This window comes from Paraburkholderia bannensis NBRC 103871, assembly GCF_000685015.1.
Classification (GTDB): Bacteria; Pseudomonadota; Gammaproteobacteria; order Burkholderiales; family Burkholderiaceae; genus Paraburkholderia; species Paraburkholderia bannensis.
The window spans coordinates 286,123-342,721 of record NZ_BAYA01000001.1 but is presented as its reverse complement, the minus strand read 5'-3'; the positions used below and the strand labels follow the sequence as shown (position 1 = coordinate 342,721).

Below are 56,599 nucleotides of genomic sequence, written 5' to 3'. Positions count from 1 at the left end.
GATGCGCAGGGCAATCTGATTGAGGAAAGCGACGAGCCGATGGTCTATCTGCACGGCGGCTATGATGGCACGTTCCCCAAGATCGAGGAAGTGCTGGACGGCAAGGAGCCGGGCTTCGAGACCCAGATCCAGCTTGAGCCGCAGGACGCTTTCGGCGAGTACGATCCCGAACTCGTGAAGATCGAACCGCGCGGCCGCTTTCCGGAGCCGCTCGAAGTCGGCATGCAGTTCGAGGGCACGCCGGAAGAGGGTGACGAGGATCTCGACTCGCTCATCTACACCGTCACCGATGTCGCAGAAGACAAGGTCGTGCTCGATGGCAACCACCCGCTCGCGGGCATGGCGCTGCGTTTCTCGCTGAGCGTCAAGGAAGTGCGTCAGGCGACCGAAGACGAAATCGAGCATGAGCACGCGCACGGCGCGGACGGTCTCGAAGTCGTCGATGAGGACGAAGACGAGGACGGCGACGAAGCCGACTCCAAGCCGACCCTGCACTAAACATGCACAATGCGCCGGCCCGGGTTTCCCGGTGCCGGCGCATTTTCATTTCTGCGGCCTTTTCTCCGCGGTCTTTGCATTAGTTCTCTAGCTCCGGTCTTGGTCGCGGGTCAATTCGAAGGCGCGGCGGGCGTCTGCTGCTGGATCCACGGCGGCGGCATCAGGGGCCGTGGCGGCGCAACCGTTTGCGATGCGCCTGACGCTGGCGGCACGGCCAGACCTCCCATTGCTTCGCCACTTCCGCTTGCCGCGCTCGCGGCGTTCAGGTCGGGCGCTTGCTGCATGCCCGGAATCTCCGTCACGTCGGGCATCGACGAAATCTCCGGCATTTCAGGCGTCACCGGCTGCTGCGACGGCGGCAGCAGGGGCAGGTGCTTCGGCACATCGTGGACGCTCACGCGCAGTGGCGTATTGCGCGCCATGTCGGCGTCGATCTGTAGCCATTGCGTCAGCGGATCGCGCAGCGAGAACACCACGCGCGTTACGTTAGCAATCCTGATTCCTTTTTCATTGCGCAGAGGCTGGTCGATCGTAAAGCCGCGCGGGAGCCTGGCTTCGTCGGGATGCACGATGATGATCGGCCCGCGGAAACTGTCCGCGAGCTTCACCAGGCTGCGCCGCAACTCCGCATAACCGTCACGCGGCGCGCGATGAAAACGCAGCCACGAAAAGCGCTCGGAGCGATCGTCGCGCTCGGCCAGCGCATCGGCTTGCATGAAGATGACGATGGCGCGCGCGTTGCGCCGGCGCGCGTATTCCGCTGCGTGTTCGAGCCAGAAGCCGTTGGCAATCACGCGGTCTTCGAACTCGCCATTGCGCCCGCCTGCGTTCAGAAAATGATTGTTGCCGTTGGGGGCGTTGAGCGTAACGAACACCGTGTCGCCGACCTGCCAGCGCACGTTCTCGCGATAGGGGCGAAAGCGCGAGACCTCGCTTTCGCGTGTCAGCGAAAGCGGTGTTTCGCCGAGCGCGCTGGCATCGCCATAAAAATTCTGTCGCAGAAAGTCGAGCCGTTCGACCGGATCGTAACCGCCCGCGCCGCTTGTGCCGCAGGTCACCCAGTCGCGCTGCCCAGGTACGAACACGACAGGCGCGCGTGAGGCTTCCAGCAGATCGCGGCGGCGTTCATAGAGACGATCGACGCACGACTCGCGCGGGCCTTTGAGGTTGCCGTCGTAGACGAGGAAAGAGATTTGCGGATCGCGCCCGATGGCATCGATCAGGCGCTGCAAGGTCGTTTCGTCGCCGGGTTCGGTGACGACGTTGGCGACCACGGCGAACGCGTAGCGCCAGGTGTTGGGGGCTTGTGACTGCTTTGCTGTGGCCGCGTGTGAAAGGCCCGGCGCGCCAGCTGCGCAGAACGCAACCAGCCAGAGGAGCGCACGATACAACCGACGCAAAGCAAAGCCGCCGCGGCCATATCGAAATGGCCACGGCGGCGTCGCAAAGCGACGCTTAGCGTTTGGCGTCCGGCGCGCTCGCCAGTTCATGCAGTTCGTACAGGAGGTCGAGCGCTTCGCGCGGGCGCAGTTCGTTCGGATCGACTGCGCGCAGGCGCTCGGCGACCAGCGCGGCCGCTGTGTCCTCGGGCGTCGACGGTGCGTCTTCAGCGTAAAGCTGCGCGTGCCGATCGTTGACTTCGTCGATTTCGTCGAGCGACGATGCAACGGGCGCCGCGAACAGGTCGAGTTGCGGCGTCGGTTGACCGGCCGAAAGCTGCTCCAGATGCACGAGGTGTTTGCGCGCTGCGCGGATCACGGCATTCGGCACACCCGCGAGCTGGGCGACCTGCAAGCCGTAGCTCTGGTTCGCAGGCCCTTCGCTGACCGAGTGCAGGAAGACGATGCCGTGCCCATGCTCGACCGCCGACAGATGCACGTTGGCCGCCTGCGCGAATTCCGCGGGCAGTTGCGTGAGCTCGAAATAGTGCGTCGCGAACAGCGTGTGGCAGCCGTTGCTCGACAGCAGATGGCGCGCAATCGCCCACGCGAGTGCGAGGCCGTCGAACGTCGACGTACCGCGCCCGATCTCGTCCATCAGCACGAGGCTTTGCGGCGTGGCGTCGTTGAGAATCGCGGCGGCTTCCGTCATCTCGACCATGAAGGTCGAGCGGCCGCCCGCGAGATCGTCCGCCGCGCCAATACGCGTGAAGATGCGGTCGATCGGGCCGAAGCGCGCGCGCCGCGCGGGCACGTAGCTGCCCACGTAAGCCAGCAGGGCGATCAGCGCGGTCTGGCGCATGAACGTCGACTTACCGCCCATGTTCGGGCCGGTGATGAGCAGCAGCTTGCGATCGGCGTGCAGCGCGCAGTCGTTGGCGATGAACTGCTCGACCTGCGCCTCCACGACGGGATGGCGACCCTGTTCGATCTCGATGCCCGGCGCGTCGGAAAACTCCGGCGCGTTCCAGTCGAGCGCGCGCGCGCGTTCGGCAAAAGCCGCGAGCAGATCGAGTTCCGCGAGCGCTGCCGCCACGCGCTGGCAATCGGCGATGAAGGGCAGCAGCGACTGCAGCAGTGCGTCGTAGAGGCCCTTTTCGCGTGCAAGCGCGCGTTCCTGTGCGGAGAGCGCCTTGTCCTCGAAGGTCTTCAGCTCGGGCGTGATGTAGCGTTCCGCGTTCTTGAGCGTCTGACGGCGGCGATAGTCGTCGGGCACCTTGTCGGTCTGTCCGCGCGTGACTTCGATATAGAAGCCGTGTACCTTGTTGTACTCGACGCGCAGGTTGCCGATGCCGGTACGTGTACGCTCGCGCGCTTCCAGATCGATCAGGAACTGGCCGCAGTTCTCGGACATGTCCCGCAGCTCGTCGAGTTCCGCGTCGTAGCCGCGCGCGATCACGCCGCCGTCGCGGATCATCGCAGCGGGTTCGGGCGCGACTGCGCGTTGCAGCAGGTCGGCGCAATCGGCGGGCGGCTCCAGCGCATCGACGATGCGCGCGAGCGACGACGATGCGCCGCCGGCTGCCGCCACCTGCTCGCGCAGCGCGGGCAGCGCGGCGAAGGTGTCGCGCAGGCTCGACAGATCGCGCGGGCGTGCCGAGAGCAGCGCAAGGCGGCCCGTGATGCGCTCAACGTCGGCGATCTGGCGCAGTGCGCCGCGCAGCGCGTCGACGCTGGCGTGCGGCGGCGCATCGAGCAGCGCGCCGATGGCTTGCTGGCGCGTCTGTGCGATGCCGGCGTCGCGCGGCGGATGATGGAGCCAGTGACGCAGCAAACGGCTGCCCATCGTCGTGCTGCACGTATCGAGCAGCGAGCAGAGCGTGGGCGATTCGGTGCCGCGTAATGTTTCCGTGAGTTCGAGATTGCGGCGCGTGGCCGGATCGAGGCCGATGTACTCGGTTTCCGCCTCGACCTTCAGGCTGCGCACGTGGCGCAGTTGCTGGCCCTGCGTAGCCGCCGCGTAGAGCAGCAGCGCGCCGGCCGCGCCACAGGCGCTCGTGAGCGTCTGCGCGCCGAAGCCGTCCAGGCTCGCCACGTCCATCTGGTCGCACAGGCGCTGCTTGCCCGAGGCGAGATCGAAGTGCCACGCGGGCACGCGCGTGAGCGCGCCGACGCCCGCCGGGGGCGCCCAGCCCGACGATTCCGAGGGCATGTCCGCGACCAGTACTTCGGCGGGACGGATGCGCTCGAACGCCGTGGCGACCTGTTCCGGTGCGACTTCGGCGAGACGCAGCGCGCCACTTGCCAGGTTGAGCCACGCGAGGCCGACGTTGACGGTCACGCCGCGCCGGTTGTGGCCGGGGCAGACCGCCATCAGGTAGACGTCGTTTTTATCCGAGAGCAGGGCGGCGTCGGTGAGCGTGCCCGGCGTGACCACGCGCACGACCTTGCGCTCGACCGGGCCTTTGGACGTGGCCGGGTCGCCGATCTGTTCGCAGATCGCCACGGATTCGCCGAGCTTCACGAGCTTGGCGAGATAGCCCTCGCACGCGTGATGCGGAATACCCGCCATCTTGATCGGCGTGCCGGCCGATGCGCCGCGCTGCGTGAGTGTCAGATCGAGCAGGCGCGCGGCTTTCTCGGCGTCGCCGAAGAACAGCTCATAGAAGTCGCCCATCCGGTAGAACACGAGCGTGTCCGGATGGTCGGCTTTGATGCGCAAATATTGCTGCATCATGGGGGTGTGTTGCGCGATGTCGCCGGCGCTGGCGGTGTGTGTAGCCATCCTCGGAGTCTTGCTAAGGTTCAGGGCGTGAGTGTAACCCGCGCGCGGGGTGCGTGAACCTGGCCGAATGGCCAGGCAGCGGGTAAATCGTTGCGCGATAGCGTAGGAATGCGCGTCAGATTGACGGAGATTGCGTGTCGGACGGCGTGCGTGCGCGTGCGTGCGCCTAGGCGGCGCGGGCGCCTTACTCGTCCACCAGCGCCTGCATGTCGATCGTGCGTGCGTTTGCCGCACTGCGCCGCATGGCGAGCCAGATCATTCCCGACACGAAAATGCCGAACACGACGATGATCCATTGCACTGGCATTTTCGCGGTCAGCAGCAGTGCATACGCACCCAGCATCAGCAGCACGGCCAGGTTCTGGTTGAAGTTCTGCACGGCGATCGAATGCCCGGCCGAAAGCAGGGTCGCGCCACGATGCTGGAGCAGGGCGTTCATCGGCACGATGAAAAAGCCCGCGAGCGTGCCGAGCAGGATCATCAGCGGATACGCGAACAGCAGATAGAAGGGCAGGATGAAAGTGCCGAAGCGCACGCCTTCGCCAGCTGGAAAGAGGTTCTTGCTATAGAACGCCATCGCCACGGACACCACGCCGCACAGCACGCCCACGGGCAGCACGCGTAGCGACGCGCGCAATGACACCCATGCGGCCGCTGCGGTGGCGCCCAGTGCGATCCCCAGCCCCGTCACGCCCTGCATCACGGCGGCCTTGGAGAGCGACAGGCCGAGATTCGCGTCCGCCCATTTAAGCACCAGCAATTGCAGCGTGACGGCCGCGCCCCACATCAGCGTCGTGACCCACAGCGCGATCTGTGCGAGCTTGTCGGCCCATAGCACGTTGAAGCAGTGCGTGAAATCGGCGACCAGACGGCCCGGCTGCTTGAGGCGATTTTCGTAACGCGCGCCGGTGTCCGGAATGCCGAAGTTGATGAGCGTGGCGATCGCGTAGGTGACCATGGTCGCGAGCATCGCCAGGTCGGCCGCCGAGTGAATCAGCGGCATCGGATGATGCGCGACGAAACGATCGGCGTAAGTGGAGACGAGCGCGCCACCCATCATCGTGCCGACGATCGTCGAGAGCACCGTCGCCGACTCGAGCCACGCGTTGGCGGCGACGAGTTTTTCGGCAGGCAGCAATTCGGTGAGGATTCCGTACTTTGCGGGCGAGTAGGCCGCCGCGCCGAAACCGACGACGCCATAGGCGAGCATCGGATGCACGCCCGCAATCATCATCAGGCAGCCGATGGCCTTGAGCGCGTTCGAGACGAACATCACGTGGCGCTTTTGCATCGCGTCCGCGAAGGCGCCGACGAAGGGCGCGAGCAGCACGTAGGAAACCGTAAAGAAGATCTGCAGCAGCGGCGTGACCCAGGCCGGCGACGAAATCACCGTGAGCAGCGCGATTGCCGCAATCAGAAGCGCGTTGTCGGCGAGCGACGAAACGAACTGCGCGGCGATGATCGTGTAGAAACCTTTTTTCATCGCGGGTGAACCGAGGGTGAACCGGCAGGCTTTCCAGGGGCGAAAGCCACCGCGCCAGGCGCTGGCGCACGAAACAAAAAAGCGGCCGAAGCCGCTTGACGCATCGGGGCGGGCTGCGACTTCCGCCACGCTCCCGGCGATTGTGACATGGGCGGCCGCGCGATGCAGCGGGCCGGCCACGTCAGGCCCTGATTCAGGCCTTGAATCAAGCCCGAATCAAGCCTCGATTCAAGCCTCGATTCAAGCCTCGACTCAGGCTTCCTTCGTTTCCTTCTTCACGCGCGTGTACTTCGAGAGGATCGGCACCATTTGCGCGTAGATCTTCGGGTTGCCCGCGACCACTTCGCCCAGGTGCAGGAAGTCCGAATCGCCCGTGTAGTTGCCGACGAGGCCACCGGCTTCCGTGATCAGCAGCGCGCCTGCGGCGACGTCCCACGGGTTGAGGCCCTGTTCGAAGAAACCGTCCATGCGGCCTGCGGCGACGTTAGCCAGGTCGAGCGCGGCCGCGCCCGGGCGGCGCAGGCCGGCGCAGGCGTTGGTCATGTCGGCGAACAGTTCGCAGTAGCTGTCGAGGCCGTCCTTTTCGCGGAACGGGAAGCCCGTGCCGATCAGGCCGTCGGCCAGGCGGTCGCGGCGGCCCACGCGGATACGGCGGTCGTTCAGGAACGCGCCACGGCCACGCGAGGCGGTGAACAGGTCGTTGCGGGTCGGGTCATAGACGACGGCCTGCGTGATGACGCCCTTGTGCACGAGCGCGATCGACACGCAGTAGTACTGGAAGCCGTGGATGAAGTTGGTGGTGCCGTCGAGCGGATCGATGATCCACTGGTATTCCGACTCGTTGTCCGACTCGCCCGATTCTTCCGCGAGGATCGCGTGATCGGGGTAGGCGGTCTTGAGCGTCTCGATGATGGCGGCTTCGGCGGCCTTGTCGACCTCCGTGACGAAATCGTTGTGCTGCTTCTTCGCGACCTGCACGAGGTCGAGATCGAGCGACGCGCGGTTGATGATCTGTCCGGCGCGGCGCGCGGCCTTGACAGCGATGTTGAGCATGGGATGCATGAGCCTGGATCCTTGTTGTCCGGCGCGCGCGGGCGACGCGGCGCACGGGGGTGCCGAAGATAAAAGCGTCTAACGATTGGACAGGGCGCAGACCGCGCGTTAGGGCTGCGCGGCCTGGCGGAACCTGTCCCGCCAACGGAGACGAATTGGATAAGAGCGGGGCGCGGCGGCCTGAAATGCGTTTCACCAGGCCGTTAAATCGCGCGCGAACCTCGCATTTTACCCGAGTCTTGGGCTTCTGGGCTGACGGTGCGCGGGAAAGCGTGTGCGCCGCTCGCGCCGGGCTTGCCGTCGGACTCCCGCCAGACCCGCCCGAACCGGTAGGCCGTGGGGGCAAGGCGCGATAACATACGCCTTTCCCCACGCCGTTCTTCGAGATTCATCTTGGTGCAGCTCCCCGATTCAAACTCCGCTCACGCCACGCCGGCCGCCGATTCCCACGAGCCGCTGCGCGGCGGCTTCACCTCCACACGCTTTGTGCTGGTCGAGCCGAGCCATCCCGGCAACGTCGGTGCGGCGGCGCGCGCAATCAAGACCATGGGCTTCTCGCGGCTCGTGCTGGTCTCTCCGCGCATGCCGCAGGTTCAGCTCGACCCCGAAGCGATTGCCATGGCCAGCGGCGCGGACGACGTGCTCGCCGCCGCCCACATCGTCCCGACGCTCGCCGACGCGCTGGCGGGTACGCAATGGTCGCTCGCGCTGACAGCGCGCACGCGCGAATACGGGCCGCCGCCCGCCGCGCCGCGTCATGCGGTGCAGGACGCCTGCCGCCAGGTCGCGGCGCACGGCGATATCGCACTGGTGTTCGGCAACGAGCGTACGGGCCTTTCGAACGAGGACGTCGAGCGTTGCAGCGCGCTCGCGCATATTCCGGCCAATCCGGCTTATAGCTCGCTGAACCTCGCCCAGGCAGTGCAGGTGCTCGCTTACGAGTTGCGCATGGCGTATCTCGACGAAAGCGGCGCCGGTACGGCCTTGCCCGCTGCCGGTGCGGCCGCTTCGGGCACGTCAGGCACGTCAGGGACATCCGGCGCGGCCACGCCGCTCGCCACCAGCGACGATATCGAGCGGATGTACGTCCACCTCGAAAACGCGCTGATCGCGCTCGATTTTCTCGATCCGGCCAATCCGAAGAAGCTGATGTCGCGCCTGCGGCGGCTTTTCGCGCGCTCGGGGCTCGAACGCGAAGAGGTCAATATCGTGCGCGGCATCGCCAAGCACATCCTCATGCTCAAGGGCGCGGACAAGCAGTAACCGGGGCGCGATCAAGTCGTCGCGCGCTCCGACCTTGCTGCCCGCGGGGGCTTACCGGCCGCCGTGCGCCTTTCGCCTACAATCGACTGCACATATAAGCAAATCGGCGCGGCTGCTAAGGCCGTGCGCGAGCTGCGCGCCGGGCCGGTATAGGGGTTCGTGACGCGGGTTCGCGACGCGCAGCCGTGCCATCCCCCATCTTCCTCACGTCCAGCGTGTGACTGCCATGTTCAAGAGACTTCGCGAAGACATCGCCACGATCCGCGAGCGCGATCCCGCCGCCCGCAGCGCCTGGGAAGTCCTGACCTGTTATCCGGGCCTGCACGCGCTCGTGCTGCATCGCTTCGCGCACGCCTGCTGGCGGGCAAAGCGCCGCTGGCTCGCGCGCTACGTCTCGCAGCTCGCGCGCTTTCTGACCGGCATCGAGATCCACCCCGGCGCGACCATCGGCCGGCGCGTGTTTATCGACCACGGCATGGGTGTCGTGATCGGCGAAACAGCGGAAGTCGGCGACGATTGCACCATCTATCAGGGCGTGACGCTCGGCGGCACGTCGCTCACGCGCGGCGCGAAGCGGCACCCGACACTCGGGCCCGGCGTGATCGTCGGCGCGGGCGCGAAGGTGCTGGGCGGCTTCACGATCGGCGCGCAGGCGAAGATCGGCTCGAACGCCGTGGTCGTCAAGCCGGTTCCGGCAGGCGGCACCGCAGTCGGCAATCCGGCGCGGATCATCGCGCCCGCGAAGGGCGCAACGGAGCAGGCGAAGCCCACCTCGGCGCGCGAAGGCTTCTGCGCCTACGGCATCACGCCGAACGCGGACGATCCCGTGTCGCTCGCGATTCACGGCCTGATCGATCACGCTGCCACGCAGACGCAGCGCGTGGATGCGATCGTTGCTGCGCTGGAGCGGCTGGGCGCGCGTCTCGAAGCGCTGCATGGCGCGGACGCCGCGCTTGTCGAGTTGCGCCGCTTGTCGGCGGGGCTCGAAGGTGGCGTCATTGCCCAGCAATCCGCTAAAGCCGAAGAAGACACCTCAGCCCACGTTTGATCCATCGCGCGGTCGACAAAAAAGCAGCCGCTCGAAGCGGCTGTTTTCATTTCAACGCGTGATCAACGTGCGAGGGCGCCGCTCAATCGAGCGGCAGCGTCCTGAACCCTTCGGCGTCCACGCGCAGATAGCCGCCGCGCGGCGTGCCGTGATCGAGTTCCCAGTCGGGCAGCACCCAGCGCGTGCCGCCGGGTTCGGCATGGCGCGCGGGCCGATGCGTGTGGCCGTGAATGATCGTGTTGGCGCGGGCGCGCTTGAACAGCGCCGCCACGCCTTTTTCCGTGACGTCGTACTTCGCGTTGTTGGGCGAGGCGGGGCGCTCGCGCCCGGCTTCGCTCTTGCGGCGCATACGCTCGGCCAGCGCCCGGCGCCAGCGAAACGGCCACGCGAGAAACAGCAACTGCGCGGCGCGGTTGCGCGCCAGCTTGCGAAACAGCTGATAGCCGCGATCGTCGGTGCACAGTGCGTCGCCGTGCGCGAGCGCGATGCGCGTGCCGAATGCGGTGATGGCGATGGGGTCGGGCAGCCAGATCGCGCCCGCTGCTTTCATGAAGCGCTTGCCCATCAGGAAGTCGCGGTTGCCGTGCATGATGTAGAGCGCGATGCCGCGCTCGGAGAGCGTATGCATCAGCGCGGCCATGCGCGCGACAAACGGCTCGACGAGCATGTCGTCGCCGATCCAGTATTCGAAGAGGTCGCCGAGTATGAACACGGAGTCGGCCTGATCGGCCGACACACGGATGAAGTGTTCGAACGCGGCGACCGTGCGCGGGATCGCTTCGCTCAAATGCAGGTCGGAAATGAACAGGAAGGGACGTGCCGCGTGCGGACGCTTGCCCTCGCCGGGCACGCCCGCGGCGGCCATCCCCAATCCCCGTGTCTTTTCCTGAAGCATCGATGAAGCGTGCGCTGTTGCGTTAATTCAAGCTGTCAATTCAAGCGTGCGTCGAACTTATTCGACGACGACAGCCTTTTCGATCACGACGTCGTCGACCGGCACGTCCTGGTGGAAGCCCTTCGAGCCCGTCTTGACCGACTTGATCTTCTCGACCACGTCGAGGCCGTCGACGACCTTGCCGAACACCGCGTAGCCCCAGCCTTGCGGCGTCGGCGACGAGTGGTTCAGGAAGTCGTTATCGGCGACGTTGATGAAGAACTGAGCCGATGCCGAGTGCGGATCGTTCGTGCGTGCCATGGCGATCGAGCCGCGCACGTTCTTCAGGCCGTTGTTGGCTTCGTTTTCGATCGGAGCCTGCGTGGGCTTTTGCTTCATGCCGGCTTCGAAGCCGCCGCCCTGGATCATGAAACCGTCGATGACGCGGTGAAACACCGTGCCGTCGTAGTGGCCGCTCTTGACGTACTCGAGGAAGTTGGCGACCGTCTTCGGTGCCTTTTCGGCGTCGAGTTCGAGCTTGATGACGCCGTGGTTCGTATGCAGTTCGACCATGATGGAATCCTTTGCCTGTGGCTGGGGGGATTGAGGCGGCGCAGTGCCGGTACGAGGCGGGACGTGTGCCTTCGCGTGTACCGGTGCCGCGCCGCGCGGAGAATGAGGTGAGTGCTCGAAGCGGGTGGCTTCGAGCCGGTGATTACTTGCCGACCACCGTGGCCGACTGGATCACGATTTCCTTTTGCGGCACATCGGACATCGGGCCGCGCGAAGTGGTGGGCGCCGCTTCGATCTTCTTCACGACGTCCATGCCCTGGGTGACCTTGCCGAACACCGCGTAACCGTTGCCGTCCGGATTCGGATAGTCGAGGTTGGCGTTATCCACCGTGTTGATGAAGAACTGAGCCGTCGCCGAATTCGGGTCGCTCGTGCGCGCCATCGCAAGCGCGCCGGTCGTGTTCTTCAGGCCGTTCTTGCTTTCGAGCGGGATCGGCGCGCGCGTGGGCTTCTCGACGAAGCTCGGCGTGTAGCCGCCGCCCTGGATCATGAAGCCTCGAATCACGCGATGGAAGATCGTGCCGTTGTACTGGCCGGACTTCACGTACTGGAGGAAATTGTCGACGGTCTTCGGCGCTTTCTCGGGGTAGAGCTCGACGCGAATGTCGCCTTCACTGGTCTTGAGCAGCACCTGGGGATGCGCGGTCTGGGCCTGCGGGGCCGACTGCGCGAAAGCGGGTGCGTTCGCGATCAGGGCGGCGCTGCCGAGCGCCAACATCAACCATTTCATTTGTATCCTCGGAAGTGCGGGAAAAACGTGTCGAAGCGCGCCGGTTGTTTTTATGACGACGGCGCGGCGGCCGGCTTCGACGACTTGAATCGACGACTTAATTCGACGGCGCCATGAAGGGCGGCATCGCGAGCGACCCGGTCGGGCCGCCGAACTGATACACCGGATTGTCGAGCATCGGGCCCACGCGCGTCGCGCTGGCGGCCGTCGCGGCGGCGGCGCGTGCGGTCTTCGCCGCGGCCGGCGGATTGACGATCTTGTCGATGTCGGCGAGGCGCTGCTGGGTCGCGCCGCTCGTGTGGCCGAGCGTGCTCGCGCGGCGGTACGAAGCCGAGGCCAGACGCAGATACAGGTCGCCGAGGTTTTCCCACGCGAGCGTGTACGACGGATTGGCCTTGGTCGCCGTCTCCAGCGCGATGCGTGCGTCGTCGTAACGACCGTGCTTCGCGTAGAGCGCCGCGAGGTTGTTGTACGGCTCTGGCAACTCGGGGTAGGTCTGCGTGAGTTCGGTGAACGCTTCGATCGCGTCGTCGTCGCGACCGAGGCGCGCGAGGATGGTCGCGCGCTTGAATTTCGCCTGCACGTCGCGCGGGTTCGTCTTGATACGCGCGTCGAGTTCCGTGAGCGCCGCGGCCCAGTTGTGCTGGGCAATTGCGGAGTCGGCGCCGGGCGTGCCGTCGGCCGTCGCAGGAGGCGCCGCATGCGCTGCGCGAGCGCCGCAGAGAACGATCGCAACGCTCGCGAGAGCCGCCATGGCAAAGGTCGCAGCGCGAGGCGCGCGGCCGCTGGAAGATTTCATAGGGTGAGGTCGCGGTGTTATACTCCGAGCCATTCTAACAAAAGGTCTGTGCGTTTCGTCGCGCGCTTTGGCTGCGCGCAGGTTGAGCGCCTGTTCCGGTTCGTTGCAGTACCGATTCCGGACGGTCGGCTCCCGCGAAATGCCCGGCTTTCTTTCGCCACTCGTGGTCGTCTCCGCCCTGATGACTGAATGAGCGCGACTGTCGCAGCCTCGAGCAATGCGGTGCCTTGCACCCACGGGCTGCTGTCGGCGCTGCTGCGGATTTCTTTCGACCCACGTATCCACCGTCTTTATGGAATCACTGCGCATCTACAACACGCTCGCGCGTGACAAGCAAAATTTCGTGCCCCTCGAGCCCGGCGTCGTACGCATGTACGTCTGCGGCATGACGGTGTACGACTATTGTCACGTTGGCCATGCGCGTGTGATGGTGGTGTTCGATGTCGTGCAGCGGTGGCTGCGCACGCTCGGTTACAAGGTGACCTATGTGCGCAACATCACCGACATCGACGACAAGATCATTCGTCGTGCGGTGGAGAACGGCGAAACCATCAAGGCGCTCACCGACCGCTACATCGCGGCGCTTCATGAAGATGCAGATGCGCTCGGCGTCGAGCGTCCCGATCATGAGCCGCGCGCGACCCAGTACATTCCGCAGATGCTCGACATGATCGGCATGCTGGAAAAGAACGGCTACGCGTACCAGGGCACGGACGGTGACGTGAATTACGCGGTGCGCAAGTTCGCGCATTACGGCGCGCTCTCGGGCAAGTCGCTCGAAGATCTGCGTTCGGGCGAACGTGTGGCCGCCAACGATGCCAAGCAGGATCCGCTTGACTTCGTGCTGTGGAAACAGGCAAAACCGGAAGAGCCGGCCGATACCAGCTGGGACTCGAAGTACGGTCGCGGTCGTCCGGGCTGGCATATCGAATGTTCGGCGATGGGCTGCACGCTGCTTGGCGATCATTTCGATATTCATGGCGGCGGCCAGGATCTGCAGTTCCCGCACCATGAGAACGAAATCGCGCAGAGCGAAGGCGCGACCGGCGAGAAGTTCGTCAATTACTGGATGCACAACGGGTTCGTCAATATCGACAACGAGAAGATGTCGAAGTCGCTCGGCAACTTCTTTACGATCCGCGAAGTGCTGGCGAAGTACGACGCCGAAGTCGTGCGGTTTTTCATGGCGCGCGCGCATTACCGCTCGCCGCTGAATTACAGCGACGTGCATCTCGACGACGCGCGCAGCGCGCTCACGCGGCTTTACACGGCGCTCAAGGATGTGACGCCGGACGCGGGCGAACTCGACTGGAACGAAGCGCACGCACAGCGTTTCAGCGCGGCGATGAACGACGACTTCAACACGCCTGTCGCCATCTCGGTGCTGTTCGAGCTGGCAAGTGAAGTGAACCGCACGGGCGACGCCGTGCTGGCGCGCCAGTTGCAGCGCCTCGCGCGCGTGCTCGGCGTGCTGGTGCGCGAGCCGCGCGAGTTCCTGCAACAAGGTGCAGGCGCGCTCGATGCGGCAGGTGCGCTCGACGTCGCCGCGATCGAAGCGAAGATCGCTGCACGCACGGCCGCGAAGCAGGCGAAGCAGTATGCGGACGCGGACCGGATCCGCGCCGAACTGCTCGATGCCGGTGTCGCGCTCGAAGACAAACCGGGCGGGTTGACCGAGTGGCGCCGCGTCTAAGCGGGCTGTCCAGTTTCCACTGATCGATTCGCGAGGCAGGAGGCAGGATGGCAACGGCCACGAAGACGCAGGCCAGGCGGTCTGTGTCGCTAACGGGCGCGGCGGGCGACGAAACGAGCCCGTCCGCACGACGTGCTGCGCGCGGTGGCGCGCTCACGGCGCAACAAGAAGCCGAAGCTGCGAAAGCGGCGGGCGCAAAGAAGGGCACGGCAAAGCCGGGTTCCGCACGCGGCGCGAAAGCGCAGCCGTCGGCGGACGCCGACGCGCACGCGCTCAATGGCGCGGCGAAGCCGTCGCGCACCAAGGTCAATGGCGCCGCCATCGACGGCATCATGCCCGCTGCACAACCTGAAAGCGCAGCTTCGGGCGATGCTGCGCAGGCGGCTGCTGTGCCGTTGAGCGACGCGGGACATGAAGTCGTGCGCCCCGATTACTGGGACAAGGCTTGCGCGGATCTCGTCAAGCGCGACCGCATCCTCAAGAAGCTGATTCCGAAGTTCGGCCCCGTGCATCTCATGAGCAGCGACGATCCGTTCGTCACGCTCGCGCGTTCCGTCGTCGGCCAGCAGATTTCGACGGCGGCGGCGCAGGCGCTGTGGAAGCGCGTCGAAGCCGCGTGTCCGAAGCTCGTGCCGCAGCAGTTCCTCAAGCTCGGGCACGAGAAGCTCGCCGCATGCGGGCTGTCCAGGCGCAAGACGGAATACATCCTCGATCTCGCGCAGCACTTCGTGTCGGGCGCGCTTCACGTGGGCAAGTGGACCACGATGGACGACGAGGACGTGATCGCCGAACTCACGGCGATCCGCGGCATCGGCCGCTGGACTGCCGAGATGTTCCTGATCTTCAATCTCGCGCGCCCGAACGTGCTGCCGCTCGACGACCTGGGTCTCATTCAGGCAATCAGCGTCAACTACTTCAGCGGCGAGCCCGTCACGCGCAGCGAAGCGCGCGAAGTGGCGGCCAACTGGGAGCCGTGGCGAACCGTCGCAACGTGGTATATGTGGCGCAGCCTCGAACACGCGTAAGAGCGGGGTAGCGATCCGCGGTCGCGCCATGGCGCAGGCGCGACCGATCCGGCCCCTCTTAAACGGCTTTCCGTTTCATCAGAATTCACCAGAATTTTCCTATCGTTATCTGAAAGCGATAGATCCGCTCCGATTTCGACGTCGGCTGGCGCGGTTAGAATACGCGCTGCCGCAAAGTGCAAGGATTCCAACACATGAAAACCACGTTTCTGGATTTCGAACAGCCGATCGCTGAACTCGAAGCGAAGATCGAAGAACTGCGCTTCGTTCAGGACGACTCGGCCGTCGATATTTCGGAAGAGATCGATCGCCTGTCGAAGAAGAGCCAGCAGCTCACGAAGGACCTCTACGCGAACCTGAGCCCGTGGCAGGTTTCGCAGATCGCACGCCATCCGCAACGCCCGTACACGCTCGACTACGTGCACGAGCTGTTCACCGATTTCCACGAACTGCACGGCGACCGCTCGTTCGCGGACGACCTGTCCGTCGTGGGCGGTCTCGCGCGTTTCAACGGCCAGGCCTGCATGATCATCGGCCACCAGAAGGGCCGCGACACGAAGGAGCGCGCTGCGCGCAACTTCGGCATGCCGCGTCCGGAAGGCTATCGCAAGGCCGAGCGCCTGATGCGTCTGGCCGAGAAGTTCGGTCTGCCGATCTTCACCTTCGTCGACACGCCGGGCGCGTACCCGGGCATCGGCGCGGAAGAGCGCGGCCAGTCGGAAGCGATCGGCCACAATCTCTACGTAATGGCCGAGCTCAAGACGCCGATCATCACGACGATCATCGGCGAAGGCGGCTCGGGCGGCGCGCTCGCGATCGCCGTAGCCGACACGGTCATGATGCTGCAGTTCTCGACGTACTCGGTGATCTCGCCGGAAGGCTGCGCGTCGATCCTGTGGAAGAGTGCCGCGAAGGCGCCGGACGCCGCCGAAGCGCTGGGCCTCACGGCACACCGCCTCAAGGCGCTGAACCTGATCGACAAGATCGTCAACGAGCCGCTGGGCGGCGCGCACCGCGATCCGAAGGGCATGGCCGCGCTGCTGCGCCGTGCGCTGTCCGACTCGCTGCGCCAGTTCCAGGGCATGAGCATCGCCGAGCTCAAGGAGCGCCGTTTCGAGCGCCTGATGGCCTACGGCAAGTTCAAGGAAACGACGCCGGGCGCGTAAGCGCCTTCGTGCCGTGACTGACCATTCCGGTTCCGGATCCGACGCCGGGCGCATCCTTCGCGATGCGCTCGGCGTTGTGCTTTCTGCGCTGCCTGACGACACGCCCATTGCGATCGCATATAGCGGCGGCCTCGATTCGTCGGTGCTGCTCGATGCGGCCGTGCGGGCGGCGGGCGCGCGGCGGCTCTTCGCGTTCCATGTCCATCACGGCCTGAGCCCGAATGCCGATACGTGGCTCGCGCACTGCGAAGCGACCGCGCGCGCCTACGGAGTGCGTTTCGAGGCGCGTCGCGTGGATGTCGCGCCCGACGACGCAGCGGGCGTGGAAGCCGCGGCGCGCGACGCACGCTATCGTGCGCTCGAAGCGATGTGCGCCGCGCACGGCGTGCAGTCGCTATGGCTCGCCCAGCACGCCGACGACCAGGCCGAAACCGTCTTGCTGCAATTGCTGCGCGGTGCGGGTCTCGCAGGACTCGCGGCGATGGCGCCCGCGCGCGAGGTGGCGGGCGGCGTGACGCGCGTGCGGCCTTTGCTCGGTTTGTTGCGCGCGCAACTGGAGCGCTATGCGCACGCGTTCGACCTGCGCTGGATCGAGGACGAATCGAACGCCGATACGCGTTACGCGCGCAACGCGCTGCGCCATGATGTGATGCCTGCGCTGTCTGCGCATTTTCCGGGCTTTCGCGAGGCGCTCTCGCGCACGGCGGCGCACGCCGCATCGGCGCAAGGCTTGCTCGACGAGCTGGCGCGGGGCGATCTGCTGGCGGCGGGCGCCACGACGCCCGAGGCGCTTTCGCATGCGGCACTCCTCGCGCTCGACGATGCGCGCGCGCTCAATCTGTTGCGTTACTGGATGCGCTCGCTGGGCATGGTGGCGGCGTCGACGGCGCGGCTCGCCGATGCGCTGCGGCAGTTGCGCGAGATCGCGCGCGACGGCGAGAGTCACGCGCTGCGCGTGGATCACGCGGGACGCACGCTGCGTTGTTATCGCGGCGAAGTGTTCTGGGACGCAGCGGCTTCGGCAACGACTATGCAGATACAAGGCGACGGCCCGCGACGCGAACCCGTGCAATTGAACTGGCGCGGCGAGGAAGTCTGGCGCCTGCCGCACTGGCGCGGCACCTACGTTTTCGCGCCCGCGGACTCAAGCGATCCCGACGCCATGCCTGAAACCGTGCTGCGTCGCGCGCCGCTCGTTGCGCGCGAACGCGAAGGCGGCGAGCGTCTGCGCGACGAAGCCGCCAATCTGAGCCGCACGCTCAAGAACCTGTTTCAGTCGCGTGGCGTGCCTGCATGGGAGCGCGACGTGCCGCTGCTCTATAGCGGCGAGACGCTGCTGTTCGTGCCCCGCATCGGCGTCAACCGCTCGGCGCTGGGCGAGCAGCTTAGTGCTTTGGGTAGTGCTTCTGCCGATCCATGGCGGCGCATCGAATGGCGCGAAGATCTCCAGATCGCCTGACCCGGCAAGGCAGGTCATTTTTTCCGCACGGCTGAAAACGCGCCATCGGTGCATATCGTTTTTAGCTCGACACCGTGACGCGAAAGCCGCAAATCCTTGCCACACAAGCCTTTTTGGCTGCCCGTCGGCCATTTTGGCCTTGTAATTTCGACCTTGATCGGGTAGGGTAAGTTGTTTGTCCAGCCCGCTTTTTCGCGTTCACGGACGCCGTCAAAAGCGGCGCACTCCCTGAAGGCGCGATTTTTCCTTCGAGCGGTATCCGACGGTTGCAAGGACGTCGTAGCGGTGTGCGGGCGGAGCGCGTGAACCACCATGGCTTCGCGGTTCCGGGGCAAATTCCGCGTGTGCTGCACGCGCCAAGCCGCTGCCGCGGTGCGGTTTCCTGGTCGTCCTTGTATGCAACCCGTGTACGCAGCCGGCCTCACCGTCCTCCCAGGCAGCGCCGTCTTCGGTGCGCCAGCGCGGTAACATCTCCAGTTCAGAACGACAATGGCACTCATCGTACACAAATACGGCGGCACCTCGATGGGCTCGGTCGAGCGCATCAAGAACGTTGCCAAGCGCGTTGCCAAATGGCACAAGGCCGGCCACAAGATGGTCGTCGTGCCCTCGGCGATGTCCGGCGAAACCAATCGCCTGCTCGGTCTCGCGAAAGAGATTTCGCCGCAGCCGAACCCGCGCGAGCTCGACATGATTGCGTCGACCGGCGAACAGGTGAGCGTCGGTCTGCTCTCGATCGCGCTGCAGGATGCGGGCGTGGACGCCATCAGCTACACCGGCTGGCAAGTGCCCGTCAAAACGGATAGCGCCTTCACGAAGGCGCGCATCAACGACATCGACGGCGAACGCGTGCTGGCCGATCTCGACGCCGGCAAGGTGGTCGTGATCACGGGCTTCCAGGGCATCGACCCTGAAGGCCACATCACCACGCTCGGCCGCGGCGGCTCGGACACCTCGGCGGTTGCAGTCGCAGCCGCGCTCAAGGCCGACGAATGCCTCATCTACACCGACGTGGACGGCGTGTACACGACCGACCCGCGCGTGGTGGACGACGCACGGCGCCTCGACCGCATCACCTTCGAAGAGATGCTGGAAATGGCCAGCCTCGGCTCGAAAGTGCTGCAGATCCGCTCGGTCGAATTCGCGGGCAAGTATCAGGTGAAGACGCGCGTGCTCTCCAGCCTGACCGACCCGATGATGGACCTCGACGCGGAAATGAAGTCGGGCACCCTGATCACTTTTGAAGAAGACGAGACCATGGAAAAAGCAGTCATCTCGGGTATCGCGTTCCAGCGCGACGAGGCCCGCATCATCGTGGCCGGTGTCCCCGACAAGCCCGGCATCGCGTATCAGATCCTCGGCCCGGTGGCAGATGCGAACATCGACGTCGACATGATCATCCAGAACCAGAGCGTGGACGGCAAGACCGACTTCACGTTCACGGTGCCGCGCGGCGATTACCAGCGCGCTGTCGACGTCCTCAAGAACACCGTGCAGGGTCACGTCAGCGCGGAGCAGGTGCTCGGCGACGCGAAGGTGTCGAAGGTTTCGGTGGTCGGCGTGGGCATGCGCTCGCACGTGGGCGTCGCGAGCAAGATGTTCCGCACGCTGTCGGAAGAGGGCATCAACATCCAGATGATCTCGACGTCGGAAATCAAGATCTCGGTGCTGATCGACGAGAAGTACATGGAGCTCGCCGTGCGCGCGCTGCATAAGGCGTTCGAACTCGAACAAGCCTGATGATGTTCGAACAAGCCTGATGATGTGACGGCGGTGTGACGCCGATGGGTTGTTCTGGATGGTGCGCGTGACGTGCTGGTGACGTGCTGGTGACGTGTTAGATCGCAGGTTTGAACCGCGTTTTCACCTCCACGCAAATTTGCTGAAAAAAGTTAGCAAAAAAAGCGCCTAATGAATTGACCGATCGGATTTAACCCGCTATTATCTTGGCTTCGTTGCGCTGCCTCCCTGGCGCCAACGAGGTTTTCGGGAGACGTGGCCGAGAGGTCGAAGGCACTCCCCTGCTAAGGGAGCATCTGGGCCAAAACCTGGATCGAGGGTTCGAATCCCTCCGTCTCCGCCAGTAAAATGGCGGTGGAAACCCCGCAAGTCACGGCTTGCGGGGTTTTTCTTTTTCCGCATGATTTTTCGATCAGCGGCTCTTCACTCGGTACGCGCTGCTTTAACTGGCGTAGGTGCCGACGCATTCCGGTAGGACTGCGACATTTTTCAGTTTCCCCCGTAATTTCAAGATGTTCTGACAGGATTTGCGCGTAGGTTGCGCCGTTCTTGACGACGATCAAGATTTGTCCTGAGATGCCGTCATCAGCGTTGAGGTAGTCAACTCTTGACCGGAGAGCACGATGAACGCACGACATGGCAGTCTGACAGCGTCGCACAACGCGTTGGTGGCGGTCGCAGCGATCGCGGCGCTATGGACGTCCCAATTGGCAAGAGCGGAGGGCGGGACGATTCATATTGTTGGCGAGATCGTCGCGCCGACTTTCAGCATCACGCAGAAGCGTGCGGCGCAAGTGGAAGGGCTGGGCGTGAGCAATCAACTCGATTCCGCAACCGGCAACACGACTGTCAGCTTCACCAATGCTTCCAGTTCGATGTTGTTCGCCGATGTATCGACGCTCGACGCGAAGGGGGCGCGTGCGAATCTTCAACCGGCGCGTCTTGCCGCCACCTTCACCGATGGCGCTGGCCATCGTCTGCAACGTGGCGCAAGCGGGGCGTATTGCGTTGGCGCGTCAGGCGGTGTTCTCACACTCGCGCCGACCGCGCACGTGAACAATGCGCAACCCGTGCTCGTCACTGTTTTGACCGACTATCGCTGACTCGATAAATTAATCGGGAATGCGAATTAAATAATCGGCGTGAACTATCGACTCGAACTACCGGCGCAACTTATCGGAAGGAGCGCTGTAAGCGATACGGCAGGCATATCGAATGCTGTCGTAGGGTTGCATGTCGAGTGCCGATTCGCATTTGAAAATGCGGCCTGCGGACGCGCTCACGTTCGAGGCAAAGCGGTGATATCCTCCCGGTCGCCGTAACAAGGACAGCGTTTTTGCGCAGCGCGCAAACGTTGCCCTCGATGCGGCAAGCACGCTGGAACAATCGCTATTGACTGCCTTCCATCGGGCTCTGCGCCGCGACGGCCCACTCGATGTAACGGGACGTTACGCAGCAACGTGTGGCGTGCGTTTGTGCATCAGTTCTTACAAAGTTGAAATACGCGGGCTGGGGAGCCTGCGCTATATTGGCTTCAACAAAACATCAACCCCAAAAGGTGAGTCCATGAAGTTCGCTCGTGTTGTTGCAATGCTGCTCGGGGGCTTGGCTATCGGTGCGTCGAGCGCGGCCTTCGCTGGCGTGAGCGTCGGTGTCAACATCGGTATTCCGGCCCCGGTTTATGTCGCTCCGCAGCCGGTCTATGCTCCGCCGCCTCCGCCGCCCGTCGTCTATCAGCCCGCGCCGGTGTATGCAGCGCCTGCGATCGTGATTGGCTGGCACGGCGACCGTTACTGGGATGGCCGTCGCTACTGGGGCCGCGATGACTGGTATCGCCATCACGGCGGCGGTTATGGCTACGGCCCGGGCCGCGGTCATGGCTGGGATCACGGTGGCCCGCCGCCGGGACACTGGCACTAAGCCGATTTCATCCCGCTCCGCGCAGGCCTGTTTTCACAGGCCACGCGTAGCGCAGGAAATAAAAAAGCCGCCTTTGGGCGGCTTTTTTGTTGCTTCGTCCGTTGCGCGCGCAACGAAGCGATTGGGCGGGCAGTATTGGGCAGGCATTACTCGCCTGAATGCGCCATGCCGCCCACGACGGCATTAAAGCCCGCATCGACGTGCACGATCTCGGCGGTCACGCCGCCTGCGAGATCCGAGAGCAGAAACGCCGCCGTATTGCCGACTTGTTCGATCGTGACATTGCGCTGCAACGGCGCATTGTGTTCGACGAAATCGAGGATCTTGCCGAAACTCTTGATGCCGCTCGCCGCGAGCGTCTTGATCGGCCCCGCCGAAATGCCGTTCACGCGCACGCCCTTCGCGCCGAGCGACACCGCGAGATAGCGCACGCTTGCTTCGAGCGAGGCCTTGGCGAGCCCCATCGTGTTGTAGTTTGGCATCGCGCGCTCTGCGCCCAGGTAGGTGAGGGTGAGCAGCGCGGCGTTATCGGCGAGCATCGGCCGCGCGGCCTTGGCAAGCGCGGCAAAGCTATAAGCCGAAATGTCGTGAGCGATGCGGAAATTCTCGCGCGTCATGCCGTCGAGAAAATCTCCGGCGATAGCTTCGCGCGGCGCGAAGCCGATCGAGTGCACAAGGCCGTCGAGCGTGTCCCAGTGCTGCCTGAGATCGGCGAAGAGGGCGTCGATCTGCGCATCGTCAGCGACGTCGCAGGGAAATACCCGGTCGCTGCCGAACTCCTGGGCGAATTCGGTGATGCGCTCCTTGAAGCGCTCGCCGACATAAGTGAAGGCGAGTTCCGCGCCTTCGCGCCTGCAGGCCTGCGCGATGCCATAGGCGATCGACCGGTTCGACAGCAGGCCGGTGACGAGAATACGTTTGCCAGCGAGAAAACCCATGATTTCTCCCGAACGAACTCAGTGCCATCTGTCCGCGCCCCGACAATGCGCCGTCGCGTGGTTTGGGTAGAATTCTCTCACACCAGACCTGGCCCCCGGACACCCCCGATCTATGACGACACGAACGCGAGGCAGCACAGCATGGCAGCGCGCAGGACGCGCGCGTCGTATCGAGCGAGCCTTTGCGGCCGTCACCACCGCCTTTGCGCTGACGTGGATCACGATGCCGGCCGCGCACGCGGTCTACGCGATCGCGCAGTACGGCGAGCCGAAATACCCCGCGGATTTCAAGCACTTCGATTACGTGAACCCCGACGCGCCCCACGGCGGCACGCTGGTGCTCGGCAATCCGGATCGCTCGACGAGCTTCGACAAGTTCAATCCGTTCACGCTGCGCGGCAACGTCGCGCCGGGCATCGGCATGCTGTTCGAGAGCCTGACGACGGGCAGCATGGACGAGGTGGCGTCGGCCTACGGCCTGCTCGCCGACGATATCAACGTCGCGCCCGACCGTCTGTCCGTGACGTTTCATCTGAACCCGCACGCGCGTTTCTCCAACGGCGACCCGGTGACCGCCGACGACGTGAAGTTCTCGCTCGACACGCTCAAGAGCCGCAAGGCGGCGCCGTCGATGCAGGCTTATTACAGCGATGTCGTGCGCGCCGTGGTGGTCGATCCGGCCACCATCCGTTTCGAGTTTCGCAACAACAATCGCGAACTGCCGCTGATCGCGGGCGGCATGCCGGTGTTCTCGCACAAGTGGGGCTTGCGTGCCGATGGCACCCGCATCGCGTTCGACCAGCTTGCCTTCGAGCAGCCGATCGGCAGCGGCCCGTATGTGATCGAGCGCTACTCGAATGGCCGCACTATCACCTACAAGCGCGACGAGCACTACTGGGGCAAGGATCTGCCGGTGCGCGTGGGCCAGAACAACTTCGATCGCATCGTCTACAAGCTCTATTCGGATGACGTCGCGCGGCTCGAAGCGTTCAAGGCCGGCGAATACGATGCGCTGGTCGAGTACGTGGCGCGCAACTGGGTGCGTCGCGACATCGGCAAGAAGTTCGACAGCGGCGAACTCATCAAGCACGAATTCCCGCAGCACAACGGCACCGGCATGCAGGGCTATGTCATCAACGTGCGCAAGCCGCTGTTCCAGGACGTGCGCGTGCGGCAGGCGCTCGATCTCGCGCTCGATTTCCAGTGGCTCAACCGCATGCTGTTCTATAGCCAGTATCGGCGCATCGACAGCTGGTTCGTGAATACCGATCTGCAGGCCAAGGGGCCGCCGTCGGCTGGCGAAATGGCCTTGCTCGAACCGTTGCGCAAGCAACTTGATCCAGCGGTGTTCGGGCCGCCGCCCGCGCAGCCGGATACGGATCCGCCCGGATCGCTGCGCGCAAACCTGCTGAAGGCGCGCGCCTTGCTCGCCGACGCGGGCTGGACTTATCGCGACGGCGCGCTGCGCAATGCCAAGGGCGACCCCTTCGTGATCGAAGTGCTCGACGATACGGCGGCGTCCGCGCAATGGGCGCCGATCATGGCGCAATACACCAAGGCGCTCGCGCGTCTGGGGATCGGCGTGAACTATCGCTCGGTGGATTTCGCGCTGTACCAGAAGCGTCTGGACGACTTCGACTTCGACCTCACGACGATCAAGTTTCCCGACGTGCAGGTGCCCGGCACGGAGGAACTCGACCGTTTCGGCAGCAAGGCCGCAGGCGAGTCGGGCTCGGGCAACCTGATCGGCCTGAAGTCGCCCGCGGTGGATGCGATCATCAAGGCGCTGATGCAGGCGCAGACACGCGAGCAGCTGCTCGACGCCACGCACGCGCTCGACCGGGTGCTGATGCACGGCTACTATGTGGTGCCGCAGTGGTACAGCGCGACGCATCGCGTGGCCTATAAAAACACGCTCGCGTATCCCACGACGCTGCCGCTGTACTATGGCGCGATCGACTGGATCATCTCGACGTGGTGGCTTAAATCACAGCCGCCACAGCAACCCTCGCCAGCGCAACAGCCGCAGCACTGATCATCTTCGAAGCGAGCACAGAATCATGTGGAGCTACATCGTCAAACGCCTGCTGCTGATGATCCCGACGCTGCTCGGCGTACTTACGCTGACCTTCGCCGTGATCCAGTTCGTGCCGGGCGGCCCCGTCGAGCAGGCCGTGCGCGACCTGCGGCGCGGCGCGGAGCAGGGCATGCCGTTCGGCATGCGCGCGCATTCGGGCGTGGACGCGCAGCAGATCGCGCAACTCAAGCAGCTCTATGGCTTCGACAAGCCGCCGCTGCAACGCTATTTCCTGATGCTCAGCCGCTTCGCGCGCTTCGATCTCGGGCAGAGCTATTTCCATCACCAGAGCGTGTGGTCGCTCGTGGTGTCGAAGCTGCCGGTGTCCATCAGCATCGGACTGTGGACGTTCTTTCTGACCTACCTGATATCGGTGCCGTTGGGCATCGCCAAGGCGGTGCGCAACGGCTCGCGTTTCGATCTCGTCACGAGCCTGATCGTGCTGCTCGGCTACGCGATTCCGGGTTTCGTGCTGGGCGTGCTGCTGCTCGTGCTGTTCGGCGGCGGCACCTTCCTGCAACTGTTCCCGCTGCGCAATCTCACCTCCGACGACTGGGACACGCTTTCGCTCGGCGGCAAGATCGTCGATTACCTCTGGCACATCGCGCTGCCCGTGACGGCGTCGGTGGTCGGCAGTTTCGCCGTGACGACGATGCTCACCAAGAACGCTTTCCTCGAAGAGATCCGCCGCCAGTACGTGCTGACCGCGCGCGCGAAGGGGCTGTCCGAGCGCACCGTGCTCTGGAAGCACGTGTTCCGCAATGCGTTACTGCCGCTCGTGGTGGGTTTTCCGGCGGCGTTTATCGGCGCGTTCTTCACGGGCAGCCTGCTGATCGAGACGCTGTTTTCGCTCGACGGCCTGGGGCTGCTGTCGTACGAGTCGGTGGTGCGGCGCGACTATCCGGTCGTGCTTGGCACGCTGTATCTCTTCACCCTGATCGGCTTGTTGACGAAGCTGATTTCGGATCTTTGCTACGTGTGGGTCGATCCCCGCATCCAATTCGAACAACTGGAGCGCTGAGTTGAACCGAGTCCGCACCGGCGCCGAACCCGAACTGCGTACCGAGAGCGTGCGCGCCTTCAAGTCGCCCACGCCCGCGCGGCGCGTCTGGCTGCGTTTCAAGCAGCAGCGCCTTGGCTACTGGAGCCTGATTATCTTCATCGTCGCGTTTGCGGTGAGCCTGGCAGGCCCGCTCTGGTGCAACGACAAGCCGATCGTCGTGCGCTACGACGGCCATCTGTATTTCCCGCTTTTCAAGGACTATCCGGAGACGGCGTTCGGCGGTGACTTCCCGACGCCCGCCGATTATCTCGATCCGTATATCCGCCATCGCTTCGACGCGCCCGGCAACTTCGCGGTTTATCCGCCGAATCCGTACTACTACGACACGCTGAACTACTTCTCGAAGGTGCCCAATCCCGCACCGCCGTCGCGCCAGAACTGGCTCGGCACCGACGCGAGCGGGCGCGATCTGTTCGCGCGCCTGCTCTATGGCTTCAAGGTTTCGGTGGAGTTCGGGCTGGTGCTGACCGCCATCGGCACGATCCTGGGCGTGCTGGCGGGCGCGTTTCAGGGCTATTTTGGCGGCCGTATCGATATCGTCGGCCAGCGCCTGATCGAGATATGGAGCGCGCTGCCTGAGCTCTATCTGCTCATCATCTTCGCGTCGATCTTCGAGCCGGGTTTCATTCTGCTGATCGTGCTGCTCTCGCTGTTCGGCTGGATCGGTTTATCGGACTACGTGCGTGCCGAATTCCTGCGCAACCGCAACCAGGACTATGTGATCGCCGCGCGCGCAATGGGTCTGTCGAACTGGCAGATCATCTGGCGTCACGTGCTGCCCAATAGCCTCACGCCGGTGATCACGTTCCTGCCGTTTCGCATGAGCGGGTCGATTCTCGCGCTCACGAGCCTCGATTTTCTCGGGCTGGGCGTACCGCCGCCCACGCCTAGTCTGGGCGAACTGCTCGCACAGGGCAAAGGCAATCTGGACGCGTGGTGGATTTCGATGTCGACGTTCGGCGTGCTCGTCGTCACGCTGCTGCTGCTGACGTTCATGGGCGACGCGCTGCGCAACGCGCTCGACACACGCATCTCCGACGCGATGAAGGCCGGAGGCAATCAATGAGCGCACTGCCTGAGACCATTGCAACGCCGCTGCTGTCGATCGAGCATTTGAGCGTGCGCTTCGGCGACACGCTGGCGGTGGACGATATCGCGCTGGCCATCGGTCGCGGCGAGCGTGTGGCGCTGGTCGGCGAATCCGGTTCCGGCAAGACCGTCACGGCGCTGGCGATCCTGCGCCTGCTGCGCGATGCGCAGATCGAGGGCGCGATCCGTCTGGACGGCGACGATCTGCTCGCGAAGAACGAACGCGCGATGCGCGGCCTGCGCGGCAACGAGATCGCGATGATCTTCCAGGAGCCGATGACGGCGCTGAACCCGCTCTACACGATCGGCGAGCAGATCGCCGAAACCATCGTGCTGCACGACGGCGTGCCGAAGAAGGAGGCGTACGAGCGCGCGGTGGGGCTGCTGGAGCGCACGGGCATTCCCGAGCCGCGCCGGCGTCTGTTCAGCTATCCGCATCAGCTGTCGGGCGGGCAGCGCCAGCGCGTGATGATCGCGATGGCGCTGGCGTGCCGTCCGCGCCTGCTGCTGGCGGACGAGCCGACCACGGCGCTCGACGTGACGATTCGCGGCCAGATCGTCGACCTGCTGCTCGAACTGCAACGCGAGGAGGCGCAGCGGCGCGGCATGTCCGTGCTCCTCATCACGCACGACCTGAACCTCGTGCGCCGCTTCGCGCAGCGCGTGGCGGTGATGGAGAAGGGCAGGCTCGTGGAAACGGGCACGGTGGAGCAGATTTTCGAGTCGCCGCAGCATCCGTACACCCAGCGGTTGATCGCCAGTCGTCCGGAGCGCAACGTCCTCCCCGTGCTGCCGATCGCCCCGGTGCTGCTCGAAGCGAAAGACGTGAGCGTCGATTTTGCGACGAAGCTGCCGGGCTTCAAGGGATGGTGGCACCGTGGGCGCTTTCGTGCGGTCAACGACGCGAGCGTGTCGGTGCGTCAGGGCGAAACGCTGGGCATCGTCGGCGAATCGGGGTCGGGCAAGTCGACGCTGGCGATGGCCTTGTTGGGTCTGCAACGAACCGCGGGTGGCGGCGTCGAGTTCCAGGGGCGGCCGATCGCCAGTTATCAGGGGCGTGAGCGGCTCGGCCTGCGCGCGCATCTGCAGGTGGTCTTTCAGGATCCGTTCAGTTCGCTTTCACCGCGTCAGACCGTCGAGCGCATCGTAGGGGAGGGGCTGGCGCTGCACCGGCCCGAACTCTCCGCCGACGAGCGCCGCAAGCGCATCGTCGGCGTGCTGCGCGAAGTGGGACTCGACCGCACGGCGCTGCAACGTTATCCGCACGAGTTTTCGGGCGGCCAGCGCCAGCGCATCGCCATCGCGCGCACGCTGGTGCTGGAGCCGCGCGTGATTGTGCTCGACGAACCGACCAGTGCGCTCGACGTGTCGATCCAGCAGCAGGTGCTGCGATTGTTGACGGAGCTGCAACGCAAATACAACCTGGGCTACGTGTTCATCAGCCACGACCTGGCGGTGATCGGGGCCATGGCGCACCGTGTCGCGGTGATGCAGAACGGCGCGATCGTCGAAGCCGGAGATGTAACAAAAATCTTTGACGACCCCACCCACGCTTACACGCGAAAGTTGCTGAAAGCTGCCTTCGATCGCTGAACCTCCTGAGAACTTTAGGGAGATTTTTGGTGAAATTCACCAATGAGGTGCGCGTCGCGATTGTATTTTTCTATTTGTTTTGACACACAAATACTATCTGGCTAGTATCGTCCAAACTTTTCTTCTAACTCCCTGATTTACGGGCAATTTCTACCGACCCATGCAGCACCGATACCTGACCCAGGCTTGCACGCGAGTCGTCGCCGGCATGTTCATCGGCGTACTGATGGCCGCAGCTAACGGCGCGTTTGCCGACGAAGCTAGCAGCTTTAACCAGAATGTCTCATTCGCCCCCTCCAGCCAGGCGAATTCGCAGTCGCTTCCTTCGGCCCAGGCGGCCGTTCAGAACGCTCCTTCCACGCCCTCGAGCACGCAATCCGCACCGGCTCCGTCCGAAGGCGGCGCACGCGCATTCCTTTCCGGCATGGCCGGCAAGGCTGGCGACGTGGTCGTTGGCGCCCTGAATATGATCGGCGTGCGTTACCGCTGGGGCGGCAATACGCCGGATTCGGGCCTCGATTGCAGCGGCTTCGTGCGTTACGTGTTCCAGGACACGCTCGGCATGAACCTGCCGCGCCGTGCTGAGGAAATGAGCCGCGTCGGCGAAAAGGTGAGCATGAGCAACCTGAAGCCGGGCGACCTCGTGTTCTTCAACACGATGCGCCGCACGTTCTCGCACGTGGGCATCTATATCGGCGACAACAAGTTTGTGCACTCGCCGTCCACCGGCAGCACGATTCGCGTCGACGATCTGGACGATGGTTACTGGGAAAAGCGTTTCACGGGCGCTCGCCGTATCGAGACCTCGTTCACGCCTGACCAGCAGCAAAGCCTCAAGCAGCGCGTGAGCGCGCAGTTCGATACGACCGGCGGCAATTAAGCGCGGTTTTATCGGGTCGGGTCAAAAAAAGCCTGCTTCATCGAAGCAGGCTTTTTTGCGTCTGGCGCCCGGAAACCGTTCAGGCTTGCGCGCTGCGTGCCGCAGCCAGCTTGCGCTCGATTTCGGCGGCCGCGCGTGCGCCGGCTTCCTCACCGGCGAGAATCGCGGCGTTGCGCTGCGTGAAGTCGCTGCTCGACATTGCACTGAGGCTCGGTCGGATGACGACGTCGGCGTATTTGTCGAGCTCGTAGGTCTTGATCGACTGGCCCATGATCGTGAAGGTCTGCATCAGGACGTCGAACTGACTGAGCGTCGACGCCGATTCCGGACGCGACGAGATGTCCACGGCGATCACAAAATCGGCGCCCATTTTCTTTGCGAACGAGGCCGGCACTGGGCTCACCAGGCCGCCATCGACGTATTCGTGGCCACCGATCTTCACCGGTTCGAAGATCGACGGAATGCTGCACGATGCGCGCACCGCAATGCCGGTATTGCCGCGCTGGAACAGGATCGGCTGGCCGGTTTGCAGGTCGGTGGAGACGACGCCGAGCGGCTTGTTCATCTTCTCGATCGGGCGGTCGTGCAGGGTGGTGTTGAGGAAGTTCTGCAGCGCCACGCCTTGCAGGATGCCGCGCGTGCGGAACGGCATGGCCCAGTCGCTGATCGACGCTTCATCCATCGTCAGCGCGAGCTTGTTGAGCGCGAAACCGTTCATGCCCGAGGCGTATAGCGCCGCGACCACCGAACCCGCGCTCGTGCCCGTGACCAGGTCGACCTGGATGTTGCGGGCCTCAAGCGCCTTGATCACGCCGATGTGCGCAAAACCGCGCGCGGCGCCACCGCCAAGGGCGAGGCCCACACGGATCGGGCGCTGCGTGCGTGCGATGGGCGGCGGGGCGACTTGCGGCTTGTTCTCGGGCGATTGCGTACCGGTGGTGGTGCAGGCCGCGAGGACGCTGGATGCGGCCGCGAGCGAAAAGTGGCGGCGGCGCAGCGAAATGGCCGGCGACGCAGGGGCGGCGCAGGTCGATTCAAGGTCGGATTGCGGGTCGGTCGGCAAGACGGGCTTCGTGCTGGGCTTCAAGCAATTTCTCCAGGCGGCGTGCGAGCAGGCATGTGCGTGTATGTGCGTGTAGTGGTCGCGCCGCGTTTGTTCTGGCGGCCCGCATCGACGGGCCGCATCAGGCCGGCGAGGGCGCCAGCGCGCCGACATCATAAGGCAAAGCGCCACGTGCGCACGCGTTGTCCACGCTTTGTCTGTGTAACGCAGTGTGACGTGCAATGCGCGCTGGATAGGGTGCGCAAACAGCGCGATGCAGCCTGAATAGCCCGAACCTTTGCCCCCCATGCCCTGGGGCGGCCGAAGCGCCGCGCGACGGGTATAATCCCGTCTCTAATTTTCCCGGTTTTTCGTTCGCTTCCGGCGCCGCGCCACGCGCCTTGCGCCGCGAACCTACGCCGTCCACCGCCGCCGGATTGGCCTCCCTCGTCACGCGCGAGGTCGCACCAACCGGTCGCGAGACGACACCGTCCTCGAGTATTCGCCCATGACCACGACTCCCGTCCGTACCCGCTTTGCGCCGAGCCCGACCGGCTTCATCCACCTCGGCAATATCCGCTCCGCGCTTTATCCGTGGGCCTTCGCGCGCCGCAACAAGGGCGTCTTCGTGCTGCGCATCGAGGATACCGACGTCGAGCGTTCGAGCACGGAAGCCGTGGACGCGATCATCGAAGGCATGGCCTGGCTCGGCCTCGATTTCGACGAAGGCCCTTTCTACCAGATGCAGCGCATGGATCGTTACCGCGAAGTGCTCGCGCAGATGCAGCAGCAAGGCCTCGTCTACCCGTGCTACATGTCGACCGAAGAGCTCGACGCGCTGCGCGAGCGCCAGCGCGAAGCCGGCGAGAAGCCGCGTTACGACGGCACGTGGCGTCCGGAGCCGGGCAAGGTGCTGCCGACGCCGCCCGAAGGCGTGCAGCCGGTGCTGCGTTTCCGCAACCCGCTGACGGGCGTGGTCGCATGGGACGATGCGGTGAAGGGCCGCGTCGAAATCTCGAACGAAGAACTCGACGATCTCGTGATCGCACGCCCGGACGGTACGCCCACGTATAACTTCTGCGTGGTGGTGGACGACCTCGACATGAAGATCACCCACGTGATCCGCGGCGACGACCACGTGAACAACACGCCGCGCCAGATCAACATTCTGCGCGCGCTGGGCGGCGAGCCGCCGGTCTACGCCCATCTGCCGACCGTGCTGAACGAGCAGGGCGAGAAGATGAGCAAGCGCCATGGCGCGATGAGCGTGATGGGCTACCGCGACGCTGGCTATCTGCCGGAAGCGGTGCTGAACTACCTCGCGCGTCTGGGCTGGTCGCATGGCGACGCCGAAGTGTTCACCTGCGAGCAGTTCGTCGAGTGGTTTGACCTCGATCACCTGGGCAAGTCGCCGGCCCAGTACGACCACAACAAGCTCAACTGGCTCAACAACCACTACCTGAAGAGCGTCGACAACGCGCGTCTGGCCGAACTGGCGAAGCCGTTCCTCGCCGAACTGGGCGTGGACGACGCGGCGCTCGCTAAGGGCGCACCGCTCGAAGGCGTGGTCGCGCTGTTCAAGGATCGCGCCAACACGATCAAGGAAGTGGCCGAAAGCGCCGCCATGTTCTACCGCGAGCCGCAGCCGGAAGCCGATGCCGTCGCCCAGCACGTCACCGACGCGGTGCGCCCGGCGCTGGCCGATCTGCTGACGGCGCTCAAGGCTGCGGAGTGGGAGAAGGCGGCGATCTCGGCGGCTTTCAAGGCAACGCTTGCCACGCACAAGCTCAAGATGCCGCAGCTGGCCATGCCGGTGCGCCTCTTCGTGGCGGGCACGACGCACACGCCGGCCATCGACGCGGTGCTCGAATTGTTCGGCCGTGATGCGGTCGTGAGCCGCATCGAAAAGGGCATTTCTGCGGCTCTGTAAAAAAATTGAAGTTTTCTTGCTCTGGCACTAGCGCCGGGGCAAGAAGTCCTGTAGTATTCGGTCTCCTCTGAACGGGGAACGCAAGAAAAGCAGCAGATCTTGCGGAAAGTACCTCGAATCAAGCAACGAAGTTTCGCCAAAACTTCAAAGCGTAGTAAAAAAATGATTCGAAAGTGCTTGACAAGCGAAAAAATGCAGTTTAAAATTTCGCTTCTGTTTTGCAAGGGGGTATAGCTCAGCTGGGAGAGCGCTTGCATGGCATGCAAGAGGTCAGCGGTTCGATCCCGCTTACCTCCACCAACAAAACAGAGTATTTAGCAGTAAAGTGTAGCAAGGCATTATCTGCAAAGATCATGTCCCCTTCGTCTAGAGGCCTAGGACATCACCCTTTCACGGTGAGTACAGGGGTTCGAATCCCCTAGGGGACGCCAGACATAGGCGTCGTCAACGTGGTTGACGTTGCAGCAGGTGAGGGAAGTGACGCTCATCTGTCGTGTCGAAGTTGGAGCGGTAGTTCAGTTGGTTAGAATACCGGCCTGTCACGCCGGGGGTCGCGGGTTCGAGTCCCGTCCGCTCCGCCAGATAGAAGCCCGCTCAGAAAGCGTGAGTGGGCTTTTTAGTTGTAGCTGTATAAGTTTAAGGCGTAAGCCTGTGTTGTCCCCTTCGTCTAGAGGCCTAGGACATCACCCTTTCACGGTGAGTACAGGGGTTCGAATCCCCTAGGGGACGCCAAATTCAAGTGGCGCCAACAAGTAGTAGCGGCGACGCTGCCAGCGGGAATCGGTTGGTTCTTGCTGGTGATGGAGCATCAAGCTGGAGCGGTAGTTCAGTTGGTTAGAATACCGGCCTGTCACGCCGGGGGTCGCGGGTTCGAGTCCCGTCCGCTCCGCCAGCTTAAAGTTATCCGTTAATTCGGGTAGCATGTAGTTCAAGGCGCAAGCCTGTGTTGTCCCCTTCGTCTAGAGGCCTAGGACATCACCCTTTCACGGTGAGTACAGGGGTTCGAATCCCCTAGGGGACGCCAAATTCAAGTGGCGCCACGAGTTGTAGCGGCGACGCCGCCAGCGGGTCTAACCAACGCCCGCCGGTGATGCAGCAAGCTGGAGCGGTAGTTCAGTTGGTTAGAATACCGGCCTGTCACGCCGGGGGTCGCGGGTTCGAGTCCCGTCCGCTCCGCCAGATTAAAGCCCGCTGGGTCAAACCAGCGGGCTTTTTCTATTTCTCCTCTCGTTCTTCTCTCGATCTTCATTCCGTCGCCGCTCGCGACATTTCCTGTCAGTACGGACAAACGGCCATTGCCTGCGCTCGCGCGTTATCGTAGCGTTGTCGAAACCTCGAATTTTCGCGATAGCCGCCTTATTTGCCGCCTGATTGCCATGTTCGCACCGAACGACATTCCGTCGCGCTTCCAGTTGCGCCACGCCTCCATGGACGACTTCGAGTTCGCTGAGGCGCTTACGCGCCGCAACATGGGCGGCTACTACCAGCGGCATCATCTGATCTGGCGCGGCGATCTTTTTCTCGCCAGTTACCGCGAATCGGAAAATTTCATTCTCGAACTCGATGGCGAGGCCATTGGCGTGCTGCGCGTGACGCAGGAGAACGATTCGCTGCATATCCGCGACGTGCAGATCGCCGAAGGCTATCGCGGCAACGGCGCGGGCACCTTTCTGCTCGACATCTCGCATCGCTGGGCGCGCGAACGCGGCCTGCGCGAACTGCAACTGCGCGTGTTCGTCGATAACCCGGCGGCGCGGCTCTATCTGCGCATGGGCTACCGGGTGGCGGGGCCGCGACTCGCGCGGCTGGGTTCGATCCGGCACATGACGCGGCTGGTCTGAGCCGCCGCTTCCTGAGTGACTTCTCGAACGACTAATCGATCAGGCGTCGTGCGGCGCCGCGATCGGCTCGTCGTTGGTCACGTCTTCTTCGCGCTGATTGTCTTCGCGCTCGCCCGTACCGCGCGCAATGAACGCGCGCGGACTTTCGCCGAAGGCACGCCGGAACATCGCCGAAAACGCACTCTGGCTTTGATAGCCGAGCTCCTGTGCGACGACCGACATCGGCTTGCCCTGATTGAGTAGCGGAATCGCGCGCGCGAGGATCGCCTGCTGACGCCACTGCGAAAAACTCACGCCCAGTTCCTGGCGGAACAGCCGTGCGATGGTGCGTGTGCTTGCGCCGACCTGCGCGGCCCAATGTTCGAGAGAGCCTGGCCCGGCCGGATCGGCGATCAAGGCTTCGCACAGCGAGCGCAGCCGCTTTTCCTCGGGCATCGGTACGGCCAGCGGCAGGGGCGCGGAGCGCGTGATCTCGTCTAAAGCCACCGCGCCCAGTAGCCGCTCGCGCGCAGGGCCGATGGCGCGCTCGTCGAACGCGGCGATCGCCTCGCGCAGCAGCCCCGATACCTCCACCACGCGACAGGCGTCCAGCCCCGGCGGAATCACCGACGCATCGACATAGAGCGTGCGCAAAAACGCATCCTCGACGATGGACACTTCGTGCGTGACGTGCGGCGGCACCCAGATGGCACGCGACGGCGGCACCATCCATGTCGTGCCGGGCGTGGCCATGCGCAGCACGCCGCGCGAAGCGTAGGCGAGCTGCGCCCACGCATGCGTATGCCGCGCGATCCGCACGCCCGCCGCCATGGGCCGCGAGCGCACGCGAATCGGGTGCTCGCTGCTCGGCTCGAACTCGCGTGGAATATCGGCGAGTTCGGCGGGCGGCAACGTGTCCAGCGGCAAGGGTGGCGAAGCGGAGGGCATGGCGAGTCCGGACGATTCTGTCGGCATCATTTTAGGCGGGTGTGGCGTCGCGCGGACAGCGTCGCGCGGACAGCGTCGTGAGAATGCGCCCACGCCAGGCGCGTCAGGCAGCATAATGCTGCCGATATTTTTTCGGCCCGCATTCGGGTAGCCGCCGCACAGGAGCGCAAGGCATGAAATACGTATTCGTCTACGGCACGCTGCGCGCCGGTGAAATCAACGACATCACGCTCGCAGCGGCGCGTCACGCGATCCGCGAACCGCGCCTTGTCGGCCAGTCGAGCGTGGCGGGGCGACTGTACGATTTCGGCCGCTATCCGGGCATGATCGCCGATGCGCAGGCCGCGCCGGTGCTCGGCGACGTCTACGAAATCGACGAAGCGCTCGTGCCCGTGCTGGACGAAATCGAGGAGGTGCATCCCGGCGTCGAAGGCGAGTTTCTGTCGTGCCAGGTGAATGTGGACGTGCAGGGCGCGCAGATCGAATGCCTGTTCTACCCGGTGACGCAACGCGCGGCACAAGGTCTTCCGCAGATCCACGGCGGCGACTGGATCGCCCATCGTCTCGCGCGCTAAATGCGTCTGCACATAAAAAAGGCCCGGCGGACTCGCATCCGCTGGGCCTTTTGACATCCTTTTTGACATCCCTTCATCGCCTTAACATTTCAGGCGATCAACAAGTACTTAGATCTCTTCGTACAGCGGCAGCGTCAGGAATTCGACGAAGTTCTCCGACGTCGACATCTGTTCGAAGATCTGCGCCGCGCGATCGTACGGCTTGGTATCGCCGCCCACCGACGCCTTCACCTTGTCCAGCTCCTGCGCGATCAGTCCGCGCACGAGTTCTGCCGTGACCTTGCGGCCGTCTTCGAGCTTGCCCTTGGGCGAGCGGATCCACTGCCACACCTGCGAGCGCGAGATCTCAGCCGTTGCGGCGTCTTCCATCAGGTTGTGGATCGGCACGCAGCCATTGCCCGCGAGCCACGAACCCAGGTAGTGGATGCCGACGTTGATGTTGTTGCGCAGACCGGCTTCGGTGATCGGCGCTTCCGGGCGGAAGTCCATCAGGTCCTTGCCCGTCACGTTGACGTCGGGGCGCTGCTTGCCGATCTGATTCGGCTTGTCGCCGAGCACCTTCACGAACTCTTCCATCGCGATGGGCACGAGACCCGGGTGCGCAACCCAGCCGCCGTCGTAGCCGTCGCCCGCATCGCGTGCCTTGTCCGAGCGCACGCCGCCCATCGCCTTGTCGTTGGCCGCCGCGTCGTTCTTGATCGGAATGAGCGCGCTCATGCCGCCGATCGCCGGCGCGTTGCGCTTGTGGCAGGTCTTGAGCAGTTCGAGCGCATAGGCGCGCATGAACGGCACCGTCATCGTGATCTGCGAACGATCGGCGAGGCAGAAGTCCGCGTCCTTCTTGAACTTCTTGATCGCCGAGAAGATGTAGTCCCAGCGGCCAGCGTTGAGGCCCGAGCTGTGCTCGCGCAGCTCATAGAGGATTTCGTCCATTTCGAAGGCGGCGAGGATCGTCTCGACCAGCACGGTCGCGCGGATCGTGCCACGCGGGATGCCCACGCCTTCCTGCGCCGCGACGAAGATGTCGTTCCACAGGCGCGCTTCGAGGTGGCTTTCCATCTTCGGCAGATAGAAGTACGGGCCGCTGCCGCGCGAGATCAGTTCCTTCGCGTTGTGGAAAAGGAAGAGTGCGAAGTCGAAGATACCGCCCGACACGCGTTGACCGTCGACGGTGACGTGCTTTTCGTCGAGGTGCCAGCCGCGCGGACGCACGATCAGCGTGGCGATCTTGTCGTTGAGCTGGTACGACTTGCCGTTCTGTTCCAGCGAAATCGTGCGGCGCACGGCGTCCTTGAGGTTGATCTGGCCGGTGATCTGGTTGTCCCAGTTCGGCGCGTTCGAATCCTCGAAGTCGGTCATGTAGGAATCCGCGCCCGAATTCAGCGCGTTGATGATCATCTTGCGCTCGACCGGGCCGGTGATTTCCACGCGGCGGCATTCGAGATCCTTCGGCAGCGCCGCGATCTTCCAGTCGCCTTCGCGGATCGACTTCGTTTCCGCGAGGAAGTCAGGGCGCTCGCCTGCGTCAAGGCGCTTCGTGCGCTCGACGCGCGCCTTCAGCAATTCCTGACGACGGGGCTCGAATGCGCGGTGCAGCTTCGCAACGAGTTCGAGCGCCTCGGGCGTGAGGATCTGTTCGAAGCCGGGTTGGATCTCGGCCGTGATCTGCATGCCTTGCGGCAGTTGCAACGTGTTCGCCATTTGCTAACTCCTTGGTCGGTCAGATTGGAATGCGTGGGTGTTGTTATTACCGTGCTGGCTGAACGCTGCCGTCATGCGCCCGGGCTGGGGCGGGGGCGGCTTCGTTCGGCGGTTGCGGCGGTGTCGGAAAGTGAAGCAAGAAAGGTGGCGAGTTCGGCCATGCCGCCGCCGGTGCCGTGCGGCGCGACGCCCAGTTCTTCGGCGGGCAGCCGCTGGCGATTGATCCAGAACGTGGTGTAGCCAAACCAGCCGGCTCCCGCGGCGTCCCAGCCGTTCGACGACACGAAGACGATGTCGCGCGGCGCGGCGTCGAATGCGTTGGTGCCGAGCGAGTAGGCCGCTGCCGATGGCTTGTAGGCGCGCACCGCATCGACCGACAGCACGTGATCGAAGAGGCCGTTCATGCCAGCGCTCTTCACGGCGATGTCGAGCATCTGCGGATTGCCGTTCGAGAGAATCGCGAGACCCAGACGCGAGCCGCCTTCCCGCGGCTCGCGCAGACGGCGCAGCACGGGCAGCACATCGGGGAAGGCGGAGAGGCAGGCGTATTCGTCCATCAGGCGCTTTTCGCCCGCACCCGTGAGCGGCAGGTTCAGACGGCGCGCCGCGTAGCGCAGCGCGTCGAGCGTGATCTCCCAGAACGGCTTGTAGCGTGCACCTGCCGTATCCGACAGCGTGCGCAGCTGCGTGTACTCGATCTGCTTGAGACGCCAGAGCTGCGACAGCGCCTCGCCCTGGGCGGGGAACATCTGCTCGGCGGCGGCGACAACCGAGTGCACGTCGAAAAGCGTGCCGTACGCGTCGAATATCACTGCCTTGGGATGGTGGATTGTCGTTGTGGCCGACATAGCCTTGCACTCCATAAGAGGTCGAGGAGCATTGTATTCATGAGTGCAATGGTGGAAAAAGTCGGGAAAGATCACTTGATCTTTTACTTTTACCCACCTAATCTGGGCGCCGACCTCATGTTTTCTGCTACAGGCGTGCTCATGGATCGCTTCAAACAGATTGAAACCTTCGCTACCGTTGCCGCGAAGGGCAGCCTTTCCGCCGCCGCCCAGGCCGAGGGCGTCGCGCCCGCGATCATCGGCCGGCGCATCGACGCGCTGGAGGAGCGCCTGGGCGTGAAGCTGCTCGTGCGCACGACGCGTCGGCTCACGTTGACCTTCGAAGGATCGGCATTTCTCGAAGATTGCCAGCGCATCATCCACGAACTGCAGAACGCGGAGGCGAGCGTTTCCGCGGGCGGCGTCAAGGCGAGCGGGCACTTGCGCGTGTCCGCACCGGCGGGTTTCGGGCGGCGTCACGTCGCGCCGCTCGTGCCCGATTTCACGACCGCGCACCCGGACGTGACGATCACGCTCGATCTGTCCGACCGTCTCGTCGATCTGGTCAACGAAGGTTTCGACTGCGCGGTGCGCCTGGGCGAACTGCCCGATTCGTCGCTGGTGTCGCTCAAGCTCGGTGAAAACCGGCGCGTGGTGGTAGCGTCGCCCGCGTATCTGTCGCGGCGCGGCGCACCGGACACGCCCGCCGATCTCGCGCGCCATAACTGCCTCGCGTTCGGCGCGAGCCTGAATCAGCAGCGCGGCTGGACGTTCCAGGAAGAGGGCAAGGTGGTGCAGATCCGGGTGTCCGGCACGATGGAGTGCTCGGACGGGGCGGTGCTGCACGAATGGTGTCTCGAAGGCCACGGCCTCGCGTGGCGCTCGTGGTGGGAAGTCGGCGACGATATCGCGGCGGGCCGGCTCGCGAGCGTGCTCGACGCCTACGCCGCGCCGCCCATCGGCATCCATGCCGTGTTTCCGCAGCGCCGCCATCTGCCGCTGCGCGTGCGCCTCTTTCTCGACTATCTCAAGCATACCTACGGTCAACCGGGTTACTGGGGCCAGGACTGAGGCGGCTCGCCGCGAGCTCGCCTGGCGCGGCGCCGGACTGCGCGTTTCCACTATGCGGAGAAGCCCGTAGGCCGGAGTTGCGGCGCTTCTTCGCGCACTACAATCGAAATGAGGCCGGCCCGCAGCCCCAGACGCACACGGAGGGCGCCATGTTCAAGCACATCCTCGTTCCGACCGACGGCTCGGATCTGTCGAAAAAGGCCATCGACGGCGCGATCGACCTTGCGCGCACGGTGGGCGCGCAAATCACGGCCTACGCCTGCCTGCCGCAATATCCCTACTCGCCCTACGCCGATGTCGTGATCGAACTGCCCGGCGATTTCCAGACGCGCAGCGAGCGCGAAGCACGCGCGCATCTGGACGAGGTGGAGGAGGCGGCGCGCAGCGTGGGCGTGAGTTGTGACAGCTGCGTGAGCGTCCATCCCTCGCCGTACCTCGGCATCATCGAAGCCGCCGAAAACTGCGGCTGCGACGTAATCTTCATGGCCTCGCACGGGCGGCGCGGGCTGGGCAGCCTGCTCATCGGCAGCGAGACCCAGCGCGTGCTGACCCATACGAAGATTCCAGTGATCGTGTATCGCTAGCGGCGGCTGCTTCGGCCAGATACCCAGGTACCCAGGCATCGGGTACTACAGCGGCAACGGCAGCCGGCGCGTCCCGCCAAGGACTCGCACGCCGGCCACCGTTGCCGCCCCCCACGCTGAAACAACCGCACCATCGGCCATCACGAGGCCAACACAAGGCTAGCGCGCAGACGGCTCGCCCCCGCATTAGCTCGTTTCCTGCTCTTACGCCACCTTCTGGTCTTTCTGCTCGAAGAACTGCTCGTCTTCCGTCGAGCCGTGCAGCGCCGTGGTCGACGCGTTGCGCTCGACCGTCTGCGTCACGGCGTCGAAATAACCCGTGCCCACTTCGCGCTGATGCTTCACGGCGGTGAAGCCCTTTTCGGCGGCGGCGAATTCGGCCTGCTGCAACTCGACGAACGCGCTCATGTTCTGGCGCGCATAGCCATGCGCCAGGTTGAACATCGAGTAGTTCAGCGAGTGGAAGCCCGCGAGCGTGATGAACTGGAACTTGTAGCCCATCGCGCCCAGCTCGCGCTGGAACTTCGCGATGGTCGCGTCGTCCAGATTCTTCTTCCAGTTGAACGACGGCGAGCAGTTGTACGAGAGCAGCTTGCCCGGGAATTCCTTGTGGATCGCCTCGGCGAACTGCTTTGCGAATTCCAGATCCGGCTTGCCTGTTTCGCACCAGATCATGTCGGCGTAGGGCGCGTAGGCGAGGCCGCGCGAGATCGACTGATCGAGGCCGTTGCGGGTGCGGAAGAAACCTTCGACGGTGCGCTCGCCGGTGAGGAACGGCTTGTCGTTGTCGTCGATGTCCGAGGTGACGAGGTCGGCGGCTTCGGCGTCGGTGCGGGCGAGCAGCACGGTCGGCACGCCGCAGACGTCGGCGGCCAGGCGCGCGGCGGTGAGCTTGGCGACGTTTTCGCGCGTCGGCACGAGCACCTTGCCGCCCATGTGGCCGCACTTCTTCACCGAGGCGAGCTGGTCTTCGAAGTGCACGCCGGCCGCGCCCGCTTCGATCATCGCTTTCATCAGCTCGAACGCGTTGAGCACGCCGCCGAAGCCCGCTTCAGCGTCGGCCACGATCGGCTGGAAGAAGTCGACGTAACCTTCGTCGCCGGGATTCTTGCCTTCCGACCACTGGATCTGGTCGGCGCGCGTGAGCGTGTTGTTGATGCGCTTGACCACCTGCGGCACCGAGTTGGCCGGGTACAGCGACTGGTCGGGATACATTTCGCCCGCGAGGTTGGCGTCGCCCGCGACCTGCCAGCCCGACAGATAGATCGCCTTGAGGCCGGCCTTCACCTGCTGCATCGCCTGGTTGCCGGTGAGGGCGCCGAGCGCGTTGATGAACGGCTCGTTGTTCACGCCGTGCCAGAGCTTTTCTGCGCCGTGCTTCGCGAGCGTGTGCTCGGGCTGGATCGAGCCACGCAGACGGACGACGTCTTCAGCCGTGTAATTGCGCTTGATGCCCTTCCAGCGCGGATCCGTGTCCCATTGCTGTTGAAGTTGCTGTGCTTGCTGTTGACGAGTCGACATGGTGAGCTCCTTCTGTGTCCTGATGGCCTGGTAGGTGAACCGCTGATCGGAACTGCTGAGCTGCTGAACTTCGTGAAGCCTGCGTCCCGGTGCGTTGCAAGGCGCGCTGCGGTTCGCGAACTCTTATATAAGAGTCTAGGCAAATCGACCGCTGTGCAACAGACCGGCAATGGGACAATTGTTTGTTTTTTAATTCAATAAATTCAAGTATTTATTTGGTACATTTCGCGATGGGAAACGTCGTTTTCCATCTTGCAATGGGGGTGTTTGTGCCACGCAACACGATTTTTTACCAAGGAAAAAGGTTTTTCGTATCGTGAAATGGTACGTACAGGCAAAAAAAAGACCGGTGCTTGAGCACCGGTCTTTCTATCTGCCGATCGTGACTCGCGTGAGACAGGCGGAACCTTCATTCCGCCCGCATCATTGCGAGGTCAGCGCATTGGCTTAGCTGTCGCGACGTGCGCCACGCGGGCCGTCGTTGCGGCGTGCGCCGTAGCCGCCTTCACGCGAGCGGCCGCCGAAGCCTTCGCCGCGCGGCTGGCCGTAGCCGCCACGATCGTTGCCGCCGCCTTCGCGGCGCGATGCGCCGTAGCCGCCTTCACGTTGCTGGCCGTAGCCGCCGCGCGAGTTTTCCGAGCGGTTGCCCCAGCTGTTGCCGTTGCGATCGCCGCCGTTGTTGTTACGGTCGCCGAAGCTGCGTTCGCCGCCGTTGCTGTTGCGGTCGCCGAAGCTGCGCTCGCCGCCACGGTTGTTGCCGTAGCCACCCGGCTTGCCGCTACCGCTGCCGAAGCGACGGCCACCGCCGCCGTTGCCGCCGCCCGGACGGCCACGGCCGCCAAAGCCACGGTTTGCGGGCGGCGCCTTGCGCGGCTCGAAACCTTCGACGACGTTGACCGGCAGCGTGCCGCGCACGAAACGCTCGATGCGCTTGAGCGCGCCTTGCTCGGCGTGGTGCACGAGGCTCACAGCCGTGCCCGAACGGCCCGCACGGCCCGTACGGCCGATACGGTGGACGTAGTCTTCCGCGAACTTCGGCAGGTCGTAGTTGAACACGTGCGTGATGCCCGGGATGTCGATACCGCGAGCAGCGACGTCCGTTGCCACCAGCACGCGCACGCGACGCTCGCGCAGCGCACGGATCGTGCGGTTACGCGCGCCTTGCGGCAGGTCGCCGTGCAGGGCAGCCGTTTCGAAACCGGCGTCGGCAAGCTTGCCGGCCAGCTGGTCGGCGTCCATCTTGGTTGCCGTGAACACGACAGCCTGGTCGAGCTTCTCGTCGCGCAGCAGGTGGTCGAGCAGACGATCCTTGTGATCGCGGTCGTCCACGTAATGCACGGTTTGCGCGATGTTCGAAGCGGCTTCGACCTTGCGCACGATCTCGATGCGTTCCGGATCCTTCAGCAGGCGGCCGGTCACAGCGGCGATCTTGCCGTCGAGCGTGGCCGAGAACAGCATCGTTTGACGCGTTTCCGGCGTAGCGGCGACGATCGTGTCGATGTCGTCGATGAAGCCCATGTCCAGCATGCGGTCGGCTTCGTCGAGCACGAGCATCTTGAGTTCGGACAGGTCGATACGGCCGCGCTCGAGGTGGTCGAGCAGACGGCCCGGGGTCGCCACGAGAATCTCGGGGTTCTTCGCGAGCAGCATGAGCTGCTGGCCGTAGGCCACGCCGCCCAGGATGCTGACGGTGCGCAGACGGCGCAGATGCTTGCCGTAGTTCGCGGCGGCCGTCGTCACCTGCATGGCGAGCTCACGCGTGGGCGTGAGAACGAGCAGGCCCGGACGGGCGACGGGTTGTTGCGGACGGCGCGAGCGGCCTTGCTGGCCTTGAGCGGCAGCGCCTTGCGGGCGCGGCTCACGCGGTTGTGCGGCTTGTGCCTTTTGCATCTGCGCGAAGCGCTCGATGGCCGGCAGCATGAAGGCTGCGGTCTTGCCCGAACCGGTCGGGCTGGAGACCAGCAGGTCGCGGCCCGCGATGCCGGCAGGAATGGCGCGTTCCTGAACGGGCGTCGGAGCCTTGTAGCCCGCTGCGATCAGCGCGGAGACGATCTCCGGCGACAGACCGAGCGATTCGAACGTCGGGCCTGCGGGTGCGTCGGCGGCTTGCGCGGGGGCTTCCGTGGAAGCGGCGGCAGCAGCGTCGAGACCGAGGGCGTCGTTAGCGATCGCGTCGAGGGGGCTTTGGGTATTGCTCGAAGTCATGAAAATCCTTGGTACACAGGAAATAGAACGTCGGCGCCAATCGGCATACCCAAGTCGTCTGATTTTGCGAACAAATCGAAAAACGGGGGCAATCCGCACCACGGAAGGGCGGATTTTTTCGTTAGAAGCTGTTTTGGGTGCGACTCTAGCCGGGATTGGCCAGTCGCCAGCCTGAATCTTGACGGCCCGGAAGCAGGGCCACGGCAGGGGGGGACAGGTTCTAAACTGGATTGGAGCTTAACGCTACGAGGCGTATTGCTGATCGTATGGACGACCGGAGCGCAACGCAGCAAGCATTATATCTCGTTTTGTTGCGCCGCGCCAGCGCTTCCAGCGCCTCGCGCCCTGCGACAGCCTGACGCAAGGGGCGAGGGTGGTTTCGGTCAGGTAGCGGCGGGTGCTGCGTTGCCGCTGGCTCCTGGTGGTAAAAATGGGGCGCGATTGGCGTACGTATGTGCCTGCATGTTGCCTACGCGTGCCTACGCCCTTACGCGCGCGATTAGCGCTTAGCTTGCCGCGCCGCTCTTGAGCGAATCGACCAGCTCGACGTACTGGGTCTTCGCTGCGTCTTCGGCGGTGCCCTGCAGTGCGGCCCACGCATCGTACTTGTATTTGCCGACGATGTCGGTGAAGCCCGGCTTGTCGCCGTGCACGTCGCCTTCCGTGGCTTGCTTGAAAAGGGCGTACAGACGCAGCAGCGTCAGGTTGCCCGGGCGCTCCGTCAGTTGCTGGACGTCTTGCTGGGCTTGGGCGAATTGGGCGTTTACGTCGCTCATTAGTTTTTTTCCTCCACTTGGGTATTGATTCAGCCCATCGATCCTACCAGCGCTGCGGCACCCTCATCCGGCATAGGGTTGGAACGATTCCTCCACTCTAGTCAGACATGTACCGTCAGTGTATGAGCCATGCCCAGGCGGCGACTGCGCGGGAGCGGCGCATTACAATAGCGGTCATGACTGAAACCGTGCTGCTTGCCCTCGATACCTCGACCGAATATTGCTCGGTCGCGCTGCTTCGCGCCGAAGCCCCTCATGCCGCCCAATCCGCGCCTACGCCATCGGCGCCGCAGGTCTGGGTGCGCCACGAAGCCACCGGCGCGGTCTCCAGCACGCGCCTGCTGCCCGCCATCGGCGAACTGCTCGCCGAAGCGGGCCTCACGCTCGCTGATTGCGATGCAATCGCCTTCGGTTCCGGCCCCGGTTCCTTCACTGGCCTGCGCACGGCGACGGGCGTGGCCCAAGGTCTCGCGTTCGGACTCGACATTCCTGTGGTGCCGGTGAGCACGCTGCTCGTTTGCGCGGAAAGTGCGCGCTTGCGCGATCCTTCGACGCAGCGCGTGCTGTCGGCGCTCGATGCGCGCATGGACGAGGCCTACTGGGCCGATTACGCGTGGGACGCGGCTTTGGGCGACGCCGGCGACTGGCGCACGCTGCAGGCGGCCGCGCTCGACGCGCCCGAGGCGATCGTCGCCCCCGACGCGCCGTTTACGCTCGCGGGCAACGCGGCCGCGGCATTCGGCACGCGCCTGACGGCGGCCGCGACGGCACGCACGGTCGACGCCGAAGCGCTGCCGCATGCGGTGCCGCTCGCCCATGCCGCGCTGCGCGCGTTCCGTGCGGGCCGCACGCTGCCCGCTGACCAGGCCGCGCCCGAATACGTGCGCAACAAGGTCGCGCAGACCACCGCCGAGCGCATGGCCGCGAAAGCCGAAAAGGAACGCGAGGCAGTAAAAGACGCGCGCGGCGACGCTCAAGAGGGCAATCGATGAGCGGCGTGTTGATGACCGACCGCTATCTGTCGCAGATGACGGAAAGCGATCTCGACGAGGTCGTCGTCATCGAGAAGGCCGCCTACGAATTTCCGTGGTCGCGCGGCAACTTCGAAGACTCGCTGCGCAACGGCTATTACGGCATTTGCATGCGCCACGTGACGGGCACGCTGATCGGCTATAGCGTGCTGATGCCGGTGGTCGACGAAATGCACCTGCTTAACCTGTGCGTCGCCCCGCCGGCGCAGGGCGCGGGCGCCGGCCTCGCGCTGTTGCGCGAAGGTGTGCGCATCGCGCGCGTACAGGGACTCGAAGGCTTGCTGCTCGAAGTGCGGCCGTCGAACTATCGGGCGATCCGGCTTTATGAGCAGTTCGGCTTCGTCACGATTGGGCGCCGCAAGAACTACTACCCGGCCCGCCATCACACCCGCGAAGACGCGATCGTGATGCGTTTTTCTATTGCACTGGAGGGCGCGGATGCCGCTCGATGAGATCGCGCTGGAAGAGTTGGGCCTTGCGCCGCGTTGGGTACGCAAGGGCGCGACGGTGGCTGCGCCTGAAGTGGCGGTTGAAGCCGTCGTTGCTGCTCCGCTTGAAGCAACCGTAGAAGTAGCCGTAGAGGCGCCGCCTGTGCTGGCCCGCGAAGTCGCGAAGCCCGCGCCGGTCGTTGAGCGTGCAACGACACCGAAAGCGCGTGTCGAAGACGCTTTCGCGGCGGACGAAGCACCGCAGCAGGCCCGACCAGAACGTGAACGCGCTGCGCCCGCAAAGCCGGCGCAACCTGTGCAGTCCGCATCTGAAGAACCGCCGCCGTTCACCGAAGAAGACTTCGCGTGGTTCGACTCCGTGGCGGAACCGGTGCTGCCGCACGACATCGAGCCGGTGCGCGCGCCGCGCGACGACGTCGCCACGCTCGACTGGGACACGCTCGCCGGGCGCGTGGCGTCGTGCACGCGCTGCCGCTTGTGCGAGAAACGCACGAACACGGTATTCGGCGTAGGCGACCGCGAAGCCGAGTGGATGCTGATTGGCGAAGCGCCAGGCGAGAACGAAGACCGCCAGGGCGAGCCCTTCGTCGGCCAGGCGGGCAAGCTGCTCGACAACATGTTGCGCTCGCTCACGCTTGCGCGCGGCGAGAACGTGTACATCGCCAATGTCATCAAGTGCCGCCCGCCCGGCAACCGCAATCCGGAACCGGACGAAGTCGCGCGTTGCGAGCCGTATCTGCAACGTCAGGTGGCGCTCGTGAAGCCGAAGATCATCGTCGCGATGGGGCGCTTCGCGGCGCAAAGCCTGCTCAAGACCGGCGACAGCATCGCGTCGCTGCGCGGGCGCGTGCACGAGTACGAAGGCGTGCCGGTGATCGTCACGTACCACCCGGCTTATCTGCTGCGCAGCTTGCAGGACAAGTCGAAGGCGTGGAGCGACCTGTGCCTCGCGCGCGATACGTGGCGTGCGGCGGGCGGCGGCCAATGAGCGCCGTGCGGCCCGTGCCTGACGAGGAAGGCGGGCCGCGTCCGCAAGCGTTGATCGACCGTTTCTCCGATCCCGCCGTGCGCGATCTCGCATGGCTGTTGTTCAGCGCCGATCTGCTGCGCGCCCAGCACGACATGCCGCTCGCCCAAACGTGGTCGAGCGAAGCGGCGATGCGCAACGCGATCGACTGGCTCCTGCAACTCGATCGCGAGCCTGCCCGTCTGCACGCTGCGCTCGACGGCGCGCGCATCAAGCGTCTGGGCCGCTACGCCGAAACCTTGCTGGCCTGGTATCTGCAAAACGCTGCGCAGCCGCGTCTTATCGCCGCCAACATCGCGTTGCGCGGCGAGGGCAGGACGATCGGCGAATGCGATTTTCTTGTCGAAACGCAAAGCGGCCAGCGCCTGCATTGGGAGCTGGCGGTGAAGTGCTTCCTGCATGCGGGTACGCAGGGCGAGACGGTTTCGCGGCTGGCCGATTACGTCGGGCCGAATCTGCGCGATCGTCTGGATCTGAAGTTTGGACATCTGCGCGATCACCAGCTGCGTCTGAGCGAGCGCCCCGAGTTGACGTCGCTCGGCTTTGCGGGGCCGTGGCTCGCGCAAATGTTCATCAAGGGTTGGCTCTTCTATCGCGCCGATGGGCGCGTCGCCGATGCGCCGGAGCTGGCGCAGGATCACGGCCGTGGCTGGTGGGTGACGCACGCCGACTGGATGGCGTTCGCGCAACGCTCAGACGTGGATGGCTGGAGCGTGTTGCCGAGGCTGACCTGGCTCGCGCCGCGGCAGCTTTGTTCGCCGGTTTCAAAAGCAACTAACAGCCAAGTCAGCACGCCGCTGGAAGATGGCGGTGAAACCGCCACCAACTCGGCCGCCAGATTGTCGCTAACAGAAGTCGAGACGCCGACGGATCCGGCCACGCTGTTCGCGAACCTTCCGCGTGCGCACGAGCCAGTGATGGTCGCCGCTTTTGTCGCCGACCCTACCGGTGGGGCGGGGGCTTACGTAGAACGCTCGCGCGGCTTCATCGTCCCCGACGACTGGCCCGCGCGCGCCCACGCCTACGCCCGCGAGCAAATATGAATGCCCGCGTAACGCGAAAGCCTTACCACCAGCGCCAGAAGTGATGCACCGGGCCGACACCGTGGCCCACGTCCAGCTTGTTGCTCGCTTCGAGCGCGCCCGTGAGATAGGTCTTCGCCTGCGCGACGGCATCGGCGAGCGTCGGCTGCTGCGGCCAGAGCGCGGCAATCGCCGACGACAACGTGCAGCCCGTGCCGTGCGTATTCGTCACCGGGATGCGGGGGCCGCCAAGCCGCAGCGTGCCGGCCGCTTCGATCAGCCAGTCGGGGCTGTCCGTGCTGCCCAGATGGCCGCCTTTCATCAGCACCGCCTGCGCGCCGAGCGCACGCAGCGCTTCGCCCTGTTCGACCATCGCGGCTTCGTCCGTGGCCGCTTCGACGCCGAGTAGCGCCGCCGCCTCAGGCAGGTTCGGCGTGACGATGCCCGCGAGCGGCAGAAGTTCTTCACGCAGCGCGGCAACGGCTTCCGGCGCGAGCAACGCGTGATTGCTCTTCGAAATCATCACCGTGTCGAGTACGACGCGCGGCGGCTTGTGGCGGCGCAGCGCGTCCGCGACCGCGCGCACGATCGGCGCGTTGGCGAGCATGCCGATCTTCACGGCGTCGATGCGGATGTCGTCGAACACGGCGTCGAGCTGCGCCGTCACGAAGCCCGGATCGGGCGCGTGGATCGCGGTGACGCCGCGCGTGTTCTGCGCGGTAAGCGCGGTAATGACGCTCGCGCCATACGCGCCGAGCGCGGAGAACGCCTTGAGGTCGGCCTGAATGCCTGCGCCGCCGCCGGAGTCGGAGCCGGCGATCGTGAGGACGTTGGAAATCGGAGAGGTCATGTCAGCGTCGCGAACGCGCCGCGCGCGGGGCTTCGGTGTCGAGGCCGCGTGTGCGCTGGCGCTGGAAAGAGTCGAGTTGGCGAAAGCGGTGCATCGACAGCAGCGATGCGCACCGCCGTCATCAATGCCGGTGATTTTCGCCGATCAGCGCGACCGAGTCGAACGCACGCTGATTGGCCTGATGGCGGCGCATCACGAGCCACATCATCAGGCACACGAAGGTGCCGAACAGCACGATCACGATGGCGACCGGCACGTCGAGCCAGACGAGCACGGCGTAGAGGCACAGCATCACGAGCACCGAGAGGTTCTCGTTGAAGTTCTGCACGGCGATCGAATGACCGGCGGAGAGCAGCACGTGGCCGCGGTGCTGGAGCAGGGCGTTCATCGGCACGACGAAGAAGCCGGACAGCGCGCCTACCACCATCAGGAACAGATACGCGAGCAGCAGATAACCCGGCACGCGCAGGTGGCCGATATGCAGGCCCCAATGCGCCGGAAACAGGTTGCGCGTGTAGAACGCCATGATCATCACGGCGACGCCCATCATGATGCCCACCGGCAGCACCGACAGCGACTTCTTCAGCGGGATGCGCGCGGCGGCGATCATCGCGCCCGCGGCCACGCCCACGGCCACGACCGCCTGCAGCACCGCGCCTTCGGACAGCGACATGCCCAGCGACACTTCGGCCCACTTGAGCACGATGAATTGCAGCGTCGCGCCCGCGCCCCAGAACAGCGTCGTGACGGCGAGCGAAATCTGGCCGAGCTTGTCGTGCCAGAGCGTGTTGAAACAGTCGGCGAAATCGGTGATGAGGCGGATCGGCCCGTGTTCCTGGCGCGGATAGCGCGCGCCGGTATCGGGAATGCGCAGGTTGAAGAGGGCGGCGATCACGTAGATGCCCATGATCACGAGCATTGCGGCTTCGGCGGGCGTGTTGATCGAGGCGGGCGTATGGCGGATCACGTGCGCGGCGATATGCGGGCTGATCAGCGCGCCGCCCAGCACGGTGCCGAGAATGATCGAGCCGACCGTGGTGCCCTCGATCCAGCCGTTGGCGGCGACGAGGCGCTCGGGCGGCAACAGCTCGGTGAGGATGCCGTATTTAGCCGGCGAATAGGCCGCCGCACCGAAGCCCACGACGCCATAGGCCAATAGGGGGTGCGTGCCGGCCAGCATCATGGCGCAGCCGACGACCTTAATGGTATTGGTGATGAACATGACGCGCCCTTTGGGGCGCGAATCGGCGAAGGCGCCGACGAAGGCGGCAAGAACGACGTAGGACAGGACGAAGAACAGCTTGAGCAGCGGCGTCATCCAGTTCGGAGCGTGGAGGTCTTTCAGCAGTGCTATCGCAGCGATGAGGAGCGCATTGTCGGCCAACGACGAAAAAAACTGCGCGGCCATGATGGTGTAAAAGCCTTTTTTCATCTGATGCGATGCTGTCCTCGCTGCGGTCCGTCCGCCCCGGACGGGTGGAGGCATCCGGGCTTATTACGTTCGAAATGGGTTGTGCGCAGGGCTTTATATCACGAAAATAGCGGTATTCGGACTAGCACATTCCTTGACCGCCCACCTGGCGGGCCTGCCGGGCGCTGAAAACACCCTGTAAGCTCCTGATTCGAAAGCGTCTTTGCGAAAAAACTCCCATGCCGCGCCCCCTCTCAGCCACGATCCATACCACCGCTCTCGCCAATAATCTCTCCGTCGTCCGGAAGTACGCGCCGAAGTCGAAAATCTGGGCCGTGGTCAAGGCCAACGCCTACGGACACGGACTCGCACGTGCCTTTCCCGGCCTGCGCGCCACCGATGGTTTCGGCCTGCTCGACCTCGAAGAAGCGGTGAAACTGCGCGAACTCGGTTGGGCCGGCCCGATCCTGCTGCTCGAAGGCTTTTTCCGCCCGACCGACATCGACGTGATCGATCGTTACAGCCTTACGACGGTCGTGCATTGCGACGAGCAGATGCGCATGCTCGAAATGGCGCGCCTGTCGAAGCCGGTCAACGTGCAGCTCAAGATGAACAGCGGCATGAACCGGCTGGGCTATTCGCCCGAAAAGTACCGGGCGGCCTGGGAGCGCGCGCGCGCCTGTCCCGGCATCGGCCAGATCACGTTGATGACGCACTTCTCGGACGCCGACGCCCCGCGCGGCATCGCCGAGCAGATGGCCGCTTTCGAGCGCGGCGCGCAAGGCATCGCGGGCATGCGCAGCCTCGCGAATTCGGCGGCGACGCTCTGGCATCCGTCGTCGCACTTCGACTGGGTGCGTCCCGGCATCATTCTCTATGGCGCGTCGCCTTCGGGCGTGGCGTCGGCGCTCGACGGCACCGGCTTGCAGCCCGCCATGACGTTGGCCTCCGAGATCATCGGCACGCAGACGGTCGCCGAAGGGCAGACCGTTGGCTACGGTTCGACATTCACGGCGCGCAAGACCATGCGCATCGGCGTGGTGGCGTGCGGCTACGCGGACGGCTATCCGCGCGTCGCGCCCGAAGGCACGCCGGTGATCGTCGATGGCGTGCGCACGCGCATCGTCGGCCGTGTCTCGATGGACATGATCACCGTCGACCTCACGCCGGTGCCGAACGTCGGCATGGGCACGCGCGTCGAGCTGTGGGGCGCGAACCTGCCGATCGACGAAGTGGCGGCGGCGTGCGGCACCATCGGCTACGAGCTGATGTGCGCGGTCGCGCCGCGCGTGCCGGTGCGCGCGGAATAAGCCCGCGGTTGCCCGCATACTTCATACTTATCAGCTTCAATCCTCAGACAAACGCGTAGCAAGCACGCGGCACGACAACACAGCATGGCGAAGGCGAAGACGGTCTATATCTGTACCGAATGCGGCGGACAGGCGCACAAGTGGCAGGGACAATGTCCCGCGTGCAACGCGTGGAACACGCTGGTGGAAAGCGTCGCGGAACCGGCCGGCAACCACCGCTTCCAGGCGCTCGCCAAGAGCGCGCCGGTACGGCGTCTGGCCGATATCGAAGCCTCGGACGTGCCGCGTTTCACCTCGGGCATCGGCGAATTCGATCGTGTGCTGGGCGGCGGCCTCGTCGCGGGCGGCGTGGTGCTGATCGGCGGCGATCCGGGGATCGGCAAGTCGACGCTGCTGCTGCAATCGCTCGCGGAAATCGCCGCCGACCGGCGCTCGCTCTACGTGAGCGGCGAAGAGTCGGCTGCGCAGATTGCGTTGCGTGCGCAACGTCTCGGGCTGCTGGAGCAGGGCTCGAAGATGAACGATCTTCAACTGCTCGCCGAAATCCAGCTCGAAAAGATCCAGGCGACCATCGAGGCCGAGAAACCCGACGTCGCCGTGATCGACTCGATCCAGACGATCTATTCCGAAGCGCTGACTTCCGCGCCAGGCTCCGTCGCGCAGGTGCGCGAATGCGCCGCGCAGCTCACGCGCATCGCCAAGCAGTCGGGCACGTCGATCATCATGGTCGGTCACGTGACGAAGGAGGGCAACCTCGCGGGCCCGCGCGTGCTGGAACACATCGTCGATACGGTGCTGTACTTCGAAGGCGACACGCATTCGTCGTTCCGTCTCGTGCGCGCGTTCAAGAACCGCTTTGGCGCGGTGAACGAGCTCGGCGTGTTCGCGATGACGGAAAAAGGCTTACGCGGCGTGGCCAATCCTTCCGCGCTGTTTCTGTCGCAGCACGAACAGAGCGTGCCGGGTTCGTGCGTGATGGTGACGCAGGAAGGTTCGCGTCCGCTGCTCGTGGAAGTGCAGGCGCTCGTCGATACGGCGCAGGTCCCGAACCCGCGCCGTCTGGCCGTCGGTCTGGAGCAGAACCGCCTCGCGCTGCTGCTGGCGGTGCTGCACCGGCACGCGGGCATCGGCTGCTTCGATCAGGATGTGTTCCTCAATGCTGTGGGCGGCGTGAAGATCACCGAACCGGCCGCCGACCTGGCCGTGCTGCTGTCCATTCATTCCTCGATGCGTAACAAGGCGTTGCCTAAGGGTCTGATCGTTTTTGGCGAAGTGGGCCTCGCGGGTGAGATCCGACCCTCGCCACGCGGCCAGGATCGTCTGAAGGAAGCGGCGAAGCTCGGTTTTACCTGTGCGCTGATTCCCCGCGCCAACGCGCCGAAGCAGCCGATCGAAGGCCTGAACGTGATCGCCGTCGAGCGGATCGAAGAGGCGATCGACCGCGTGCGCGAGTTCGAGTAAACGCCGTTTGCGCGCCAGAAATACCGTGCGCAGGCACGGTCTGGCGCGTAATGATTAGTAACAACCCTGGCGCGCGCTGTAACCAGAAAGTTTTGCGATTTCCCTATCCTTGCCCGAATGAGCAACCCCGCATCCAGCGGAAAGGATAGCGACTTTGAAACAGACAGAATCGTCCATTGGCGTTAGTTCGATCGTCGTGCGCGGCTGCCGGGTCTCCGAGCCGCTCATGCAGCCTTGGGGCAGCAGTTGCCGCATCGTCGAGTGGATCGACGGCGATGGCCGCATCTCGCGGCAGGTGGTCGCCGGCAACGTGACGCCTGCGCAGGTGCGCAACACCATTGCCCACCACATCGAAGGCCGCAAGCACGTGTTGTATGACGATGAGCGCGCACCGCGCCAGACCTTGCCGCGACGCTAGCCGCGCGGTTTTTTCCAGCTTCAGACAAGACAATGGGCGCACGATGATGCGCCCATTGCTGTTTTTGTGGCCCGGTTTTTAGCCCCAGGGCCCGTAATTGAACGGTTTCTTGCCGGGCTGACCCGCTTGACCGGCCTGCGGTTGCGGGCTGGCCGGCGCGACGGCAGGGGGCGCCGACCCGGCGCCCATGGGCAGGCGCGCGAGCTTCGCGGGCGGCTGTGCCGCGGCTTTGCGCTGCGCTTCGATATCGTCGAGCAGCGCCTGCAGGACATCCGCATTGAAAAGCGGATGGCTGGCGGCCTCGCCGGGCTTGAGCACCGGCGACACGCAACAGTCGATCACTTCGAGCCGGTCGATCCACGTTTGCAGCGGTTCCGCGGCGATCAGCGCGGCCAGGTCGCGCGTGAGCGCGACTGCATCCGATCCGCCGATCGCCTGGCCAAGACTCCAGTGGCGCTGCGCCCAGTCCTCACGGCCCAGTGCAGTGCAAAGCGTCTGCCAGAACTTGAGTTCGAGCGCGCCGACCGCGAGCCAGCGGTCGTCCTGCGTCCGGTACAGGTTGTAGCAGGGCACGCCGCCGTTGAGCAGTCCGCCGCCCGGTTGAAGCGCCGCCGCGTCGTCGTTGGCGAGCGCCACTTGCGCGACCACGTTGTTCACATGCGATTCGCGCGCCATCGAGATATCGACGAAACGGCCTTCGCCGCCGCGCGACACCTGCCATAGCGCCGCCAGAATCTGCGAGACCGCCGACAGCGCGCCACCGAGCAGATCGGCGATCTGAAAATTGGGCAACACAGGCGCGCCGTCGCGTGTGGCGATCTGGTCGAGCACGCCCGCGTAGGCGATGTAGTTGATGTCGTGGCCCGCGCGCTCAGAAAACGGCCCGCTCGCGCCATAGCCCGTGATTGCGCAATAGACGAGCTTGGGATTGGCCGCGCGCAGCGTCTCGTAGCCGACGCCGAGCCGCTCCATCACGCCGGGCCGGAAGCTTTCGACCAGCACGTCGGCGTCGCGCGCGAGGGCGAGCAGCACGGCGCGGCCGCCTTCGGATTTCAGGTCGAGCCGCGTTTCGCGCTTGCCGCGGTTGACGAGCCGATAGAACGCGCCGGGGCGTCCCGCGAGTTCATCGGCGGTGTTCTGCATCATCGCGCGCGACGCGTCGCCGGCGCCGGGCGGCTCGATCTTGAGCACGTCCGCGCCCATTTCCGCCAGGCGCAACGTGGCTACGGGCCCGGGCAAAAGTCGGGTCAGATCGAGAACGCGTAGGCCCTGCAAGGCGGCGGGTGTCGACACTCGGATGGCTCCTGACGATGGTGCTGACTGGCGTGGATAGCGGTAATGCGCGGGCGTCTAGCCGATCTGCTCAAGTTCCTCGTGGGCTTCGAGCCAGTCGGCCTCAAGCGCTTCGAGGCGTGCCTGGACTTCGGCCTGACGGCGGATCGAATCGGTCAGCTTGCTCTTTTGCGCGGGTTCGTAGCTGGCCGGATCGGCGACATACGCGTCCAGTGTGCTCTTTTCCGCGTTGAGCGCGTCCATCTCTTTCTCGATTTTGGCGATCTTCTGTTGCAAGGGCTTTTTCAGGTGCCCAAGGCGCTGGCGCGTTTCCGCCTCCTGGCGGCGCTGCTCCTTGCGGTTCACGGCGTCGTCGGCACTTGCGCCGGATGCCGCATTCGCCGTGCCGCTGGCTGCGGCCTTGAGCGCCGCGCGCTGTTCAGCGGCGTGCTGGAGCAGCCAGTCGCGATAGTCGTCCAGATCGCCGTCAAACGGTTGCAGGCGGTGCTTCGCGACCAGCATGAACTGGTCGGTGGTGGCGCGCAGCAGATGCCGGTCGTGCGAGACAAGAATCAGCGTGCCCTCGAACTGCGCGAGCGCCATGGTGAGCGCGTGGCGCGTTTCGAGGTCCAGGTGGTTGGTCGGCTCGTCGAGCAGCAGCAGGTTGGGCTTCTGCCAGATGATGAGCGCGAGCGCCAGCCGCGCCTTTTCGCCGCCCGAAAACGGCGCGATAGGCGCCGTGGCCATTTCGCCGGGGAAGTTGAAGCCGCCGAGGAAGTCGCGCAGTTCCTGCTCGCGCGTGTCGGGCGCAAGGCGCGCGAGATGCTGGAGCGGCGTGTCTGCCGGGCGCAGCGTTTCGAGCTGATGCTGCGCGAAATAGCCAATCTGCAAGCCCTTGCCGGTGCGCAGCTCGCCCGACAGCGGCGCGAGCGTGGCCGCGAGCGTCTTGATGAGCGTGGACTTGCCCTGGCCGTTCGCGCCGAGCAGGCCGATGCGCTGGCCGTTCTGGATCGACAGGGCGACGCCTTCGACGATCGGCGTTTCGTGGCCGTCGTCGGCGCGATAGCCGCAGCGCACGCGATCCATCACCAGCATGGGATTGGGCGCGGAATCGGGCGAGCGGAATTCGAACGTGAAGGGCGAGGTCGCGTGCGCGGGCGCGATCAGCTCCATCTTCTCCAGCGCCTTGACGCGGCTTTGCGCCTGGCGCGCCTTGGTGGCCTGCGCCTTGAAGCGGTCGATGAAGCTTTGCAGGTGCGCGACGGTGCGCTGCTGCTTCTCGAAGGCGCTTTGCTGGAGCGCGATCTGTTGCGCGCGCAGGATCTCGAACTGCGAGTAATTGCCGCCGTAGCGCTTGATCTGCTGGTTTTCCAGATGCAGCGTGACATTGCAGACCGAGTCGAGGAATTCGCGGTCGTGCGAAATCACGACGAGCGTGCCTGGATAACGATGCAGCCAGTCTTCGAGCCAGACGATCGCGTCCAGATCCAGGTGGTTCGTGGGTTCGTCGAGCAGCAGCAGATCCGAGCGGCACATCAGCGCCTGCGCGAGGTTCAGGCGCATGCGCCAGCCGCCCGAGAAGCTCGCGACCGGCTGGCGCGTCTGCTCCATCGTGAAGCCGAGACCCAGCAGCAGCGCTTCTGCGCGCGCGGGAGCCGTGTAGCCGTCGGCATCGGCGAAGGCAGCGTGGGCTTCGGCTTCCGCCGCGCCGTCATGCGCCGCCGAGGCCGCGGCGATGCGCGCCTCGATCTCGCGCAGCGGCGCGTCGCCGTCCAGCGTGTAGTCGAGCGCGTTTTTGTCGACAGCGGGCGTTTCCTGTGCGACGTGCGCGATCGACCACGAAGGCGGCATCGAGAAGTCGCCGGCGTCCGCGTGCAGCTGGCCGCGCAGCACGGCGAACAGCGTGGACTTGCCCGCACCGTTCGCGCCGATGAGCCCGACCTTTTCGCCCGGATTGAGGGTGAACGAGGTCTGGTCGAAAAGCGGCTTGGTGCCGCGGGCGAGGCTGAATTGATTGAAGCGGATCACGGGAGCGCAGGCGCGGCCAAAGCCGCAGACAAAACGTAAAGCGCTATTTTAGACTGCCTCGCGCTGCGCCCGGCATCGGCCGAACGGCCAGTACGCGATTGGGGTGCGTTCGCGACAGATTCGCGGCCAATTCGCGCAAGCGTCATCGTCGCGCGCTAGCCATCTGGCCAGGGTGCTGGCGGCACGCTTTCT

Annotated in this window: 48 protein-coding genes and 8 tRNA genes (1 of these 56 cut by a window edge); 35 read left to right on the top strand and 21 right to left on the bottom strand. The window is 64.6% G+C overall.

Annotated elements, in window-relative coordinates:
- Positions 1–498, top strand: partial view of an FKBP-type peptidyl-prolyl cis-trans isomerase gene (locus tag BBA01S_RS01535; protein ID WP_027814887.1) — the 3' portion only. Its footprint begins 48 nt before the window's first position; only the last 498 of its 546 coding nucleotides appear in the window; its start codon lies beyond the left edge, outside the window; the stop codon is at positions 496–498.
- 110 nt (positions 499–608) lie between these two features.
- Here BBA01S_RS01535 and BBA01S_RS39660 read toward each other — a convergent pair whose 3' ends face one another.
- From BBA01S_RS39660 to BBA01S_RS01515, 4 genes are all read right to left on the bottom strand, one after another.
- The gene (locus tag BBA01S_RS39660; RefSeq protein ID WP_156965814.1) at positions 609–1,772 is read right to left on the bottom strand and encodes a hypothetical protein; all 1,164 of its coding nucleotides are present in this window, start codon (positions 1,770–1,772) and stop codon (positions 609–611) included.
- A gap of 181 nt (positions 1,773–1,953) precedes the next feature.
- Complete coding sequence (gene mutS / locus BBA01S_RS01525; RefSeq protein ID WP_027814886.1) at positions 1,954–4,662, bottom strand: DNA mismatch repair protein MutS; 2,709 nt, start codon at positions 4,660–4,662, stop codon at positions 1,954–1,956.
- 184 nt (positions 4,663–4,846) lie between these two features.
- Entirely contained in the window at positions 4,847–6,145 is a 1,299-nt protein-coding gene (gene lplT / locus BBA01S_RS01520) for a lysophospholipid transporter LplT (protein WP_027814885.1), read from the bottom strand.
- Positions 6,146–6,397: 252 nt separating this feature from the next.
- Complete coding sequence (locus BBA01S_RS01515) at positions 6,398–7,207, bottom strand: inositol monophosphatase family protein (RefSeq protein WP_027814884.1); 810 nt, start codon at positions 7,205–7,207, stop codon at positions 6,398–6,400.
- A gap of 387 nt (positions 7,208–7,594) precedes the next feature.
- Here BBA01S_RS01515 and BBA01S_RS01510 point away from each other — a divergent pair, with 387 nt between their 5' ends.
- Both BBA01S_RS01510 and cysE read left to right on the top strand, forming a co-directional pair.
- Positions 7,595–8,461, top strand: coding sequence for an RNA methyltransferase (locus BBA01S_RS01510; RefSeq protein WP_084161747.1), 867 nt, complete (start codon positions 7,595–7,597; stop codon positions 8,459–8,461).
- Positions 8,462–8,687: 226 nt separating this feature from the next.
- Positions 8,688–9,509 (top strand): serine O-acetyltransferase, encoded by an 822-nt coding sequence (gene cysE, locus BBA01S_RS01505; RefSeq protein ID WP_027814882.1) that lies wholly within the window; start codon positions 8,688–8,690, stop codon positions 9,507–9,509.
- A gap of 82 nt (positions 9,510–9,591) precedes the next feature.
- Here cysE and BBA01S_RS01500 read toward each other — a convergent pair whose 3' ends face one another.
- The 4 genes from BBA01S_RS01500 to BBA01S_RS01485 all read right to left on the bottom strand — a co-directional run bounded on the left by BBA01S_RS01500 (position 9,592) and on the right by BBA01S_RS01485 (position 12,485).
- Positions 9,592–10,404, bottom strand: coding sequence for a UDP-2,3-diacylglucosamine diphosphatase (locus BBA01S_RS01500; protein WP_027814881.1), 813 nt, complete (start codon positions 10,402–10,404; stop codon positions 9,592–9,594).
- A 57-nt stretch (positions 10,405–10,461) separates the two neighbouring features.
- A complete protein-coding gene (locus tag BBA01S_RS01495; RefSeq protein ID WP_027814880.1) occupies positions 10,462–10,956 on the bottom strand; it encodes a peptidylprolyl isomerase in 495 nt (164 codons plus the stop codon).
- A 142-nt stretch (positions 10,957–11,098) separates the two neighbouring features.
- Positions 11,099–11,686 (bottom strand): peptidylprolyl isomerase, encoded by a 588-nt coding sequence (locus BBA01S_RS01490; RefSeq protein ID WP_027814879.1) that lies wholly within the window; start codon positions 11,684–11,686, stop codon positions 11,099–11,101.
- A gap of 97 nt (positions 11,687–11,783) precedes the next feature.
- Positions 11,784–12,485 carry a tetratricopeptide repeat protein gene (locus BBA01S_RS01485; RefSeq protein ID WP_027814878.1) on the bottom strand — a complete coding sequence of 234 codons (702 nt, stop codon included), beginning with the start codon at positions 12,483–12,485 and terminating at the stop codon, positions 11,784–11,786.
- 292 nt (positions 12,486–12,777) lie between these two features.
- Here BBA01S_RS01485 and cysS point away from each other — a divergent pair, with 292 nt between their 5' ends.
- The 4 genes from cysS (at position 12,778) to tilS (ending at position 17,828) form a co-directional block, all read left to right on the top strand.
- The gene (gene cysS / locus BBA01S_RS01480) at positions 12,778–14,178 is read left to right on the top strand and encodes a cysteine--tRNA ligase (RefSeq protein WP_027814877.1); all 1,401 of its coding nucleotides are present in this window, start codon (positions 12,778–12,780) and stop codon (positions 14,176–14,178) included.
- Positions 14,179–14,225: 47 nt separating this feature from the next.
- Positions 14,226–15,203, top strand: coding sequence for a DNA-3-methyladenine glycosylase family protein (locus BBA01S_RS01475; protein ID WP_027814876.1), 978 nt, complete (start codon positions 14,226–14,228; stop codon positions 15,201–15,203).
- Between the two features lie 194 nt (positions 15,204–15,397).
- The gene (locus BBA01S_RS01470; RefSeq protein WP_027814875.1) at positions 15,398–16,369 is read left to right on the top strand and encodes an acetyl-CoA carboxylase carboxyltransferase subunit alpha; all 972 of its coding nucleotides are present in this window, start codon (positions 15,398–15,400) and stop codon (positions 16,367–16,369) included.
- 13 nt (positions 16,370–16,382) lie between these two features.
- Positions 16,383–17,828: a tRNA lysidine(34) synthetase TilS gene (tilS, locus tag BBA01S_RS01465; protein ID WP_027814874.1), complete on the top strand. Its 1,446-nt coding sequence runs from the start codon at positions 16,383–16,385 to the stop codon at positions 17,826–17,828.
- 14 nt (positions 17,829–17,842) lie between these two features.
- Here the strand turns inward: tilS and BBA01S_RS46585 are convergent, their stop codons facing one another.
- Positions 17,843–18,142 (bottom strand): hypothetical protein, encoded by a 300-nt coding sequence (locus BBA01S_RS46585; protein WP_156965812.1) that lies wholly within the window; start codon positions 18,140–18,142, stop codon positions 17,843–17,845.
- Positions 18,143–18,317: 175 nt separating this feature from the next.
- Between BBA01S_RS46585 and BBA01S_RS01460 the strand changes: the two genes are divergently transcribed.
- From BBA01S_RS01460 to BBA01S_RS01445, 4 genes are all read left to right on the top strand, one after another.
- Entirely contained in the window at positions 18,318–19,568 is a 1,251-nt protein-coding gene (locus tag BBA01S_RS01460) for an aspartate kinase (protein ID WP_027814873.1), read from the top strand.
- Positions 19,569–19,817: 249 nt separating this feature from the next.
- Positions 19,818–19,911 (top strand) — tRNA-Ser (locus BBA01S_RS01455).
- Positions 19,912–20,191: 280 nt separating this feature from the next.
- Positions 20,192–20,671 carry a hypothetical protein gene (locus BBA01S_RS01450; RefSeq protein ID WP_027814872.1) on the top strand — a complete coding sequence of 160 codons (480 nt, stop codon included), beginning with the start codon at positions 20,192–20,194 and terminating at the stop codon, positions 20,669–20,671.
- Between the two features lie 463 nt (positions 20,672–21,134).
- Positions 21,135–21,488 carry a hypothetical protein gene (locus BBA01S_RS01445; protein WP_027814871.1) on the top strand — a complete coding sequence of 118 codons (354 nt, stop codon included), beginning with the start codon at positions 21,135–21,137 and terminating at the stop codon, positions 21,486–21,488.
- Between the two features lie 146 nt (positions 21,489–21,634).
- Here BBA01S_RS01445 and fabI read toward each other — a convergent pair whose 3' ends face one another.
- Positions 21,635–22,426, bottom strand: coding sequence for an enoyl-ACP reductase FabI (fabI, locus tag BBA01S_RS01440; RefSeq protein ID WP_027814870.1), 792 nt, complete (start codon positions 22,424–22,426; stop codon positions 21,635–21,637).
- A 112-nt stretch (positions 22,427–22,538) separates the two neighbouring features.
- Between fabI and BBA01S_RS39655 the strand changes: the two genes are divergently transcribed.
- The 5 genes from BBA01S_RS39655 (at position 22,539) to BBA01S_RS01415 (ending at position 29,128) form a co-directional block, all read left to right on the top strand.
- A complete protein-coding gene (locus BBA01S_RS39655) occupies positions 22,539–24,461 on the top strand; it encodes an extracellular solute-binding protein (protein WP_042295583.1) in 1,923 nt (640 codons plus the stop codon).
- Positions 24,462–24,486: 25 nt separating this feature from the next.
- The gene (locus tag BBA01S_RS01430) at positions 24,487–25,524 is read left to right on the top strand and encodes a microcin C ABC transporter permease YejB (protein ID WP_027814869.1); all 1,038 of its coding nucleotides are present in this window, start codon (positions 24,487–24,489) and stop codon (positions 25,522–25,524) included.
- Positions 25,525–25,558: 34 nt separating this feature from the next.
- Positions 25,559–26,632: an ABC transporter permease gene (locus tag BBA01S_RS01425; RefSeq protein ID WP_407668283.1), complete on the top strand. Its 1,074-nt coding sequence runs from the start codon at positions 25,559–25,561 to the stop codon at positions 26,630–26,632.
- Entirely contained in the window at positions 26,629–28,248 is a 1,620-nt protein-coding gene (locus tag BBA01S_RS01420) for an ABC transporter ATP-binding protein (protein WP_027814867.1), read from the top strand. Before BBA01S_RS01425 ends, BBA01S_RS01420 begins: the two co-directional genes overlap by 4 nt.
- A gap of 160 nt (positions 28,249–28,408) precedes the next feature.
- Positions 28,409–29,128 (top strand): C40 family peptidase, encoded by a 720-nt coding sequence (locus BBA01S_RS01415; RefSeq protein WP_027814866.1) that lies wholly within the window; start codon positions 28,409–28,411, stop codon positions 29,126–29,128.
- 79 nt (positions 29,129–29,207) lie between these two features.
- On the opposite strand, the gene BBA01S_RS01410 is transcribed toward BBA01S_RS01415, so the two are convergent.
- Positions 29,208–30,215: a patatin-like phospholipase family protein gene (locus BBA01S_RS01410; protein WP_084161693.1), complete on the bottom strand. Its 1,008-nt coding sequence runs from the start codon at positions 30,213–30,215 to the stop codon at positions 29,208–29,210.
- A 463-nt stretch (positions 30,216–30,678) separates the two neighbouring features.
- On the opposite strand from BBA01S_RS01410, the gene gltX reads away from it, so the two are divergent.
- From gltX to BBA01S_RS01365, 9 genes are all read left to right on the top strand, one after another.
- Positions 30,679–32,100 carry a glutamate--tRNA ligase gene (gltX, locus tag BBA01S_RS01405; protein ID WP_027814864.1) on the top strand — a complete coding sequence of 474 codons (1,422 nt, stop codon included), beginning with the start codon at positions 30,679–30,681 and terminating at the stop codon, positions 32,098–32,100.
- A gap of 224 nt (positions 32,101–32,324) precedes the next feature.
- Positions 32,325–32,400 (top strand) — tRNA-Ala (locus BBA01S_RS01400).
- Between the two features lie 55 nt (positions 32,401–32,455).
- Positions 32,456–32,531: transfer RNA gene (locus BBA01S_RS01395), tRNA-Glu, on the top strand.
- A gap of 73 nt (positions 32,532–32,604) precedes the next feature.
- Positions 32,605–32,681, top strand: a tRNA-Asp gene (locus BBA01S_RS01390).
- Between the two features lie 75 nt (positions 32,682–32,756).
- Positions 32,757–32,832, top strand: a tRNA-Glu gene (locus BBA01S_RS01385).
- An 83-nt stretch (positions 32,833–32,915) separates the two neighbouring features.
- Positions 32,916–32,992 (top strand) — tRNA-Asp (locus BBA01S_RS01380).
- Positions 32,993–33,048: 56 nt separating this feature from the next.
- Positions 33,049–33,124 (top strand) — tRNA-Glu (locus BBA01S_RS01375).
- Positions 33,125–33,202: 78 nt separating this feature from the next.
- A tRNA-Asp gene (locus BBA01S_RS01370) sits at positions 33,203–33,279 on the top strand.
- A 197-nt stretch (positions 33,280–33,476) separates the two neighbouring features.
- Positions 33,477–33,941, top strand: coding sequence for a GNAT family N-acetyltransferase (locus BBA01S_RS01365; protein ID WP_027814863.1), 465 nt, complete (start codon positions 33,477–33,479; stop codon positions 33,939–33,941).
- Between the two features lie 39 nt (positions 33,942–33,980).
- Here the strand turns inward: BBA01S_RS01365 and BBA01S_RS01360 are convergent, their stop codons facing one another.
- Entirely contained in the window at positions 33,981–34,868 is an 888-nt protein-coding gene (locus tag BBA01S_RS01360) for an AraC family transcriptional regulator (protein WP_042295579.1), read from the bottom strand.
- Between the two features lie 173 nt (positions 34,869–35,041).
- On the opposite strand from BBA01S_RS01360, the gene BBA01S_RS01355 reads away from it, so the two are divergent.
- Positions 35,042–35,443, top strand: coding sequence for a gamma-glutamylcyclotransferase family protein (locus BBA01S_RS01355; protein WP_027814861.1), 402 nt, complete (start codon positions 35,042–35,044; stop codon positions 35,441–35,443).
- 108 nt (positions 35,444–35,551) lie between these two features.
- Here the strand turns inward: BBA01S_RS01355 and aceB are convergent, their stop codons facing one another.
- Positions 35,552–37,144, bottom strand: a complete 1,593-nt coding sequence (aceB, locus tag BBA01S_RS01350) for a malate synthase A (RefSeq protein ID WP_027814860.1) — start codon at positions 37,142–37,144, stop codon at positions 35,552–35,554.
- A gap of 71 nt (positions 37,145–37,215) precedes the next feature.
- Positions 37,216–37,992, bottom strand: coding sequence for a haloacid dehalogenase type II (locus BBA01S_RS01345; RefSeq protein WP_027814859.1), 777 nt, complete (start codon positions 37,990–37,992; stop codon positions 37,216–37,218).
- A 141-nt stretch (positions 37,993–38,133) separates the two neighbouring features.
- Between BBA01S_RS01345 and BBA01S_RS01340 the strand changes: the two genes are divergently transcribed.
- Together BBA01S_RS01340 and BBA01S_RS01335 are read left to right on the top strand one after the other, a co-directional pair.
- Positions 38,134–39,042, top strand: a complete 909-nt coding sequence (locus tag BBA01S_RS01340; protein ID WP_027814858.1) for a LysR family transcriptional regulator — start codon at positions 38,134–38,136, stop codon at positions 39,040–39,042.
- 149 nt (positions 39,043–39,191) lie between these two features.
- Positions 39,192–39,626 (top strand): universal stress protein, encoded by a 435-nt coding sequence (locus tag BBA01S_RS01335; protein WP_027814857.1) that lies wholly within the window; start codon positions 39,192–39,194, stop codon positions 39,624–39,626.
- Between the two features lie 204 nt (positions 39,627–39,830).
- On the opposite strand, the gene aceA is transcribed toward BBA01S_RS01335, so the two are convergent.
- From aceA to BBA01S_RS01320, 3 genes are all read right to left on the bottom strand, one after another.
- Entirely contained in the window at positions 39,831–41,147 is a 1,317-nt protein-coding gene (gene aceA / locus BBA01S_RS01330; RefSeq protein WP_027814856.1) for an isocitrate lyase, read from the bottom strand.
- A gap of 447 nt (positions 41,148–41,594) precedes the next feature.
- Positions 41,595–43,352: a DEAD/DEAH box helicase gene (locus BBA01S_RS01325; protein ID WP_027814855.1), complete on the bottom strand. Its 1,758-nt coding sequence runs from the start codon at positions 43,350–43,352 to the stop codon at positions 41,595–41,597.
- A 506-nt stretch (positions 43,353–43,858) separates the two neighbouring features.
- Positions 43,859–44,128: an acyl-CoA-binding protein gene (locus tag BBA01S_RS01320; protein WP_027814854.1), complete on the bottom strand. Its 270-nt coding sequence runs from the start codon at positions 44,126–44,128 to the stop codon at positions 43,859–43,861.
- A 176-nt stretch (positions 44,129–44,304) separates the two neighbouring features.
- Between BBA01S_RS01320 and tsaB the strand changes: the two genes are divergently transcribed.
- The 4 genes from tsaB to BBA01S_RS01300 are packed head-to-tail and all read left to right on the top strand — an operon-like array spanning position 44,305 to position 47,678.
- Positions 44,305–45,120, top strand: coding sequence for a tRNA (adenosine(37)-N6)-threonylcarbamoyltransferase complex dimerization subunit type 1 TsaB (tsaB, locus tag BBA01S_RS01315; RefSeq protein ID WP_027814853.1), 816 nt, complete (start codon positions 44,305–44,307; stop codon positions 45,118–45,120).
- Positions 45,117–45,611, top strand: a complete 495-nt coding sequence (gene rimI, locus BBA01S_RS01310; RefSeq protein ID WP_027814852.1) for a ribosomal protein S18-alanine N-acetyltransferase — start codon at positions 45,117–45,119, stop codon at positions 45,609–45,611. Before tsaB ends, rimI begins: the two co-directional genes overlap by 4 nt.
- Positions 45,598–46,596, top strand: coding sequence for a uracil-DNA glycosylase (locus BBA01S_RS01305; protein ID WP_027814851.1), 999 nt, complete (start codon positions 45,598–45,600; stop codon positions 46,594–46,596). Before rimI ends, BBA01S_RS01305 begins: the two co-directional genes overlap by 14 nt.
- The gene (locus BBA01S_RS01300) at positions 46,593–47,678 is read left to right on the top strand and encodes a DUF1853 family protein (protein ID WP_042295576.1); all 1,086 of its coding nucleotides are present in this window, start codon (positions 46,593–46,595) and stop codon (positions 47,676–47,678) included. The genes BBA01S_RS01305 and BBA01S_RS01300 overlap by 4 nt, the downstream gene beginning before the upstream one ends.
- Positions 47,679–47,700: 22 nt before the next feature.
- Here the strand turns inward: BBA01S_RS01300 and thiD are convergent, their stop codons facing one another.
- Positions 47,701–48,507, bottom strand: a complete 807-nt coding sequence (gene thiD / locus BBA01S_RS01295) for a bifunctional hydroxymethylpyrimidine kinase/phosphomethylpyrimidine kinase (RefSeq protein WP_027814849.1) — start codon at positions 48,505–48,507, stop codon at positions 47,701–47,703.
- A gap of 121 nt (positions 48,508–48,628) precedes the next feature.
- Entirely contained in the window at positions 48,629–49,939 is a 1,311-nt protein-coding gene (lplT, locus tag BBA01S_RS01285; protein ID WP_027814848.1) for a lysophospholipid transporter LplT, read from the bottom strand.
- A gap of 218 nt (positions 49,940–50,157) precedes the next feature.
- On the opposite strand from lplT (BBA01S_RS01285), the gene alr reads away from it, so the two are divergent.
- From alr to BBA01S_RS01270, 3 genes are all read left to right on the top strand, one after another.
- Positions 50,158–51,228, top strand: coding sequence for an alanine racemase (gene alr, locus BBA01S_RS01280; RefSeq protein WP_027814847.1), 1,071 nt, complete (start codon positions 50,158–50,160; stop codon positions 51,226–51,228).
- An 84-nt stretch (positions 51,229–51,312) separates the two neighbouring features.
- Positions 51,313–52,689, top strand: a complete 1,377-nt coding sequence (radA, locus tag BBA01S_RS01275; RefSeq protein ID WP_027814846.1) for a DNA repair protein RadA — start codon at positions 51,313–51,315, stop codon at positions 52,687–52,689.
- 154 nt (positions 52,690–52,843) lie between these two features.
- Positions 52,844–53,107 (top strand): DUF2866 domain-containing protein, encoded by a 264-nt coding sequence (locus tag BBA01S_RS01270; protein WP_027814845.1) that lies wholly within the window; start codon positions 52,844–52,846, stop codon positions 53,105–53,107.
- Positions 53,108–53,185: 78 nt separating this feature from the next.
- On the opposite strand, the gene BBA01S_RS39650 is transcribed toward BBA01S_RS01270, so the two are convergent.
- Complete coding sequence (locus BBA01S_RS39650) at positions 53,186–54,382, bottom strand: CaiB/BaiF CoA transferase family protein (protein WP_084161688.1); 1,197 nt, start codon at positions 54,380–54,382, stop codon at positions 53,186–53,188.
- Positions 54,383–54,457: 75 nt separating this feature from the next.
- Positions 54,458–56,407, bottom strand: a complete 1,950-nt coding sequence (locus BBA01S_RS01260; protein ID WP_027814844.1) for an ATP-binding cassette domain-containing protein — start codon at positions 56,405–56,407, stop codon at positions 54,458–54,460.
- Positions 56,408–56,599: the final 192 nt, after the last annotated feature.

Bases quoted from the DNA above. Each gene is read 5' to 3' on its own strand.
- mutS (WP_027814886.1), bottom strand. From the start codon at position 4,662: ATGGCTACACACACCGCCAGCGCCGGCGACATCGCGCAACACACCCCC.
- lplT (WP_027814885.1), bottom strand. From the start codon at position 6,145: ATGAAAAAAGGTTTCTACACGATCATCGCCGCGCAGTTCGTTTCGTCG.
- BBA01S_RS01515 (WP_027814884.1), bottom strand. From the start codon at position 7,207: ATGCATCCCATGCTCAACATCGCTGTCAAGGCCGCGCGCCGCGCCGGA.
- cysE (WP_027814882.1), top strand. From the start codon at position 8,688: ATGTTCAAGAGACTTCGCGAAGACATCGCCACGATCCGCGAGCGCGAT.
- BBA01S_RS01500 (WP_027814881.1), bottom strand. From the start codon at position 10,404: ATGCTTCAGGAAAAGACACGGGGATTGGGGATGGCCGCCGCGGGCGTG.
- BBA01S_RS01495 (WP_027814880.1), bottom strand. From the start codon at position 10,956: ATGGTCGAACTGCATACGAACCACGGCGTCATCAAGCTCGAACTCGAC.
- BBA01S_RS01490 (WP_027814879.1), bottom strand. From the start codon at position 11,686: ATGAAATGGTTGATGTTGGCGCTCGGCAGCGCCGCCCTGATCGCGAAC.
- BBA01S_RS01485 (WP_027814878.1), bottom strand. From the start codon at position 12,485: ATGAAATCTTCCAGCGGCCGCGCGCCTCGCGCTGCGACCTTTGCCATG.
- cysS (WP_027814877.1), top strand. From the start codon at position 12,778: ATGGAATCACTGCGCATCTACAACACGCTCGCGCGTGACAAGCAAAAT.
- BBA01S_RS01475 (WP_027814876.1), top strand. From the start codon at position 14,226: ATGGCAACGGCCACGAAGACGCAGGCCAGGCGGTCTGTGTCGCTAACG.
- BBA01S_RS01470 (WP_027814875.1), top strand. From the start codon at position 15,398: ATGAAAACCACGTTTCTGGATTTCGAACAGCCGATCGCTGAACTCGAA.
- BBA01S_RS46585 (WP_156965812.1), bottom strand. From the start codon at position 18,142: ATGGTGGTTCACGCGCTCCGCCCGCACACCGCTACGACGTCCTTGCAA.
- BBA01S_RS01460 (WP_027814873.1), top strand. From the start codon at position 18,318: ATGGCACTCATCGTACACAAATACGGCGGCACCTCGATGGGCTCGGTC.
- BBA01S_RS01450 (WP_027814872.1), top strand. From the start codon at position 20,192: ATGAACGCACGACATGGCAGTCTGACAGCGTCGCACAACGCGTTGGTG.
- BBA01S_RS01445 (WP_027814871.1), top strand. From the start codon at position 21,135: ATGAAGTTCGCTCGTGTTGTTGCAATGCTGCTCGGGGGCTTGGCTATC.
- fabI (WP_027814870.1), bottom strand. From the start codon at position 22,426: ATGGGTTTTCTCGCTGGCAAACGTATTCTCGTCACCGGCCTGCTGTCG.
- BBA01S_RS39655 (WP_042295583.1), top strand. From the start codon at position 22,539: ATGACGACACGAACGCGAGGCAGCACAGCATGGCAGCGCGCAGGACGC.
- BBA01S_RS01430 (WP_027814869.1), top strand. From the start codon at position 24,487: ATGTGGAGCTACATCGTCAAACGCCTGCTGCTGATGATCCCGACGCTG.
- BBA01S_RS01420 (WP_027814867.1), top strand. From the start codon at position 26,629: ATGAGCGCACTGCCTGAGACCATTGCAACGCCGCTGCTGTCGATCGAG.
- BBA01S_RS01415 (WP_027814866.1), top strand. From the start codon at position 28,409: ATGCAGCACCGATACCTGACCCAGGCTTGCACGCGAGTCGTCGCCGGC.
- gltX (WP_027814864.1), top strand. From the start codon at position 30,679: ATGACCACGACTCCCGTCCGTACCCGCTTTGCGCCGAGCCCGACCGGC.
- BBA01S_RS01365 (WP_027814863.1), top strand. From the start codon at position 33,477: ATGTTCGCACCGAACGACATTCCGTCGCGCTTCCAGTTGCGCCACGCC.
- BBA01S_RS01360 (WP_042295579.1), bottom strand. From the start codon at position 34,868: ATGCCCTCCGCTTCGCCACCCTTGCCGCTGGACACGTTGCCGCCCGCC.
- BBA01S_RS01355 (WP_027814861.1), top strand. From the start codon at position 35,042: ATGAAATACGTATTCGTCTACGGCACGCTGCGCGCCGGTGAAATCAAC.
- aceB (WP_027814860.1), bottom strand. From the start codon at position 37,144: ATGGCGAACACGTTGCAACTGCCGCAAGGCATGCAGATCACGGCCGAG.
- BBA01S_RS01345 (WP_027814859.1), bottom strand. From the start codon at position 37,992: ATGTCGGCCACAACGACAATCCACCATCCCAAGGCAGTGATATTCGAC.
- BBA01S_RS01340 (WP_027814858.1), top strand. From the start codon at position 38,134: ATGGATCGCTTCAAACAGATTGAAACCTTCGCTACCGTTGCCGCGAAG.
- BBA01S_RS01335 (WP_027814857.1), top strand. From the start codon at position 39,192: ATGTTCAAGCACATCCTCGTTCCGACCGACGGCTCGGATCTGTCGAAA.
- aceA (WP_027814856.1), bottom strand. From the start codon at position 41,147: ATGTCGACTCGTCAACAGCAAGCACAGCAACTTCAACAGCAATGGGAC.
- BBA01S_RS01325 (WP_027814855.1), bottom strand. From the start codon at position 43,352: ATGACTTCGAGCAATACCCAAAGCCCCCTCGACGCGATCGCTAACGAC.
- BBA01S_RS01320 (WP_027814854.1), bottom strand. From the start codon at position 44,128: ATGAGCGACGTAAACGCCCAATTCGCCCAAGCCCAGCAAGACGTCCAG.
- tsaB (WP_027814853.1), top strand. From the start codon at position 44,305: ATGACTGAAACCGTGCTGCTTGCCCTCGATACCTCGACCGAATATTGC.
- rimI (WP_027814852.1), top strand. From the start codon at position 45,117: ATGAGCGGCGTGTTGATGACCGACCGCTATCTGTCGCAGATGACGGAA.
- BBA01S_RS01305 (WP_027814851.1), top strand. From the start codon at position 45,598: ATGCCGCTCGATGAGATCGCGCTGGAAGAGTTGGGCCTTGCGCCGCGT.
- BBA01S_RS01300 (WP_042295576.1), top strand. From the start codon at position 46,593: ATGAGCGCCGTGCGGCCCGTGCCTGACGAGGAAGGCGGGCCGCGTCCG.
- thiD (WP_027814849.1), bottom strand. From the start codon at position 48,507: ATGACCTCTCCGATTTCCAACGTCCTCACGATCGCCGGCTCCGACTCC.
- lplT (WP_027814848.1), bottom strand. From the start codon at position 49,939: ATGAAAAAAGGCTTTTACACCATCATGGCCGCGCAGTTTTTTTCGTCG.
- alr (WP_027814847.1), top strand. From the start codon at position 50,158: ATGCCGCGCCCCCTCTCAGCCACGATCCATACCACCGCTCTCGCCAAT.
- radA (WP_027814846.1), top strand. From the start codon at position 51,313: ATGGCGAAGGCGAAGACGGTCTATATCTGTACCGAATGCGGCGGACAG.